Below are 55,788 nucleotides of genomic sequence, written 5' to 3'. Positions count from 1 at the left end.
ATATCCTGGCCTGGGCGATCGCGCTCTATGGCGGCGACCGTGTGCCGAGCAGCGAGATTGCCGATACCGCAAAGATGCTGCCGAACTGGCCGGGCACCATGGCCTTGCGCAAGAACAGCGAGCGCGCGCTCTACCGCGAAAGCCCGTCGCCGCAGACCGTGGTGAAAGCCTTTGACGGCAGCCAACCGCTGACCTTTCAAGGCGTGGTCATCCTTGCCCGTTCTTATGTAGCTCTTGGCAACACCAAGGCTGCGCTTTCCGTGCTGTCGCCATTCTGGCGCACCGAGAAGCTGGAAGCCAAGGACGAGGCGGCCGTCATCAAGGAGTTTGGCACTATTATCCCGGCTGCCGACCATCGTTTCCGCATGGAGCGGATGTTTTATGCCGACCGGGAGAATTCGGCGCTGCGGGTCGCAGCCCTTGCCGGCGCGCAACCGCTGGCCGATGCATGGGCCGCCGCCTCGCGTGGCGACAAGAACGCGGCCAAGCTGTTGAAAGCTGTGCCTGCCGCACAGCAATCGGCCGGCTATTTCTTCGCGCAAGCCGAATATCTGCGCAAGCAGCGGAAGTTTGCGGACGCCGCCGCGGTGATGATGAAAGCGCCAACGAACCGCGACGCGCTGGTCGATCCCGATGCCTGGTGGGTAGAACGCCGCGTGCTGTCGCGCGCGCTGGTCGATCAGGGCGATTGGAAAACCGCCTACAAGATCGTTGCCGCGCACGCCGCCGAAAGTCCCGCCAGTTCCGCCGAGGCGGAATTCCACGCCGGCTGGTATGCGCTGCGCGGCCTCAACGATCCTGCGATGGCCTCGACCCATTTTGCCCGCATCGCCGATCTCGCGCAGGGACCGATGTCGCTGTCACGCGCCTATTACTGGCTTGGCCGCGCGGCGGAAGTCGGCGGTCCCGGCAATGCGAAGGATTGTTTCACCAAGGCGGCAGCCTATGGCACCACTTTCTACGGGCAGTTGGCGGCGGAACGGGTTGGCTTGCGCACGCTGAACATCGCCTATCCCGAGCCAAGCACTGTCGACCGCCAAAGCTTTGACGGCCGCGAAGCCGTCAGCGCCATCAAGCGGCTGCAGGAGGCGGGCTACGACCGCTATGCCGAGACGCTTTACCGCGACCTCGCCGGGCAATTGACCAGCCCGGGCGAGCTGGCGCTGCTTGCGGTGCTGGCGGAAAAGCAGGGCAATCATTTCATGGCGCTGAAGATCGGCAAGATCGCCGGCGCGCGCGGCATCGATGTCGGCGCGCTGTCGCATCCGCTGGGCGTCATTCCCGACACCGCCGACATTTCCGGTTCGGGCAAGGCGCTGGCTTATGCGATCGCCCGCCAGGAAAGCGAATTCAATGTCGGCGCCGTCTCCAGTGCCGGCGCGCGCGGCCTGCTGCAGCTGATGCCGGGCACCGCCAAGCAATTGGCGAAGAAGGCAGGACTGAGCTTTTCCCAGGATCGGCTGACCAGCGATGCCGGTTACAATGCGACGCTGGGGGCTGCCTTCCTTGGCGAGCAGCTCGACCGCTTCGGCGGCTCCTATGTGCTGACCTTCGCCGGCTACAATGCCGGCCCTAACCGCGCCAGCCAATGGGTAGCCAAGTACGGCGACCCGCGCGGCAAGGGCATCGACGCCGTCGTCGACTGGATCGAGCGAATTCCCTACACCGAAACAAGAAGTTACGTGCAGCGCGTGATGGAGAATTACGAGGTCTACAAGATGCGTATTTCGGGGAAGTACGATATCGTTGGGGATTTGGTGAACGGAAGAGGCTGAGGCCGCAGAGCTGTCGCCACGGGCAGACGTTGGCGATCCTTCGCGCCCCCCTTGCCGGCCATCTCCCCCACGAGTGGGGAGATCAGCTGTCATTGCCGATTTCGCCAATCTCCAACGTCGAAGGAAGGGCGTAGCGCCTGAACCGCCAATCTCCCCCCTCGTGGGTGCCTCGTGGGGGGAGATGTCCGGCAGGACAGAAGGGGGCGCTGTCCCTCCGACATTTCCAAGAGTGTCAGCTTGCCGACAACCCTCGATTTGACCGCTCCCACCCTCGCCTGTAGCAGACGGAGACAATCCGGCCAGGGAGTCCTTTTAATATGTCGAGCACCGACGGCTTCTCCGACTTTTTCTACACCGCGCCGGACGGGCTCAAGCTTCACGCCCGCGTCTATGGCGAGACCAATTCGGCAGACTGGCAGGTCGTTTGCCTGCCCGGCCTGACCCGCAACGCGCGCGATTTCCATGAGCTGGCGCTTTATCTGTCGCAGCGAACCGACAATCCGCGCAAGGTCATCGCCTTCGACTACCGTGGCCGCGGCCAGTCCGCTTACGATCCTGATATCAGCCACTACACTATCGGCATCGAAGCCGGCGATGTCCTCGCCGGACTGGCCGCTCTGAACGTCGAGGAAGCGGCCTTTATCGGCACCTCGCGCGGCGGGCTGATCATCCACGTGCTCGGCGCGCTGCGGCCCGCCGCGCTGAAAGCCATCGTGCTGAACGACATCGGACCGGTGATCGAGGCCGCGGGGCTCGCCTATATCGAAACCTATCTCGACCCGGCACCGAAACCGAAGAGCCGCGCTGAGGCGATCGATGGGCAACGCGCGGCGCATGGCGGCGATTTTCCCGCTCTGACCGAGGCGGATTGGGAGCGGATGGTGTCGGCCCTCTACCGCGAGACGGGCGAAGGTCTCCTGCTGCCGGATTTCGACCCGCGGCTGGTCGAGACGGTGGCGGGCCTCGACCTCAGCAAGCCGTTGCCGGATCTGTGGCCGCAGTTCGAGGCGCTGGCGGCGATACCTTTGCTTGCCATTCGCGGCGCCAACTCGAAACTCTTGTCGGCCGACACACTCGACGAGATGCAAAAGCGTCATCCCGGCATGGAAGCGATCACCGTCGGGGGCCAGGGCCATGCCCCCTTCCTGGAGACAGGCAACCTGCCGGGCGCTATCGCGGCCTTCCTGGATGAAGCGGAAAGTTTTGGGTCGGATAAAGTAACCCAAGATCAAATCTGACCTTGGGATTGTCAGCAGAATATAGATTCGCTTCGACGCAGAAAATTCTCACTCCCAGCTACACTGGCAGCGACCAATCTTCGAGGTTGGCGCCGCCCCTCATCCGCCTCCCCGTCCTCCGCAGCAACTGGGCTGCAGCTGCGGAGGGTGGACCGGCACCTTCTCCCCGTTCACGGGGAGAAGGGACAAGCTATTTGGCTTTCGAGCTTTTCCGGGGCGCCTTGGCCGCTTTCGCTGCGGTTGTTTCGCCCTTTTTTGCGGGCGCCGGCGCTGAAGGTGTGGTCAGCGGCGATGCGAAGGCCGAGCTTTGCGCGCCGCCAGCCAGCCCTTCGCCGCCGGGTGTTTCCAGCACGACAACGCAGCCGTCGAGATCGTTGGTGGCCAGATGCGCATAGCGCATGGTCATCGAAAGTGTCTGATGGCCGAGCCACATCTGCACGCGGCGGATGTCGATGCCGCCCTGGACCAGACGTGACGCGCAGGTATGGCGCAAGATGTGCGGCACCACCTGGTCGTCGGCGCCGAGACCGACTTCAGCCTTGGCATCGTTCCAGATGGCGCGAAACTGTGCCTGGCTGAGCTTGGTGAACGGGCCCTTGGGCCGGCGGCCCTCTGACGGGGGCAGTTTGATGACCTCCTTGACCCGCTCGGTCATCGGGATGGTGCGGCTGCGGCCGGATTTGGTGATCCAGAACGAGACGCGATGTTCCTGGATGTCGTTCCAGATCAGCCCGAGCGCCTCGCCGAGACGGCATCCGGTGTCCACGAGAAAGCACGAAAGACGGTAGGCATCCTCGCTGCGGGTCCTGATGGCGGCGAACAGCCTTGCTTCTTCGTCCCTTTCGAGGAAACGAATCCGTCCCGCCCGCTCCTTCTGGCGGCGGAACTCGGGCAGGCTGTGGATATCCCCCATCTTGTAAGCCTTGCGCAGCAGTTTGCTGAGGGCAGCCATCTTTCGATTGATGGTTGCATTGCTGTTGCCGCGCTGGCGCAAGGTGCCGATAAGATTATCAAGGGTGCTCTGGTCAAAGGCGCTGAACCGTTCTCCGAGGAGAATCTCGTCTATTTCGCCGATGAAGGAGCTGACATTGTATTTATGTCGCCCATCATCCCAGAGTATGTCTCGGTACGCTGAAAAAAGCTCTCCGACCCGGTGCGACCTTACTTCTCTGATCTTGTTGTAGCTGTATTTTATCTTCGCAGTTTGAGAAGAGAACATTGAGAAATGCTCGGAGGGGTCGCCCTCTTGTATCGCTTCGATGGTCATAAATTGCCACACCCCCGAGTGGATAGAGTCAGACCTACCCGCTTGGAAGCGTCCTTTCAAGAGATTTAATCACGCAGTTGTGAATTCATCCGCCCATCAGCGGATCCCACGAACTCACCCTACGGACTGTTCAGCTGCCGATTCCCCCTGTTCCTTCTGCTTGTCTTGTCCAGTCACGAAACAAAAACAGCCCGGGCGTCGAAGCGCCCGGGCTGGTATTCACCTGTATAGAACCAGCCCTTAGAACGAGCGCTGGAAGCGGAGCATGCCGCCGATGGCGTCGTCGTCCCGTGCATCGGTCCAATCGGAGTCGCCAACGTTGATGTAGTCGACTTCGGCCGTGACCGTGAGGCCGGGGACGACGTCATAGGCGATGTTCGCCGCGGCGCCGAAGTTCTTGTCCTCGTCATACGAAAGCTGGACGTTGAACGAGGTCTTCTCGTTGATGGTGTAGGTGCCACCACCCCAGACTGCCCAGTTGCCGCCCCACTGCTTGTAGAAGCCGCGGCCGCCGGCCGGGATTGCCCAGGTCGGATCCGACAGATTGTCGTCGGTGCCATAGCCGCCAATGATAAACAGCGACAGGTTCTGCATCGGGGTGATGTCCAAACGAACCTTGCCAGCGACTTCTTCGTAGTTGCTGTCGTAAGCAATGACGCCGGTGATGGCGCCCCAGCCCTGCGTGTACTTCAGACCGCCGACGACATGCGGAACATAGCTGTCGATGGTGCCGACGACGCCGGCGCCTTCTTCGAGCGAGAGGACGGCGGAGAAGCCGTTGCCCGCATCGAAGTAGTACTGGATGACGTTGGTGTCGAAGCCGCCGTAAGGGACCAGCGTATCCTGGATGACGTTGCCGGCATAGCCGATGAACGTATTGAAGGCCGATTCGTCCTTACCAACGCGCAAGCCACCGAGCTGGATCCAGGCGAAGTTCAGCGAAACGCTCTTCATGCCGGCCGGATTGCTATCGAAAGCGGTTTCATCGACGAGGGGTGTGGCCGGATCATCAGCGATGTTGGTGGCGTACCGATTGTTGTTGCCGAAGTTGAAGCGGGTCTCGGTGTAGGTCTTCAAGGTGCCAAGTTCGGTTTCCTGGCCGGTCCAGGTCTTGAAGGTGGCGCGGGCATTCTTGTACCAGGTGTCCTGCGCGTCACCATCTTCGTGGTCGAGCGACTCCGCACCCGTGAATGCGCCGACGTCGCCGGCGCCGATATCGTAGCGGACATAGCCGCCGATGCGCAGGCAGGTTTCGGTGCCGGGAATGTAGAAGTAGCCCGAGCCGTAAACGTCGCAAATCTTGACGTATTCAGCCGGTTCCGGCTCGGCGACGACGACGGCGTCGGCGGCGCGCGCACCGGAAACTGCGATCAGGGCCGCAGCGGAGCCGAGGAGAAGGCTCTTAATGTTCATTTTCTGACCTCCAGTCAAAAGTTAAAAAACGGGTCTGGGTATTCTTTGCTGAAGGACAGCGTTCCCTGCCCCATCCCCACTACCGAAAAAGATGCGCACCGCGCCGCTCCTTCGAAATCGACATTACCCATGAGGCGGCGGCGTTCAACCACGATCGTACCGGCGAAAGGGCTATGCGGGCGCTATCCCCATGCGTTGTTGCACAAATGACACGATTTGGCCTCAGTCAGAAAGCTCTCATTAACTATCGAAGGGCCCGCAAGCCTTATCCAGCGCCGCGCAATGCGGCCGAATCCGGCGATGGCCGGCCAGAATTGCGGCCATGTCGCCGACTCGCCAGCCAGGGAACTGCCGTAGAATCGCCGCATGCAAAAGGCGCCGCTGCGGCCGAATGCGGATTTTTCAACGATTATCGCGCCGGCTTGTTGATTGTGCCGGCGCTTTTCTCTATCCAGCGGCGCAACGGAGAGGTGGCCGAGTGGTCGAAGGCGCTCCCCTGCTAAGGGAGTAGAGGTCAAAAGCTTCTCGTGGGTTCGAATCCCATCCTCTCCGCCATCCTGCTTCGCTCTTCGAGCTTCGCAGGACAAGCCCAACCCTCAGCGCGAAGCAGGATGGCGGAGAGGATGCCCTCCGAAGCCTTGGCGTAGAAGGGCCGGACCGTGTGGTGTGCTACGTGCCGCACAGCGTAAGCCCAGACAATCCCTTGCAAAATTCGATTGGCAGTCCTGCTTCGCTCTTCGAGCTTCGCAGGACAAGCCCACCTCAGCGCGAAGCAGGATGGCGGAGAGGATGCCCTTCGACGCCCGGCAAAGGAGAGCAGCTCATGTGGTATGTGTATCTTCTGGAGAGTGCGGCTGCCGAACGCGAACGCTATATCGGCATAACGACGGACCTGAAACGACGGCTTGTCGAGCACAATGCGGGGAAATCCAGCCATACATCCAAGTTTCTGCCGTGGCGGATCGTCACCTATATGGCCTTTTCGAACCAGGGCAAGGCAGCTTCATTCGAGCGCTATCTCAAATCCGGTTCAGGGCATGCTTCCGCAAACAAGCGCCTGTGGTGATGGCCGCATGAACCGCAGCAAAGTTCCATTTTTCAATAGACCTCAACAAAAACAACTGATTACAGCGAAAACGCCTGTCGCCGGCTTCACTGTCTTGTTCGATTCTGACTGGAGGTCAGAAAATGAACATTAAGAGCCTTCTCCTCGGCTCCGCTGCGGCCCTGATCGCAGTTTCCGGTGCGCGTGCCGCCGACGCCGTCGTCGTCGCCGAGCCGGAACCGGCTGAATACGTCAAGATTTGCGACGTCTACGGCGCCGGCTACTTCTACATTCCCGGCACCGAAACCTGCCTGCGCATCGGCGGCTATGTCCGTTACGACATCGGTGCCGGCGACGTGGGTTCGTTCGATGGTGCGAGGTCCTTCGACCATAAGGATGGCGACGAGCAGGATACCTTCTACAAGAACGCCCGTTTCACGCTGAAGACCTGGACCGGCCAGGAAACCGAACTCGGCACCTTGAAGACCTACACCGAGACCCGCTTCAACTTCGGCAACCGCAACGGCTACCCCTCGGCAGACGATCCGACGACCGAAGCAGACGAGTTCAACTCCAACCCTGCCGGCAACAAGAACGTTTCGCTGAACTTCGCCTGGATCCAGCTCGGTGGCCTGCGCGTCGGTAAGGACGAATCGGCCTTCGACACGTTCATCGGCTACGCCGGCAACGTCCTCCAGGATACGCTCGTTCCCTACGGCGATTTCGATACCAACGTCGTCCAGTACTACTTCGATGCGGGCAACGGCTTCTCGGCCGTGGTCTCTCTCGAAGAAGGCTCCGGAACCGTTGGCACCATCGACAGCTACGTTCCGCATGTCGTCGGCGGCGTGAAGTACACGCAGGGCTGGGGCGCCATCACCGGCGTCGTCGCTTATGACAGCAACTACGAAGAAGTCGCCGGCAAAGTTCGTTTGGACATCACCCCGATGCAGAACCTGTCGCTCTTCATCATGGGCGGCTACGGCACCGACGACAATTTGACGGACTCGAGCTATGCGATCGACGCTGGCGGCCGCGGCTTCTACAAGCAGTGGGGCGGCAACTGGGCTTTCTGGGGTGGTGGCACCTACACCATCAACGAGAAGACCTCGTTCAATGCTCAGGTCTCGTATGACGAATGGAAGAACCTCGGCGTCGCTGCGAACATCGCCTACGACGTTGTTCCCGGCTTCACGGTCACGGCCGAAGTCGACTACCTCAACGCAGGCAAGTTCGACGACGCCAACTTCTCCAACTTCACCAACGCCGACAAGAAGAGCAGCATTGGCGGTCTCCTCCGCTTCCAGCGCTCGTTCTAACCGGCAGAGCCTGGCTGAAAATCGAACCCGGCGGGCAACCGCCGGGTTTTTCTTTTTGAAGCATCCGTCGCCATAGTCATTGGCTGCAGTGCTGGCCTTCAAAAGGCTGCCGCCTACCGGCGGTCAGGCCGTAGAGCGTGGCCACCCGCGCCGATTTCATCACGGGCGTCATGGCCACTATTTCCAGCCGCGCCAGAACTTGCGCCGTCCTATCGGGCACGCTAGCAAGAAGGCCCATCTTCTCGTGAGCCTTTGCCATGCGCCAGCGCCCTGCCCTCACGCCGCTTGTCGGCGCGCTTCCCTCGACGGTGCCGTTTGTCGGACCGGAAGCGCAGGAGCGCGAGCGCGGACGTGCTTTTCGCGCCCGCATCGGCGCCAATGAAAGCAGCTTCGGGCCTTCGCCGCGCGTTATCGCCCGTATGGAGCGCGTCGCGCGTGACCAATGGATGTATTGCGATCCCGACAATTACGATCTGAAGCAGGCTGCGGCCCGCCATCTCGGCGTCGGCGCCGAAAACGTCGTGGTCGGCGAAGGCATAGACGGGCTGCTCAGCCTGGTGGCGCGCATGTATGTCGCGCCGGGCGACGCAGTGGTCACCTCGCTCGGCGCCTATCCGACCTTCAACTTCCACATTGCCGGCGTCGGCGGCCGGCTGGTCACGGTGCCTTACGAGAACGACAAGGAAAGCCTGGACGGCCTGCTCAAGGCAGTCATCAAGGAGAAGGCGCCGCTGGTCTATCTCTCCAATCCGGACAATCCGATGGGCAGCTGGTGGGAAGCAGGAGATATCACCCGCTTCGTCGAAGCGTTGCCGGAAACCACCATGCTGGTGCTCGACGAGGCCTATGGCGAATTGGGGCCGGCCTCGGCGCTGCCGCCGATCGATGTCGCGCGGCCCAACGTCATCCGCATGCGCACCTTCTCCAAGGCATACGGGCTGGCCGGCATACGCTGCGGCTACGCGGTGGCCGAGGCTGAGGTGATCCGCGATTTCGAGAAGATCCGCAACCATTACGGCGTCAGCCGCATGGCGCAGATCGCCGGCGTCGAGGCGCTGGCCGACCAGGACTGGCTGCACAGCGTGGTGGCGCGAGTTGCTGCCGGCCGCACACGTATAGCCGGGATTGCGGAGACGAACGGGCTGAAGCCGCTGCCATCGGCGACCAATTTCGTCACCATCGACTGCGGCCAGGACGGCGCCTTCGCGCTGAAAGTGCTGCAAAACCTTTTGTCGCGCGACGTTTTCATCCGCAAGCCGATGGCGCCAAGGCTCGAACGTTGCATAAGGGTCAGCGTCGGCCTCGATCATGAACTCGACATCTTTGCCGAGGAACTGCCCGGCGCACTCGCCGCTGCGCGGGGAAACTAGCCCCGCCAATTGCCATCGCAACAGAGCCTGCCGAGGCCGCCAAGGCCAAAACAGAATCAGCCGCGACCCCGACTCCGTCGATCCAGCAGCAATCCGACACTCAAGCCTGTTGCTTTCGTCCGATTCCGCGCCAGTTTCTGTGCATGGGAGGCAACGATGGATAACCGGCAAAGGGCAGTGCAGGCGCGTGTGCATGGCAAGGTGCAAGGCGTCGGCTACCGGATGTGGGCGCGAGGCGAAGCGACAGGGCTTGGCCTCGTAGGTTGGGTACGCAATGAACGAGACGGCACCGTGACGGCCTGGATTGCCGGTGCCGATGCTGGGGTTTCCACAATGATCGAACAGCTCCGGCAAGAGCCAAGGGGAGCTTCGGTTTCGAAGGTGGAGACCGAGGAATTCGAACTCCTCGACGCGCCCATCGACTTTCGGATCATCGTCTAGACGGAACCACTTTATTGCCGCTTGAATTAATTGAACGTTCGTTTTATTACTAGGTATCGGGAGACGTTCATGGCACGCACAACGGGATCCGACGGCGAAAAAACTGAAGCGGCCGTCCGGGAGGCTGCGGTCAGCCTGATCGCCCGCTTCGGCTACGAGGCAATGTCGATGCGGCAGCTTGCCGCCGAGGTCGGCGTCCAGGCCGCCGCGCTCTACCGCTATTTTCCGACCAAGGAAGACCTGCTGTTCACGCTGATGCGCGAACATATGGAAGGGCTGATCGAAGCGTGGGACGCCGCACGCCCCGACGCTGCCGATCCGGCAACGCGGCTTGCCGCCTATGTCGAAAACCACATCGCTTTCCACATCGAGCGCCGCCACTCCACCCATGTCTCGAACATGGAATTGCGCAGCCTGTCGCATGACCGGCTGACGCAGATACTGCGCATGCGCACCGCCTATGAGAAGGAGTTGCGCGCCATCCTGCGCGACGGCGCGGAGGCCGGCGCCTTCAGTGTCGATGACACGGGGCTCACTGCCATGGCCCTGATCCAGATGATGACCGGCGTCATCGTCTGGTTCCGGCCGGGCGAGCGGCTGTCGATGGCTAAAGTCACGGCGACATATCTTTCAATGACAATGCGCCTGGTTGGCGCGAAGATCGAAATCGGGGAGGAACGGCATGTACACGAACACACTCAGCTTCGGGCATGACGAGGACATCGAGGCGCTGCGCGATCTGGTGCGCCGCTTTGCCCAGGAGAAAATAGCGCCGATCGCCGCCGAGATCGACCGCAGCAACCAGTTCCCCGCGCATCTGTGGAAAGAACTCGGCGCGCTCGGCCTGCTTGGAATCACCGCCGATCCCGATTTCGGCGGTAGCGGCATGGGCTACCTCGCCCATGTCATTGCGGTGGAAGAGATTTCGCGCGCCTCGGGCTCGGTCGGCCTTTCCTACGGCGCCCATTCGAACCTCTGCGTCAACCAGATCAACCGCTGGGCGACGCCTGCGCAGAAGGAGAAATTCCTGCCGGCATTGTGCTCGGGCGAAAGGGCAGGTGCGCTGGCCATGTCGGAATCGGGCGCCGGCTCCGACGTCGTCTCGCTCAAGCTGCGCGCCGAAAAGCGCAACGACCGCTATGTGCTCAACGGCTCGAAAATGTGGATCACCAACGGCCCCGACGCTGAAACGCTGGTGGTCTATGCCAAGACCGATCCGGAGCGGAAATCGCACGGCATCACCGCCTTCATCGTCGAAAAGACCATGGCCGGCTTCTCGGCATCGCCAAAGCTCGACAAGCTCGGCATGCGCGGCTCCAACACCGGCGAACTGGTGTTCGACAATGTCGAGGTGCCCTATGACAATGTGCTGCATGAGGAGGGCCGCGGCGTCGAGGTCCTGATGTCGGGCCTCGACTACGAGCGCACCGTGCTCGCCGGCGGCCCGCTCGGGCTCATGGCGGCCTGTCTCGACGTGGCGATCCCCTATGTGCATGAGCGCAAGCAGTTCGGCCAGCCGATCGGCGAGTTCCAGCTCGTGCAGGGCAAGCTCGCCGACATGTATTCGACGATGAACGCCGCGCGCGCGTACGTTTATGCTGTCGCGGCTGCCTGCGATCGCGGCCAGACGACACGCAAGGATGCCGCCGGCTGCGTGCTGTTTGCCGCCGAAAAAGCGACGCTGATGGCGCTCGACGCCATCCAGCTGCTTGGCGGCAACGGCTATACCAACGAGTATCCGACCGGCCGGCTGTTGCGCGACGCCAAGCTCTACGAAATCGGCGCCGGCACCAGCGAGATTCGCCGCTGGCTGATCGGGCGCGAGATCATGGCGGAAGGGGTGTGAGCGATTTCAATGCCTGGTTTGCCAAAATACCTTGGAGTATTAGCACGGACTATCGTCGCATTGATCCCATTGTCGGGATTTGCGAATGCCGCCTCTTCAGATATGCCGCAATTTCGAGATGTTGCAGCACTGCGGGTTGAAGTCATTTCCCGCCTGAAGGCTGACAGCCGAGTCAAGCAAGCAATTCCCAACCCCGCCGATCCGGCGCGTCTTGACGTAACCAGGGTCGGTTCTACCGGCAAGGATATTCATCTTCAGGTGGACGTTACGAACCTGCTAGGCCGCATTCGCGACCTGCCGGCGGGAGAGGCGGAAACCGAAATCGAACGTTTTCTAACCACGCTCGTGCTCAGCGATAGCGAAAGCGGCTTCCAGGCCGATCTACTGATTGCCAACATTCGACCGCGCGAACATCTCGACGCTTTCAAAGGCGATGGCACAGAGCCCGACAAAGGACCGGCGTTTGAAACCTTGGCGGGTGACGTCGTGATCCTTTACCAGATCGACAATGAGGACTCGCTCGCCAGCGTCCGGCTTGACGATGTTGGAGACCGCTCACTCGCACAGCTTCGCCAGCTTGCTCTGGAAAACATCAACAAGCAGATTACGAAGGTCAAGCAGGAGCGTATCCTCGACGGGATATCGATCTTCACCGTCGAAGGGGATGAGGCCATCTCACCCGCTCTCCTCCTGACCGAAAAATTCTGGGCCACGCTTGGACCGCAATTCCCCAACGGCGTTTTCATAGCCATTCCAAAACGCGATGCCATCGTCGTTGTAGACAAGCGGCTTCCCAATGCGGTTCAGTTTGCTCGCTCATTTATCGACAAGGTTTTCAAGACCGAACCTGATCTTCTCTCCGAGTACATTTTCGAGCGCCGTGACGGCAAGCTGCAAGTCGTGGCAGAGCAATAGGAACCGATGTGGCCGTACTCCAAACCCAGATCTCGCCCTCCTCCGAAACCTACCTCGCCAATGCCGAGCGCATGCGGGCGCTGGTTGCCGACATTGCGGACAAGGCGGCAACCGTCGAGCGCGGTGGCTCGGAGGAGGCGCGCGAGCGTCATGTTTCGCGCGGCAAGCTGTTGCCGCGCGAGCGGCTGGCGCAATTGCTCGACACCGGCTCGCCTTTCCTCGAGATCGGCCAGTTCGCGGCATGGTCCATGTATGGCGAGGAGATTTCCTCGGCCGGCCTCATCGCCGGCGTCGGCCGTGTCGAAGGCACCGAGGTGATGGTCGTGGTCAACGACGCCACGGTGAAGGGCGGCACCTATTATCCGCTCACGGTGAAGAAGCATTTGCGCGCACAGGAGATCGCGCTGCAAAACAATCTGCCTTGCGTCTATCTGGTCGACAGCGGCGGCGCCAACCTGCCCAATCAGGACGAGGTGTTTCCCGATCGCGAGCATTTCGGCCGCATCTTCTACAACCAGGCCAACATGTCGGCGGCCGGCATTCCGCAGATCGCCTGCGTCATGGGCTCATGTACTGCGGGCGGCGCCTATGTGCCGGCAATGTCGGACGAGACGATCATGGTGCGCAACCAGGCGACCATTTTTCTCGGCGGCCCGCCGCTGGTGAAGGCGGCTACGGGCGAAGATGTCAGCGCCGAGGAGCTTGGCGGCGCCGACGTGCACACCAGGCTGTCCGGTGTCGCCGACCACTATGCGCTGGACGACGAACATGCGCTGGCCATCTGCCGGCGCATCGTCAAAAACCTCAACCGGCGCAAGACTGTAAGCTTGACCTTACAGAAACCCATGCCGCCGCTTCATGACGCGCAGGAACTCTACGGCATCGTGCCGACGGATCTGCGCCAGCCCTATGATGTGCGCGAGGTGATCGCGCGCGTCGTCGACGGCTCCGAGTTCGACGAGTTCAAGCAGAATTACGGCACCACGCTGGTCACCGGCTTTGCCCATCTTCAGGGCATGCCGGTCGGCATCATCGCCAACAATGGCGTGCTGTTTTCCGAAAGTGCTGTGAAGGGCGCGCATTTCATCGAACTGTGCTGCCAGCGCAAGATCCCGCTGATCTTCCTGCAGAACATCACCGGCTTCATGGTCGGGCGAAAGTACGAGGCCGGCGGCATCGCCAAGGACGGCGCCAAGCTGGTGATGGCGGTTGCCACCGCCAAGGTGCCGAAGGTGACGATGATCATCGGCGGGTCGTTCGGCGCCGGCAATTACGGCATGTGCGGCCGCGCCTACTCGCCGCGCTTCCTGTGGATGTGGCCGAACGCGCGCATTTCGGTGATGGGCGGCGAACAGGCGGCGACCGTGCTGGCGGTGGTCAAGCGCGAGGGCATCGAGCGCAAGGGCGGTGAGTGGAGCGCGGACGAGGAAGCGAAATTCAAGAAGCCGATCCTGATGAAATACGAGCATGAGGGCCACCCGCTCTACTCCTCGGCGCGGCTGTGGGACGACGGCATCATCGATCCGGGGAAAACGCGCGAAGTGCTCGCGCTCAGCCTTTCGGCCGCGCTCAACGCCGACATCGAAGAAACGAAGTTCGGCGTGTTCAGGATGTAGATGAGCAAGTTCGGCGAACGGATACATGTCCACACCGGCGACATCACCAGGCTTGCGGTCGATGCCATCGTCAACGCCGCCAATTCCTCGCTGCTGGGCGGCGGCGGCGTCGACGGCGCCATTCACCGCGCCGCAGGCCCGGAGCTCGAATTCGAATGCCGGATGCTGAACGGCTGCAAGGTCGGCGAAGCAAAGCTTACCAAGGGCTATCACCTGCCGGCACGTTACATCATCCACACGGTCGGACCTGTCTGGCAAGGCGGCGGCAAAGGCGAAGCCGGGCTGCTCGCCTCCTGCTATATCAGGTCGCCCGAAATCGCCGCCGCCAGGGATTGCCGGACCGTGGCATTTCCGGCGATCTCCACCGGCATCTACCGTTATCCGAAAAATGAGGCGACGCAGATTGCCGTTGGCATCGCAGGTACCTTCGTCGGACAGAACTCAACGCCCGAAACAGTTATTTTCTGCTGCTTCGACGAGCCAACAGCTCAACTATACCGACAAGCCGTTGCTGCCATTGAAGGATGCTAGTCTGCATGGATAAGATGGTTCATCCACCTACGCAAAAGAAATTTTCGGTGAGCAGGCTGGCGGCACTGGAGAATAGACGCTATTGTTCATCCCGCATTGGGCAACGGGGATGGGGTAAAGATGAGGCCGAAATATTCGGGAAAAACGACTGCGTCGGTACTTGCAGTCTTGCTTATATTTGCGGTACCCGGCGTTGGCGCCGCGGCATCGCTGGCGGGAAGCAAAGGCGACATCCATTTCTATCCGTATTTGCCGAAAAGCCCGAAAGACCAGTGCACCATGGCTTACAACGCCTATGTGGCCGCCGGCGGCCATTCGGCCTATGCGACCACGCCCTATGCCCGGATCCGTTCGTTGTACATCATCTGCGGCTCGGGCTTGAATGCACCGTCACAGAAGGCTGCCGAAGAACGGGCGATGAAATCCTGCGAGTCCGCCCGCAGCCATTACAAGGTCATTACAGGTGCGGGCTGCGAAGTTGCGGCATCGAAGTAGGCCGACAAGCATCGGCTTGGGCATTTTTCAAATGGGCGGCGCAAGATGAAATCGACACGCATCAAACGAATTACTGTATCGATGCTTGCCGGCCTGCTCGTATTTACGGCACCCGGTATCGGGGCGGCTGGATCGCTGGCGGGCAGCAAGGGAGACACCCGATTCTGGCCTCCGTTGTCACTGAATCCAAAGGAGCCCTGCACGAAGTCGTACAACGCCTATGTCGCGGCGAGTGGCCACTCGGCCTACGCGACCACATTCTACTCCCGCGTCGACGATCTTTACATCATCTGCGGTGCGCGGCTGAACGCGCCATCTCAGAAGGCCGCGGAAGAGTTGGCGTTGCGAAGCTGTCAGGTTGGCCTGAAAAAGTGGAAGGTTCAGACCGCGAGCGGCGGCTGCAAAATCGCGGCTTCGAAATAGGCTCATTCCTGCTAGACCGGCGCCGCCCGAGACAAACCCGGGAGGCTCCATGTTCGCCAAGATCCTGATCGCCAATCGCGGCGAGATCGCCTGCCGGGTGATACGCACGGCCAGGAAGATGGGAGTGCGCACCGTTGCCGTCTATTCCGACGCGGACGCCAAGGCCCTGCATGTCGAAATGGCCGACGAGGCGGTGCATATCGGCGCTTCGCCCGTCGGTGAAAGCTATCTGCGCGGCGACAGGATTGTTGCGGCGGCGCTGGCGACCGGCGCGCAAGCAATCCACCCCGGCTACGGTTTTCTCTCGGAAAACCCTGATTTCGTCGACCAGGTGACAGCAGCAGGGCTCACATTCATCGGCCCGTCGGCCGCCTCGATCCGCGCCATGGGGCTGAAGGACGCGGCCAAGCGGCTGATGGAAAAGGCCGGCGTGCCGGTGGTGCCGGGCTATCATGGCGAGGCGCAGGAGATCGTGCTGCTGGCGTCCAAGGCGCGTGAGATCGGCTATCCCGTTCTGATCAAGGCGCGCGCCGGCGGTGGCGGCAAGGGCATGCGCCGGGTCGAACATCCCGACGATTTCTCCGAGGCGCTGTCGGGCGCACGGCGCGAGGCCAAGGCCGCGTTCGGCGACGACCGCGTGCTGGTCGAAAAATATGTCGACAAGCCGCGCCACATCGAGGTCCAGGTATTCGGCGACAATTTTGGCAATGCCGTGCATCTCTACGAGCGCGACTGCTCGGCGCAGCGCCGCCACCAGAAGGTGATCGAGGAAGCGCCGGCGCCCGGCATGACGCCGGCGCTGCGCGAGGCGATGACGGAAGCGGCGGTCAAGGCCGCCAAGGCGATCAGCTATTCCGGCGCCGGCACCATCGAATTCATCGTCGATGCCTCGCAAGGGCTGAAGGCCGACCGCTTCTGGTTCATGGAAATGAACACCCGCCTGCAGGTCGAGCATCCCGTCACCGAAATGGTCACCGGCACCGACCTGGTCGAGTGGCAGTTGCGGGTAGCCGCCGGCGAAAAGCTGCCGAAGACGCAGAGCGAAATCACGCTTTCCGGCCACGCCTTCGAGGCGCGCATCTATGCCGAGGACGCGGCGAAAGGGTTTCTGCCGGCGACCGGCACGCTGCATCACCTGGCGTTTCCCGACAACGCGCCCGAAGGCGCCAGCATGCGCATCGAGACCGGCGTGCGGGCGGGCGATGCGATCTCGCCCTTCTACGATCCGATGATCGCCAAGCTGGTCGTCCACGCCAAGGACAGGCAGGCGGCACTCGATGCGCTCGGCACTGCGTTGTCGCAGACCGAGATTGCCGGCTCGACCGTCAACACCGCCTTTCTCGCGGCACTTGCCGCGGACGCCGATTTTTCGGCCGGTGATGTCGATACCGGCCTGATCGGCAGGCATCAGAAAGCGCTGACCGCGGTCGCCCTGCCGCGCAGCGAGATCGTTGCCGCGGCGGCCCTTGCCGCGGCGGGCGCCGGTGCCTTGCCGCCGTCGAACGATCCGTGGTCGTCACTTGCCGGCTATGCGCATTTCCACAGCGTTGCGCGCCGCACGCGCCTGCGCCATGGCGAGGACGATATACTGGCGCGTGTTTCAGTGCGGCCGGACGGGCGCTTCGAGGTGGCGCTGGACGCGCCCTATGACAGCGTCAATTCGCATGATCTTCGCGCCGCCCTTCGCCTTGCCCGCTGGCCAGGCCACGTCACCGTGTTCGAAGGCGCCGTCGGCTACAGTTTCCTCGTCCCGGATCCGCTGGCGCGAACCGACGAGGCGGCCGCCGCTTCCGGCAGCCTGCGCGCGCCGATGCCGGGCCTGGTCAAGCTGGTGCGCGCGGCAAAGGGCGAAAGGGTGATCAAGGGCCAGCCGCTACTGATCCTGGAAGCGATGAAGATGGAGCACACGATCGCGGCCAGCCATGACGGCGTGATCGCCGAGATCGCCACCGAGGGCGCGCAGGTCACCGACGGAACGGTGCTGGTGCGCTTCGTTGAAGAGGCTGCATAGCCGGCTGGAGGCTTGAATGAAAAATGGCCGGGACAAGCCCGGCCATTGCCATGAGTACGCGGCCGCTTACTGCGCGATCGGTGCGTATTTGCCGTCGTGCCACTGGTTGATGTCGTAGCTGGCGTTCTTCAGATCGCCCTTCTCGTCGAAGGTCACGTCGCCGACCACGGTGCTGAACGGCGTGCCGTTCTTCAGCGCTTCGGCTACCTTGACCGGATCGTCCGTTCCGGCGCGCTTGACGCCCTCTGCAAACGCCTGAACGACGGCGTAGGAGAACAGCGTAAAGCCTTCCGGCACGAAGCCGCCCGCCTTGATCTTGGCGATGGCCTCCTTGGCTTCCGGCTTGGCCTGCGGGTCCGACGGGAAGACGAACAGGGTGCCTTCACCGGCGGGGCCGGCGACCTGCCAGAATTCCGGCGAGGCGATCGAGTCCGGCATGATCAGCTGGAACTTGACGCTCTGCTCGGCCGACTGACGCAGGATAAGCCCGGCTTCCGGGTGATAGCCGCCGAAATAGACAACGTCGGCCTTGAGGTCCTTCAGCTTGGTGACGAGAGCCGAATAATCCTTCTCGCCGGCATTGATGCCTTCATAGTCGATCTCCTTGAGGCCACCGGCATTCATCGTCGCCTTCACGGCATCGGCAACGCCCTGACCGTAGGCGCTCTTGTCATGCAGGATAACGACATTCTTGCCGGCATATTTCTTGGCGATCCACGGGCCGATGAAGGCGCCCTGCGCGTCGTCACGCGTATAGAGACGCATGATCGTCGGCCAGCCGGCCTTGGCGGCGGCATCGGTCAGCTCGGGATTTGAAGAGGCCGGGCTCATCATCAGCGCGCCGGCCTCGGCGTAGACGGCGGAAGCCGGGATGCTCGAACCTGAACAGGCATGGCCGTCAATAAACTTGACGCTGTTGGCAACGATCCGGTTGGCCACCGAAACCGCCTGCTTGGGATCGCACTGGTCGTCCTCGATGTCGAGCTTGATCATCGAGCCGTTGACACCGCCGGCGGCGTTGATCGCATCGGCGGCTGCCGTTGCGCCCTGCTTGAACTGATCGCCGATCGTGGCGAGCTGTCCGGTCATCGGGCCGACCACCGAAATGGTGATGTCATCGGCAAAGGCAACCGGCGCGCTCATCATCAGGCCAAATACGGCCGCGCTCAAAATACCCGTTTTTTTCATGGTGATAGAACTCCTCCCACACTCGCGCAGCCGCTCTGGCCGCGCTTCTTTCCGAAGGCGGGACAATTTCATCCTTCATTGGGCCTGTCTAGGCGCATCGGCGCCGCTCGATTGGGCCTCATCAACGCAAAAAGCCACGCCAGCCTGTTCCGGCCGGTCGTGGCTTTTTGCTCGTAGCAGTCCCCATGCGCCCCCGCGCCACGAAAACCTGCCCGCCGTCCCCATTGTGCACGACTGGACCGTGCCCGCCTGCCGCGTTCTTGTTCTTTCATGGTCGGCCGTCTTGTCGCGGCCTTGTCGTTTCACCGGTTCCGACCGTCTTTGCGGTCTTGATCCCGGGGCTTCCCTGTTTTCGATAATCTGCCTGCGATAATCTGCTCGCGATCTCAGTGCATCGTCATCCATTCGCGGGCTTCGCGCAGCGCCTTGGCGATCTCGACCTTGGACATTGCGGCCGACAGTTCCGAGCGCAGTTCCGCGGCGCGGACCGAGCCCTTGATGGCGGCGATGTTGAACCATTTGTGGGCGGCAACGACATCGGTCTCGCAATCGCGGCCGGTCGCATACATCATGCCCAGTTCGAAAAGAATGTCGGCCTGGGCAGTTGCCCCCATGGCGCCGAAGCCGGCTTCAAGCATTTCAAAACGTGCCATTTTAGTCCCCTGTCTGGCTCCCGAGAGCGGGCCTCTTCTGTCCCCCGGTGTTCCCCGGGGAGCCGCTCTTTCGATGCTTCCGAGAATGAGGCCGAGCCTTGAATCCGTCGTTAAATGGCGTGCTTAATTTGGAGAAAACAAAGCTAAAACAAGAGGTAAACGCGGAAATTCGTTAAGGATACAAAGTCAGCAATCCCGCCGTTTTTCGATCGATTTGACGAAAATTTGCAAGACGCCGATCAACACTCTGCTAACCACGCAAACCAAAGCCAACGCCTCGATCGTTTCATTTTCACGGGCTGCGCTCTCCCGACCCCGCATGAAAATTGCGAAACCTTCCGTCGCGGCACCCGCTTTTGTTTTGCCGGGAGCTGGATTAGCTTACGTTTGCGTAAGGGGCAGAGAGGCGGCTGCCCCACCTAACACCAGGGAGGACAGATATGTTTCGCAAAGTGAGCTTGGCCCTGGCGGCCACCGTGATGATGGCTGGTGCGGCCTGGGCCGATCCGATCGAAGGCAATTGGAAGACACAAGCCGGCGACACAGCAGTTATCGGCGGCAGCGGTTCATTCTCCATCACCCTGAAGACCGGCAAATATGCCGGGAAGACCATCGGTTCGCTCAAGGCGGCCGGGGGCAACAAATATGCCGGCAACATCACCGATCCGGCAAACGACAAGACCTATTCGGGCAAGGCAACACTGTCGGGCACCTCGCTCAAGATGAGCGGCTGCGTGCTCGGCGGGCTGATCTGCAAGAGCCAGACCTGGCACAAGCTCTGATCTTGCTGCTTTGAGTTGACCAACGGGGCCTTCACAGGCCCCGTTTTCTTTTGCAGGACGGTCCGCGCCATAGCGACGACCGTGCCGTTTGCGGCGGCGCAAACCCGAACCGATGCTCTCCCTAAAACATCGTCAATCACTTTGAACCGCAGATGAACGTCGGCATCAGCGCCGGTTCAGTCGCATCAGGGCATTTTGATGGCGTGTTCAAGGAGACACTCCGCAAATGCTCGCTCGCCGCTTCACCATCGTCTGCCTGTTGATGAGCCTGTTCGGGATGCTCTTCGCCATCCTCGTGGCCGAATCCGGCCGTCCGGCCCGTTCCTGGGATGCAGCCAGTTCCTGCCAATTCGATTGCATGAACCATTTTCGCCCCTGAGACGACAAAGACATAGATCCAAACAGAAAAGCAAAAGCCATGAACCGCATCGCCATCAACGCCCTCCAGACCCTTCGGCTCCTGCCGCGGGCGGCGCTCGTCCTGGTCGTGCTGTCGGCGCCGGTCCTGGCCATGCCAATGATGCGGGCCAATGCCGACACGACGATCGACGCGCCGGCGACGAAGAAGCATGGCGTCGGCTTTGTCTTGCTGGTCAGTCTGCAGCGCGGGTAAGGTGTGCCGGTATTAAGGTGATGCCGGCCTGCAAGTGGCGGCCTTGGTGCTCACATGCTTCGAGTACGCTCCGCTCCGGTTCTCGAAGCCAGCCAGTTTGGTCGCTTCGCGCCCGTCCTCGACTCCGGCTCAGCGTTACCTGAATCTCAGCACACCTTGGGCGTGGACGAATAAATCGACCACTTGGCGGCCACCCTCCCCTCCCAAGTGCGGCCTCAAGTCTCTATATTGAGCCATGGAAAAGCGAATCTACCCACAAGCTATCGAATCGGTCGTCATGCCGGAGCCTTTCGGCAAGCAGAGCTTCGACGACGCCAAAAAGGCCGTGGCCGCCTTGCAGGTGCTCTACGACCGCAACACCAAGTTTCTGCGCGACTCCTTTGCCACGCTTGCCGCCGGCGGCGACGAAAGCAAGCGCTACCGCGCCTTCTACCCGGAGATCGGCGTCACCACCAATTCGTTCACCCAGATCGACTCGCGCCAGGCCTACGGCCACATGCCGACCCCCGGGCATTTCTCGACCACCATCACCCAGCCGGTGCTGTTCGAACGCTATCTCGTAGAGCAGCTTCGCCTGATCATGCGCAATCACGGCGTGCCGGTAACGGTTTCGGAATCGACCACGCCGATCCCGCTGCATTTCGCGTTCCTTGAAGGAACCCATGTCGATGGCGCCGCCGCCGACCGCATCAAACGGCCGATCCGCGACCTGTTCGACGTGCCGGATCTCGACGGCACCGACGACCAGATCGCCAACGGCACCTTCGAGGTCGCGTTCGGCGAACCAAGGCCGCTGGCGCCGTTCACGGCGCAGCGCATCGACTATTCGCTGCACCGCATGACGCACTACACGGCGACCAGCCCGCAGCATTTCCAGAACTTCGTGCTGTTCACCAACTACCAGTTCTACATCGACGAGTTCGTCGCCCGCGCGCGGGCCCAGATGGCTGAAGGCGGCCACGGCTATACCGAATTCGTCGAACCGGGCAATGTCATCACCAAGGCAGGGCAAAACGCGCCCAGCGAAGGCGTGGCGGCGCCGCGCCTGCCTCAGATGCCAGCCTATCATCTGAAGAAGCCGAACCATGGCGGCATCACCATGGTCAACATCGGCGTCGGCCCGTCCAACGCCAAGACGATCACCGACCATGTCGCGGTGCTGCGGCCACATGCATGGCTGATGCTCGGCCATTGCGCCGGCCTGCGCAACACTCAGGCGCTGGGCGACTATGTGCTGGCGCATGCCTATGTCCGGGAAGACCATGTGCTGGACGATGACCTGCCGGTGTGGGTGCCGATACCGCCGCTGGCCGAGATCCAGGTGGCGCTGCAGGAGGCGGTCGCCGAAGTCACCGGACTTTCCGGCTACGATCTCAAGCGCATCATGCGCACCGGCACCGTCGCCACCATCGACAACCGCAACTGGGAACTGCGCGACCAGCGCGGACCGGTGCAGCGGCTGTCGCAGTCGCGCGCCATCGCGCTCGATATGGAATCGGCCACGATCGCCGCCAATGGCTTCCGCTTCCGCGTGCCCTACGGCACGCTGCTTTGCGTCTCCGACAAGCCGCTGCATGGCGAGTTGAAGCTGCCCGGCATGGCGACCGAATTCTACAAGCGGCAAGTGGCGCAGCATCTGACCATCGGCATCAAGGCGATGGAGAAGCTGGCGGAAATGCCGATGGAACGGTTGCATTCGCGCAAGCTGAGAAGCTTTTCGGAGACGGCCTTTCAGTAGACCGGCTTGCCGTAAATGTTTGCCGCGAGGCGTTTCGTCATCTTGATTGGGCCGCATTTCAGCCGATAAAGGCCTGCTACCTCGGCAATGTATTACCCGGTCTATGGGCAAACCCCGGTCTGATGGCACGCGTGCGAAAGATGATGGCTTCAATGGCGTTCCTGGCAATGCTCGGCCTCTCGGCCGCGCTTGTAGCCGGGTTCTTTGGCGCACTGCATCCGGCCTTCGATTCCTTCGCCCATTTCCGCATCCATTTTGCCGTGCTGATGGGGCTGATTGCGCTGCCGCTGCTCGCCACCTCGTTTCGCCTGCAGGCGGGCGTGGGCCTGCTGCTGGCCGTGGCCGCCTTCGCCAGCACGTTGAGCACCTTGCCGCGCCTGTGGCCGGTGCAGGCCGCCAATGACGCCTCGCCCGGCAACGAACCGGTCTACCGGCTGCTGCAGATGAACCTGCGTTTCAACAATCCGACACCCAAGAAGGTTCTTTCGCTGATCGCCAGGACCAACCCAGACGTGATCACGCTCGACGAAGTATCGGCCATGTGGGCGACCGAACTCGGCTATATCCAGAACGCCTATCCCTATCGCATCCTGTGCGCCCATCCCGACGGCGTGTGGGGCGTGGCGCTTTTGTCCCGGCGACCCTTTGCGGCCGGCACCGAGCCGCATTGCGAACCGCGCGGCGCGATGGCGGCCGCCACCGTCGATTTCGGCGGCACTCCGGTCGATGTCGCGGCGATCCATTTGAGCTGGCCGTGGCCGAAGGAACAATACTGGCAGATCGGCGAGTTGACCGAGACGCTCACCTCGCTCGGCGAGACGGCGATCATGGCCGGCGACTGCAATGCCGTGCCGTGGAGCGCCGCGGTACGACGCGTCGCCTCGCTCGGCGGACTGACCGTGATGCCGTCGGCCGGACCGACCTGGATCCACCGGACCCTGCCCGATTTCCTGCGGCGCTATGCGGGCCTGCCGATCGACCAGGTGTTTTCGAAGGGCGGGGTGACCATCCTGTCGTCGGCGCGGCTGGAAGAGACCGGCTCCGACCATCTGCCGGTGATGGTGGAATTTTCGTTGATGCGCGACGAGACCAAGCCGGTCGACGAGGATGCTACCGCGACTGTGTCGCTGATCCAGCCCAGCATGGGCGGCTAGATCGTACGCCACGGGGCTTACGGTTTCACAAGCCTACCAAGGCCTCGATGATGCGCTCGACATGGCCGCCTTCACTGTGCTCGCGCGCGTCGAACGCGATCTGTTTTGCCTCATAGAGCTTGGAAGTGGCTTGCAAGCGCCGCGTGGCTTCGACGCGCGTTTTGTTGCATTGCGGATCGTTGGCAAATTTCAGGCCGCGAACCGACCGCTCGGCAGCCTGCATCATCTGCCCGGCGATACGGCCATGGGTTCCTTCATGAGCGAGAACGCCTGTGAAAAACCGGTTCCAGCGTTTGCGCAGCGCCGGCGTGACGGCCGAGGCGACGCGCGGGTAGGTGTAGGCGATGTTGAGCGTTCCATTGGCCTGGCGCAGGCGGCAGACGCCGTTGACCTGACCCACGTCCAGGCTCCAGTCGGCGGTGTAGCTTGTCTGCGCGATGGCGTGGGTCATGAAACCGTGCTTGGGGCCCCTGCGGTTCATGGCGATAACCAGACCGGCACCTGTCGTGCCGGTGATGTCATAGGTTCGCGTCTTAACGACGGTTTTCACCCCGGCCGACGCCGTCCCGACGACGCCGCAGGCCGCGCTTATGGCGGCGACGCAAAACAAGACCAACACGCGCATGCCATTTTCCCCATGGACGCGGCAATGAGACCACAAGCAGACGACGGTTTCAACAATCTTTGGCGCCGAGCGCCTTACATGCCTTGGTAAACCCGGCCATCGCCGCCATTTTTTGCTGGTCGAGACGGCCCCGGTCGGTGAGGCTCACATGCCCTGATAGACCGGGCCTTCGCCGCCTTGTGGCGGCACCCAGTTGATGTTCTGGTTGGGATCCTTGATGTCGCAGGTCTTGCAGTGCACGCAGTTCTGCGCGTTGATGACGAAGCGCACATCCTTGGCAGACGGATCGGCGGCGGCGTTGCCGTCCTTGTCGACCCATTCGTAAACACCGGCCGGGCAATAGCGGGTCGAAGGCCCGGCAAAGACATCATGCTCGGAACGCTTCTGCAACTCCATGTCGCCGACGATGAGATGCACCGGCTCGTTTTCCTCGTGATTGGTGTTGGACAGGAACACCGAGGACAGGCGGTCGAAGGTCAGCACGCCGTCCGCTTTGGGATAGGCGATCTTCTTGTGCTTGGCCGCGGGATCAAGCGTGGCGTAATCGGCCTTGCCATGTTTCAGCGTGCCGAAGGGCGAGAAGCCGAACAGCGTGTTCAGCCACATGTCGAGACCACCGAGGCCGACGCCGATAATGGTGCCGAAGCGCGACCAGAGCGGCTTGACGTTGCGGACCTTCTTCAAATCCTTGCCGATATCGGTCGCGCGCCAGGCGTCCTCATAAGACGACAGCTCGTCATTGGCGCGGCCGGAGCCGATCGCTTGCGCGACATGCTCGGCCGCCAGCATGCCGGACAGCACCGCATTGTGCGAACCCTTGATGCGCGGCACGTTGACGAAGCCCGCCGCACACCCCATCAGCACGCCGCCGGGGAAGGAGAGTTTCGGCACCGACTGCCAGCCGCCTTCGGTAATGGCGCGCGCGCCGTAGCCGATGCGCTTGGCGCCCTCGAAGGTGCGCGATATCGCCGGATGCGTCTTGAACCGTTGGAATTCCTCGAAGGGCGACAGCCAGGGATTCTTGTAGTTGAGATGCAGGACGAAGCCGACCGCGACCTGGTTGTCCTCCAGGTGGTAGAGGAAGGAGCCGCCGCCTGTCTTCAGGTCGAGCGGCCAGCCGAAGGAGTGCTGCACCAGGCCCGGCTGGTGGTTCTCGGGCTTGACCTGCCACAGCTCCTTGAGGCCGATGCCGTACTTGCCGGGCTCACGCCCGTCGGACAGTTTGTATTTTGCGATCAGCTGCTTGGACAGCGAACCGCGCGCGCCTTCGCCGATCAGCACGTATTTGCCCATCAGCGCCATGCCCGGCGCAAAGCCTGGGCCATGTGTGCCGTCTTTTTCGACGCCCATGTCGCCGGTGATGACGCCCGTGACCGCGCCGGCATCGTTGTAGACGAGGCTGGCGGCAGCAAAGCCCGGATAGATTTCGACGCCTAGCGCTTCAGCCTTGGTTGCCAGCCAGCGGCAGACATTGCCGAGCGAGACGATGTAGTTGCCGTGATTGTTCATCAGCGGCGGCATCAGGATATTGGGCAGACGGAACGAGCCGGCGGGGCCGAGCACCAGGAAATCGTCGGCCGTAACCGGCGTCTTGAAGGGGTGGCCATCTTCCTCGCGCCAGCCCGGCAACAGGCGGTCGATGCCTATGGGATCGACGACGGCGCCTGACAGAATATGGGCGCCAACCTCGCCGCCCTTTTCCAACACCACGACGGAAAGCTCGGGATTGACCTGCTTAAGACGGATCGCTGCGGCAAGGCCCGCCGGGCCGGCCCCGACGATGACCACGTCGAATTCCATGCTCTCGCGTTCGATCTCGCTCATCAACCCCTCCGCACTGGCCGACCGTTTCCGGCATTTTGCTGGCTCCTGCGCTGCATAGCGCATCAATCCGCGACAGGAAACCGGCGCTGACGTGACAATGCCGATTTCGACAAAAAGTCGCGGATAACAACTCTGCCGCAAGCGTTTTGCGCGCGGCCGCGCTCAGCGTCCCATATTTTAATTGTTCGACGGCTCTCTTATCGGCCATACTTATTTCCATGCGCACGCCGTCCGGCTATTCATTGACGCGCTTCCCCCTTCCGCCCGGCCGGACCTGCCGAGCGATCCTTCTCGCCCTTTCAATGCTTACGCCGGTTCGCACTCATGCCGAGCCGGTGAAGGTGTGGGCGACCGGCGCCTATTCCTTTCCCGACGAGCTTGGCGGTTTCCACATCACCGGCGCCTCGGGCACCGGCACCAAGGAAGATCCATTGGTCATCTCCGAGGAGCTGAATTCGTCGACGCCGGTGACGCTCACCATCCGCACCACCAAACCGATCCAGCCGTTCAGCACCAACGGCGAATTCGCCAACGGCATCCTGTACATGCGTATCGAGGTGCTCAACAACAGCGGCCAGGCCTGGGTCGAATTCCAGTTCGAGCTGCAGGAGATACTCAACCAGCCGAGCGTGTTCGGCGACGGCCTGTCCTTCGACCAGCGCAACAAGACGCCCGACAACATCCTGTCGAGCGCGTACGCCGATTTCGACCGCGATTTCGAACCCTATGACCGGCTCTTGTTCAAGAGTGGACAGATCGACCCGCTGAAGAGGGGACGCTTCGAGTTTCTGATCACCGACTACACGCCGCGCTGGACGTTCTATCTGGTTCAGGATCCGCGGATTCCTACGGGGTAAGCGGCAGACGCCGTGAAAATCGCCACGAAATGCCCTTCGTGATTGGCGAAAGCCGACGAGCGCGTAATCTCCCTCCTTGAGGGGGAGATGGCCGGCAGGCCAGAGGGGGTCGTTGCGCGTCGAGCGCCAACCTCCTCTGTCGCCGACAGGCCGCGTCCGGTCGTGCCGACCCCCCTCTGTCGCCTTCGGCGACATCTCCCCCTCAAGGGGGGAGATTACTAACCGCCCAACCTTGCAAATCGTCTCTCGGCGGACGAATGTGCCCGGCATGACTGCCGCCTCCCCCAACAACCGATCCGACCTGGCCGAGTTGCTCGCCTTCTACGCCTCTGCCGGCGTCGACGAAGCGTTGGAGGACGCGCCGGTGAACCGGTTTGCCGGGGCAGCGCCGAAGCGCGCCGAGCGCGCAACGGCGCCTGCCGCGCCGCCTCGCGAACAGAAATTTCCGGAACAAGCCGCCGCCAGCCCCGGGCTGGACGCAAGCCGGGTGCCGGACGCGCCTGCGCGTTCCGTTCCGGCCATGGCGACGGTGCCCGACGAGGCACAGGCGGCCCTAGCCCGGCAGATGGCGGCAAGCGCCTCGACGCTCGACGAACTGCGCCAGCACATGGCGTCCTTCGATGGCTGCAACCTCAAATTCACCGCCAAGAACCTGGTCTTCGCCGACGGCAATCCGGAGGGTTCGGTGATGCTGGTCGGCGAGGCGCCCGGCCGCGACGAGGATATTGAAGGCCTGCCATTCGTCGGCCGCTCCGGCCGGCTGCTCGACCGCATGCTGGCGGCGATCGGGCTTGACCGGACTTCGGTCTATATCGCCAACGTCATTCCCTGGCGGCCGCCCGGCAACCGCACGCCGACGCCGCACGAGACCGAAATCTGCCGTCCGTTCATCGAGCGGCAGATAGAGCTGGTCAATCCCAAGGTGCTGGTCAATCTCGGTGGCCCTTCGGCCAAGACCTTGCTCAACACGAGCGAAGGCATCTTGCGCCTGCGCGGCAACTGGCGCGTCCACACCACGGCTTCCGGCATTGCCATTCCGGCCATGCCGACGCTGCACCCGGCCTATCTCTTGCGAACCCCTGCGCACAAGAAACTGGCGTGGCGAGATTTTCTCGAGGTGAAGGCGAAGTTGCGGGAGCTGGGCTAATCTAGCTGATCTCCCCCTTGAGGGCCCCTTGGAGGGGGAGATGTCGCCGAAGGCGACTGAGGGGTCGTTGCGCGTGGAGCGCAACGTCCATTTTCCGTAAGAAGGTCGCATCCCGTCGAACCGACCCCTTCTGGCCTGCCGGCCATCTCCCCCTCAAGGGGGGAGAATAGATTTCGCCTCGGCCTCCGCTATAACCTCCGACGTAATTGAAATCCCTCTCCCGCCGCCTTAATCCTGCCCGATGACAACAGTCCAAACCTCCGCCGGCAGCCTGATCCGCGAATGGCGCACGCGCCGGCGCATGAGCCAGCTTGATCTCGCAATGGGGGCTGAGATTTCCCAGCGTCATCTCTCCTTCGTCGAAAGCGGCCGCGCCGCGCCCTCGCGCGAGATGGTGCTGCATCTGGCCGAGCAGCTTGAGATTCCGCTGCGGCAGCGTAATCAGCTGTTGCTGGCTGCCGGCTTTGCCCCGAGCTTCAGCGAGCGGCCACTCACAGATACGACGCTGGCGCCGGCGCTTGCCGCGGTCGAGAGCGTGCTCAAAGGGCATGAGCCGTTCCCCGCCCTCGCCGTCGACCGGCACTGGAACCTGATTTCCGCCAATGCCGCCATCGGCCCGTTTCTGGCCGATGTTGCCGAGCCGTCGCTGCTCCAGCCGCCGGTCAATGTGCTGCGCCTCAGCCTGCACCCGAACGGCATCGCACCGCGCATCGTCAATCTCGCGGAATGGCGGGCGCATCTGCTGGAGCGGCTGAAACACCAGAACGATGCCGCCGGCGATCCCGTCCTGGTCGAGCTGGAGCGCGAATTGCGAACCTATCCCTCCGGGCTCAAGGGCGCGCGGCCGGTGCCGGTCGAGCCCAACGGCATCGTCCATCCGCTGCGGCTGGCGCATGGCGACCAGGTGCTGTCCTTCATCAGCACCATCACCGTCTTCGGCACGCCGCTTGACGTGACGCTGTCGGAACTGGCGATCGAGTCTTTCTTCCCGGCCGACGAGCAGACGCGAGCGGTGCTGGTGCGGCTGGCGAAGGAACGTGCGGAAGCTAACTGAGCAACCCCGTGGACCTCCTCACCCCTGTGGTGGCGCTGCCTTCCGCGTTCGGGTGCGTTCCAGGCCGAGTTGGCGCTCGCGCCAGATGATGAAGATGCCGGCGGCAACGACGATCACACCGCCGACGAGCGTGTTGATGGTGGCGATATCGCCAAAGGCGAAATAGCCGACGACGACGCCGAGGATCATCGAGGTGTATTCGAACGGCGCCACCACCGAAGCTTCGGCATGGCGGTACGCCGCCGTCATCAAAATCTGCGCCAGCCCGCCACAGAAGCCCGCTGCGACCAGCAGACCGGCCTGCGGCGGTGTCAGCGCCTGCCAGCCGAAGGGCAGCGTAAGCAGCGCCATGACGCTCGCCGTCGCCGAGAACCACAACACGATGGTCGCGGTTCGTTCGGTCTGGACAAGATTGCGCACGAGCAGGATGGCATTGGCGGAGATTGCCGCAGAAACGAGAGCAGCGATGACGCCCAGCACCTCCTGGTCGCCGAGCGCGGCGCCCGACGTGAGCAGCGTCAGCTCCGGCCAGGAGATGATCAGCACGCCGACCAGACCGACCGCAACCGCGCTCCAGCGATAGATGCGAATGGCTTCGCCGAGGAATAGCGAGGAGAACACCACCACCAGCAAAGGCTGGGCATAGTTCAGCGTGATCGCTTCCGGCAGCGGCAGCCGGGTCAGCGCAAAGAAGCCGAGCCCCATGGCGCAGACGCCGACGACACCACGTGCGATGTGGTTCAGCGGGCGTTTGGTGGCAAACGCCGTGCCCAGTTTTCTCGTGAAGGCCAGGAAGACGATGATCGGGAAGATGGCGAAGAAGGAGCGGAAGAAGACGATCTGGCCGGCCGGCAAAGTGCCGGCGGCCTTGATGCAGGTTTGCATGCTGACAAAGACCGCCACCGACATGACCTTGAGCATGATCCCGGTGAGAACATTAGAGCGCCGCGCGTCGTCTTCGACGCGCAAAGGACGCTCTGACACTTTGAATCTGCGCATCGTGCTTTCCAAAAATCGACATTGATTTTTGGGCCGATGCGCGCCGGGATGATCGGACAGTTTCCCGCCCGCTTCGTCTCCAGGCCCGGCTTTCACTGTTTTGTTGCTTCCCGGATCTCCGCTGAGATGCGCGTCGAACAACGCGGTACACAGGCGCCCATGCCGAACTTCGATGTGACGACGGTCATCAAGGCCTCACGATGATGGCGGAAGGGGAACGCCCCGAAATAGGCATTGGCGCAGTTTTGTCGAGTGACCGTTTCGTGTAAAGAGCGCGCAACTTTAGATTTAATGGGCCAGGACACGTCAGCGGCTCCGATAGCGACAGGGAAACCCAAGGGAATGCGAACCGATACCGGCCAGGTCTTCAAGCTCGAAGACTACCGCCCCAACGACTTTTCCATCCCGCAAACCGGCCTCACCTTCCGCCTTTCGCCAGACGCAACGCGTGTCACCGCAGTGCTGACGATCGAACGCCGCGATGGCGCCGCCGCCTCGACGTCGCTGGTGCTGGACGGCGACGGGCTGGTGCTCAAGCGCATTGCCATCGACGGTCGCGAGCTTGCCCCGGCCGAGTATCTCGCCACGCCGGACCAGCTGACCATTTTGAGGCCGCCGGCCCGTTTCCAGCTGCTGCTCGAGACCGAGATCGCGCCGGCCAGCAATGAGGCGCTGATGGGCCTCTACCGCTCCAGCAATGTCTATTGCACGCAATGCGAGGCCGAGGGCTTTCGCCGCATCACCTATTTCCTCGACCGCCCCGACATCCTGTCGGTCTATACCGTGCGTATCGAGGCGAGGCTGGACGAAGCGCCGCTGTTGCTTTCCAACGGCAATCCGGTCGAAAGCGGCGCGCTTGCCGACGGCTGGCACTTTGCAGTCTGGGACGACCCCTTCCCCAAGCCGTCCTATCTGTTTGCGCTCGTGGCCGGCAATCTCGGCAAGGTTGCGGACCGTTTCGTCACCATGTCCGGCCGCAAGGTCGAACTCGGCATCTATGTCGAGCCAGGCAAGGAGGGGCTTGCCGGCTACGCCATGGATGCGCTGAAGCGCTCGATGCAATGGGACGAGCAGGCCTTCGGCCGCGAATACGACCTCGACGTCTTCAACATCGTCGCCGTTTCCGACTTCAACATGGGGGCCATGGAGAACAAGGGCCTCAATATCTTCAACGACAAGTATGTGCTGGCCGACCGGGAAACCGCCACCGACGCCGATTTCGCCAATATCGAGGCGATCATCGCGCATGAGTATTTCCACAACTGGACCGGCAACAGGATCACCTGCCGCGACTGGTTCCAGCTCTGCCTCAAGGAAGGGCTGACGGTCTTTCGCGACCATGAATTCTCCGCCGACCAGCGCTCGCGCGCGGTCAAGCGCATCGCCGAAGTGCGCACGCTGAGGGCACACCAGTTCCCCGAGGACCAGGGACCGCTGGCGCATCCGGTGCGGCCGCGCCGCTACCGCGAGATCAACAATTTCTACACGGCGACGGTCTACGAAAAAGGCTCGGAAGTCGTGCGCATGATCCGCACTATCCTCGGGGCCGAGGCTTTCCGCGCCGGCATGGACCTCTATTTCGAGCGCCATGATGGCGAGGCCGCGACGATCGAGGACTTCCTGAAGGTGTTCGAGGACGCCTCCGGGCGCGACCTGTCGCAGTTCGCGCTCTGGTATCACCAGGCGGGCACGCCGAACCTGACCGTCAGTTCGACGCACAATCCGGCGACGCGCGAGTTTACGCTTGAGATCGAGCAGTCGGTGCCGCCGACACCGTCGGAGAGCCGCAAGCGCTTGATGCACATTCCGCTCGCCTTCGGGCTGGTCGGCGCGGGCGGTGAGCCGGTCGCCTATGATGGCGTCGAGGGAGCCACCGTCGAGGACGGCGTTATCCACATCCGCAAGCGCCGTCACATGGTGCGCTTCTCAGGCGTCGCCGAGCGGCCGGCGGTGTCGCTGAACCGCGGCTTTTCGGCGCCGATCACGCTTTCGGTCGAGCAGAAGGCCGACGACCAGTTCTTCCTCGCTGGCCATGACAGAGATGCCTTCGCGCGCTGGCAGGCGTTCAACACGCTGCTCACCGATGCGCTGATAGCGGCTTTCCGCCAGATCCTCGGCGGCGCGAAAACGGTTTTCACCGCCAGGCTGACCGGACTTGCCGGGAAGATCGCCGGCGACGAGACGTTGGAGCCTGCCTACCGGGCACTGGCGCTGTCACTTCCCGGCGAGGCCGACATTGCCCGCGACCTCGGCACTAACATCGATCCCGACGCCATCTTTGCCGCTCGCGAGGCGTTGGCGCTGGCAATCGCGCGCGCCAACAAAGACAGCTTCGCCAAGCTCTACGGCCGCCTAGCCGACGACGGGCCGTTCAGCCCCGACGCGGCAAGTGCGGGACGCCGCGCGCTGCGCAACATCCTGCTCGACTACCTCTCGCTGCAGCCGGAAGGTGCTGCGCTCGCCGCCCGGCATTTCGAGGTCGCGACGAACATGACCGACCGCGCCGCAGCGCTGACCGTCCTTGCGCACCGCCATGACGGTTCGCCGGAGGCGATCAAGGCGCTGGCCGATTTCGAGGCGCGTTATGGCGCCGATCCGCTGGTCATGGACAAATGGTTCCAGATCCAGGCCAGCGTGCCGGGACCCCGGACAGTCGATACGGTACGCAAGCTGACTGGTCACGCAGCTTTCTCGATGGCCAATCCGAACCGGGTGCGTTCGCTGGTCGGCACATTCGCCAGCGCCAACCAGACCGGCTTCCACCGAGCCGATGGCGAAGGCTACCGGTTTTTTACCCAGACCGTACTCGAGGTTGAAAAACGCAATCCGCAGGTGGCGGCCAGGCTGGCGACAGCGCTGCGCTCCTGGCGCTCGCTGGAGCCGGGCAGGCAAGCCAAGGCAAGGGAAGCGCTGCTGGCGATCGCCAATGGCGAAAACCTGTCGGCGGATTTGCGGGACATTGTGGAGCGTACGCTGGCCTGATCCCTCCCCCTTGAGGGGAGAGTGGACAGCCGCCGAAGGCGGATGGACGGGTGGGGTCGTTGCGGCAGTGCGCGACCTCGACCAACTTCGACCGTGATTGAGAGAGTCGAGCGCTTCGCCGAGGACCCCACCCGGCCCTTCGGGCCACCCTCCCCTCAAGGGGGAGGGATTTCAGCGTTATTTCAATCAATTTTTAATGTTTTTCGGCCGCGCCTCTGGACAAGGCGAATCACCTTTGATTCTTTACAGACGATTCGGACGTGCGGTGTTGCCGGATCGTCAAGCGTACGGAAATTCGGGGAGTGCCATTTATGGCCAAGGCGGACGCGTGGGGCGCGCCCGAAGGGACGGCTTTTGAGCGCCGCAAGGCGCGAGGCGACGGCCTCGCCGGCAATACGCGGCTCATCGCTGAACCAGCCTACCGGCGGCTCCTGGCTGCCGAACCCCTTCTGCGCCGTTCGATACCGGCTCTCATCATCATCTTCCTGATCGTCATCGCCGCACTGCGCGTGCTGTCGCTGATGAACGAGCGCGACGAGGCCGAGCGCGACGTCAAGGCGGTGCTGGGTCTCGCCGCCGGCCAGATGGCGAACGCAATCTCGGCCGACCCGACCGCGGCATCCAGCGGTGCAATTGATCTTCTGGAAAGCACGAGCCGCCAGGGCGCCATGGGCAGAAGCCATGTGCTTGTGATCACCGACAGCGCCTTCAAGATCATTGCCGTGTCGCCGCTGTCGACCGGCTGGCAAGGGCGATCGCTGGACAGCCTGGTGCTGGACGGCCAGCCGCTGTTCATGTTCGGCGACCGCGCCGGGGTCATGGATGTCAGCATCGGCGGCCAGGACTGGTACGCGGCGGTGAGCCTGACCCGGGACCGCAAGAACGCCGCCGCCGTGCTGGTGCCGCAGGAAGCAGTGTTCGACAACTGGCGCAAGACCGTCTCGCTCAACGTCACGCTGTTTGTGCTGACAGCCGGCGTGCTGATCATCATCCTCTACGCCTATTTCGGCCAGGCATCGCGCGCCCAGACAGCCGACCGCATCTATCTCGAAGCCCATCAGCGCATCGACATGGCGCTGGTTCGCGGTCGCTGCGGCCTGTGGGACTGGGACATGGTGCGCGGCAAGATGTACTGGTCGCGCTCGATGTACGACATGCTGGGCTACGAGCCCTGCAACTCGATGCTGTCGTTCGGCGAGGTCGACGACATCATCCACCCCGAGGACGGCGACCTGTTCGAGCTGGCCAACAAAATCGTCGAGCGCGAGATCGACCATATCGACCAGGTGTTCCGGATGCGTCACGCCGACGGCCAGTGGGTGTGGATGCGCGCCAGGGCCCAGGTGATCGACCCGGAAGCGCCTGAGATCCAGCTGATCGGCATTGCCGTCGACGTCACCGAGCAGCGGCATCTGGCGCTGCGCTCGGAGGCGGCCGACCTGCGCCTGCGGACCGCGATCGAAAACATCAACGAATCCTTCGTGCTGTGGGATGCCGCCCAGCGCCTGATCATGTGCAATTCCAAATACCAGAAGGACAACGGCCTGTCGGACCGCGACGTCATGCCGGGCGCTGCGCGCGCCGTGCTTGAAGAGCGCATGCTGGCCTTCGCCTCTGAACGGCGGCTGGCCAACACCAACGGGCCGCAAGGGGGCGCAACCTTCGAGCGGCAGCTCTCCGACGGCCGCTGGCTGCAGGTCAACGAACTGAGGACCCGGGACGGCGGCACGGTCTCCGTCGGCTCCGACATCACCCAGATCAAGCTGCACCAGGAAAAGCTGGTCGACAGCGAGCGCCGGCTGATGGCGACCATCCACGACCTCAGCCTCGCCCGCCGGGCCGAGGAAGAGCGCGCCAAGGAACTGGTCGAGCTCAACCGCGAATATATGAAGGAAACCGAGCGCGCCGAGGCCGCCAATCGGGCCAAATCCGAATTCCTAGCCAACATGTCGCACGAGCTGCGCACGCCGCTCAACGCCATCATCGGGTTCTCCGAACTGATGGAACAAGGCCTGTTCGGGCCGCTCGGTTCGCCGCGCTACGAGGAATATGCCAACGACATCAACGGCAGCGGCAAATATCTGCTCGGCGTCATCAACGACATACTCGATATGTCGAAGATCGAAGCCGGCCAATTCTCGGTGGACCGCGAGGAAATCGATCTCTGCCCGCTGATCCGCGAGACGGTGCGGGTGATCTCGCTGCAGGCGGCGGAGAAATCGATCACAGTCGAAACCCGCATCGCCGATACGATGACGCTGTTCGCCGACCGCCGGGCGATCAAGCAGATCGCCATCAATCTGCTGTCGAATGCGGTGAAGTTCACCGGCCAGGGCGGCCATATCTCGGTGCGCGCCCGCAACACGTCAGGCGCGCTGGTGCTGACCATCGAGGACAATGGCTGCGGCATTCCGAAGGAGGCACTGAGCAAGCTCGGCCGCCCCTTCGAACAGGTGCAGAACCAGTTTTCGAAGAACCACGCCGGCTCCGGCCTCGGCCTTGCCATCTCGCGCTCGCTGGCCGAGCTGCAGGGCGGCGCGCTGAAAATCCGCTCGACCGAAGGCGTCGGCACGATCGTGTCGGTGCGCATTCCGGTGAAGAAGCCGGCGCTGGCGGTGAAGGCGGCGGCCTGACGGCCCGCCAATGCGAGCGGTGCTCTCCGCCGCGTTCAAGGACTGAGTAGCCCCGGTCATGTAAGGGCTCCGGCGGCTTTCGCCGCCGGAGACATATCGCCATTTCACTCCATGCTGTCGTCGCCGCCGTCCCATTGGTGGTGGCGGCCCATGCGGCCTTTCTTTGGGAGTTCGTTGCGCTCGATCTTGCCGTCATTGTTGCGGTCGAGCATGGCGAACACCTTCTTCTCGCGCCCGGTGATGTCGTCCGTGGTCAGCGTGCCGTCGCCCTTGCTGTCGTAGCGGGCAACTATGCGCTTGGCCATTTCCTCGAACCGCGCCTTCTCCAGCGCGTCAGCGAGCTGGGCGACTGTCAGCTTGCCGCCATTATCGGCGACCAGCTTCTTCAGCCGCGCGTTCATGGCGTCGGAAAACTGGTCGAAGCTGATGGTGCCGTTGGAATCCTTCATCGCCTTGTCGAGGCGCATCATCGCGCCCTCGCGCATTCTGGCGCTGGCATTGTTCTCGGCATAGGCGGTGGTGCCAACGGCGCCGGCAAGCGCGACAAAGGCAAGGGCAAGTCCGGTTGTCTTTCTCATGGGTATCTCCTGTTGCATCGTCACCCCCGATGCGATCCGAAACAGCCGCCAACGCTTCACGCCCTCACGACCGTTTCGTACGAAGCAAAAGGTTGAAATCCTTTCTGACCTTTTGCGACGTTTCCTTGAGATGTGCTTCCAGCACACCGAAATCCGGCAGGTCAGTCACCGCCAGAAGCAGATCCGACAATCCCGGCGGAACGTCATCGCGTTCGAATGCACCGGTGAGGCAAAGCCGCGTCATCTGGGTCAGCGCCAGATAGAGTTGGTAGGCTTCGCAAAGCTGCTGCCTGACGTCAGCCTCGGCGAAATCCGGCGACAGATGCGCCAGGATTTCGCCGGTCGCGGTCACCCTGCGGCCGGCTTCGACCTGCCCGGTTATAACCGCCACCTGCGCGATGAATTCGAGGTCGATGAGGCCGCCGGAGATGAGCTTGATGTCCCAGAGATCGCGCGGCGATTTTTCCTTCTCGATCAGCGCGCGCATCTCGGATGCCTCTGCCCTCACCTTGGCGGCATCGCGCGGCAAGGCCAGAAGTGCCGCCACCTCGACCTCGACCTCGGCGCAAAGGGCCGCGTCGCCGCCGATGGCGCGCGCCCGGGCCAGCGCCATGTGCTCCCAGGTCCAGGCCTCCTGGCGCTGGTATTTCGTGAAGGCATCGATGTGGGTGGCCACCGGCCCCTTGTTGCCGGATGGCCGCAAGCGCAGGTCGAGCTCGTAGAGAACGCCTTCGGCGGTCGGCGCCGAGACAGCCGCGATCAGCCGCTGCGTCATCCTGGTATAGTAGTGCGATGGTGCGAGCGGCTTGTCGCCGTCGGACTCGTCGGCATTCGCGTCGTGGTCGTAGAGCAGAATGAGGTCGACATCGGAGCCGGCGGTGAGCTCGCGGCTGCCGAGTTTGCCCATGCCGAGCAGCGACACGGTGCCGCCGGCGATGCGGCCATGACGCAGCGCGAATTCGGTGGTCACCGCCTGCAATGCGGCGTCGATGGTGAGGTCGGCGAGATCGGAAAAGGCGCGGCCGGCGCGCGCCGGGTCGATCGAGCCGGCGAGCAGCCTGACACCGATCAGGAATTTCTGCTCGGAGGCAAAGATGCGCAAACGGTCGAGCACGTCCTCATAAGCCCGGTCGCCTTCGATGAAAGCGGCCAACCGCGCTGAGAGATAGGCTCGGTTGGGCAGTTCGGCGAGCAGCGCCGGGTCGAGCAGACCGTCGAAGACATGCGGGCGCCTTGTGATGATTGCCGCCAGCCGAGGCGCGGCGCCCATGATCGTCGCCATTAGTTTCAGCAGGGCGGGATTCGACTGCAGCAGCGAAAACAGCTGGATGCCGGCGGGCAGGCCGGCGAGGAATTCGTCGAAGCGAACCAGCGCCTCGTCGGCCCGGCGCGTCTGGCCGAAGGCTTTGAGCAGCGCCGGCGTCAGTTCGGTCAGCCGCTCGCGCGCTTCCGCCGACTGGGTGACGCGGTAGCGGCCGAAATGCCAGCCTCGAATCACCCGGCAGATGTCGCTTGGCCGCTGGAAGCCAAGGCCGTGCAAGGTCTGCAGCGTGTCGGGATCGTCGACATCGCCGGTGAAGACCAGATTGCCGACGCCTGCCGATAATTCAGGCGCGGTCTCGAACAGCGCGGCGTAATGGCGCTCGACCTCATGCAAAGCCGCGCGAAAGGTTTCGGCAAATCTGGCGGCATCGGCAAAGCCCAGCATATGGGCGATGCGTTCCAGCCCTTCATCATCGTCGGGCAGAATATGCGTCTGCTCGTCGGCGACCATCTGGATGGCGTGTTCGACGCGGCGCAGAAACCAATATTGCTGCGTGAGCGCGTCGCGTGCATCGGCGGTGATCCAGTTGCGCGCCGCCAGCGCACCCAGCATCGGCACCGTCTCGCGGCCGCGCAGCTCCGGAAAACGGCCGCCGGCGATCAGTTGCTGGGTCTGGACGAAGAACTCGATTTCGCGAATGCCGCCGCGGCCGAGCTTGACGTTGTGTCCTTTGACCGCGATCTCGCCATGACCCTTGTGGGCATGGATCTGGCGCTTGATCGAATGAACGTCGGCGATCGCCGCATAGTCCATGTATTTGCGCCAGACATAGGGCTGCAATTCCCGCAGGAACGCATCCCCGGCATCGAGATCGCCGGCCACGGGACGCGCCTTGATCATGGCGGCGCGCTCCCAGTTCTGGCCGCGCGCCTCATAGTAGCGAAGTGCTGCCTCGACCGGGATCGCCAGCGGCGTCGAGCCTGGATCGGGACGAAGCCTCAAATCGGTGCGGAAGACATAGCCGTGCCCGGTGCGGTCCTGCAGGATGCGGACCAGCCTGCGGGTCAGGCGCGCAAACAGCTCTGTGGCGTCGAGCGGATCGACGATCGCCGGCGCATCCGGATCGAAGAAGACGACGAGGTCGATGTCGGAGGAGAAATTCAGTTCATGCGCGCCAAGCTTGCCCATGCCGAGCACGATCCAGCCGGATTGCCGTGACGGATTTTCGGGATCGGGCAATTTGAGCTTGCCTTGGCTGTGCGCCTCGCGCAGCAGGAAGTCGACCGCCGCGCAGGTGCAGGCATCGGCGAGATTGCTGAGGCGCCTTACCGTCAGCGCTGCATCGGCCTCGCCGGAGAGGTCTGCAAGTGCGATCAGGAAGTGAGCTTCACCCTTCCACTGCCTGAGTTCCGTCATCAGGCTGGATTCGGAAACGGTCTCGGAAAAGGCGGCCTTGCCGATCGCTTCGGCGATGGCGAGCAGCCGAGCCTCGACACTGCCATCGAACAGCGCGTCGAGGATTTGCGGCCGGCGGCGCGCGACATCGCGGAGGAAAGGCGAGAGATCGAAGACGGCAGCGAGAAACTCCTGGGCCGCGCCCTTGCCTCCTAGGAATTTCGCCAGCCGCGGCAGGTTCTCGTCCTTGGCATCGCCAGCGATCTCCGACAGTTCACGCCGGGCGCGGGTCTCATCCAGCGGCGCGAGCTGCGCCGCCAGTTGCAGGCGCCATTCGGTCTCGATCCGTTTCTGCGCCATCCGCACCGCCATCAATGGTCCTCCCGCCCCGGGAAGCTCATGATAACGGACAATCCGGGATTGGCAGGCAGAAGTTCAAGCCGGCCATTGTGAAAAGTCATGATCGCCTTGGCGAGGCTGAGACCAAGGCCGGATCCCGGCTGCGAGCGGCTCTTTTCCAGCCGCACGAAGCGCTCGGTCGCCCTGGCGCGGTCGGCATCGTCGGGGATGCCATGGCCATTGTCGGAAACGGAAAGGCGGATTTCGTGACCGACGCGCTGCAGGGCTACGCGCACGGCAGGCTTTTCCGTCGCATCGGTCGAGTATTTGATGGCGTTGTCGACGATGTTCGACAGTGCCTGGCCGATCAGCTCGCGGTTGCCATCGACGGAAAAATTCCCGTCCGCGGCAGTTTCAAGCACCACGCCAGCCTCCTCCGCCACCGGCTCATAAAGCTCGACAACGTCATGCACCGCGGCGGCGAGATCGACCTTGCTGGTGCTCTCCGAGGAATAGCCGGCCTCCAGCCTGGAGATCATCAGGATGGCGTTGAAGGTTTTTATCAGCTGGTCGGATTCGGCGATGGTGCCTTCCAGCGCCTGCCGGTAGTCGGTGGTCTTGTGCTTGCCCGAAAGTGTCGCCTCAGCGCGGTTGCGCAGTCTGGTCAGCGGCGTCTTCAAATCATGGGCGATGTTGTCGGAGACCTGCTTCAGCCCTTCGTTGAGCGTCGCTATCCTGGCCAGCATGGTGTTGAGGTTTTCCGACAGGCGGTCGAACTCATCGCCGGCGCCGGTCACCGGCAGCCGTCCCGTGAGATCGCCGCCCATGATGCGGCGGCTTGCCTCCGAGACGCTGTCGATGCGCTTCAGCGCGGCGCGGCCGACAAGGAACCAGATCAGCAGCCCGCCCAGGCCCATCATGCCCAGCGCCAGCATCAGGGCGCGGCGGACGACGGCGCGGAAGCGCTCGGGCTCGCCGAGATCGCGGCCGACCAGCATGATCATCTGGTTGGGCAGCCGCAGCACCAGCGCGATGGCGTTGTGGCCCTTCTCGCCCTCGGACTGAATTTCGGTCTCGCCGGGCTGCGCGCCATTCGGGTCAGAAGCCTGGTTGCGCTGCCGTTCAAGCTCACCTTCGCCGAAACGGCGATAGGAGAAGGGTTCGGTCGTCCAGCCATCGGTCTCGAGCACCCCCGGTGCCAGGCTCTGCACGTTGCCGGTGAGGATCTGGCCGTTGACATCGGCAATGAGATAGAGGTTGGCGCCGGGCTGGCGCGAGCGCTGCTCGACGACGCGCACCAGCCGCGGCAGGCCGCCGCTCTGATAGGCACGGGCGAGGCCGAGCACCTCGTCATTGATGGTCTGCTGGGTCTGGCCGGTCAGCATGCGGGCCGACAACGACGTCATGTAGAAGACCAGCAACACGGCACATAGCGCGAAAAGCAGGAAATAAAGCGCTGAAAGCCGCGCCGCCGTCGTCCTCATGATGGCCGGCAGGGAAAGGGCCATCGAGTTCTAGCTCATGATGAGATTTGGCTGAAATCTCATCATGACCTACCCCTTTGTTGGAGCATGATCTTCTCCAAAAACCGGTACCTACTTTTTGGGATCATGCTCTAGCCGCTCTTCAGCATATAGCCGGCGCCGCGAACCGTATGCAGGATCGGCTTGTCGAAACCCTTCTCGATCTTGCCACGCAGGCGCGAGACGTGAACGTCGATCACGTTGGTCTGCGGATCGAAATGATAGTCCCAGACATTTTCGAGCAGCATGGTGCGCGTCACCACCTGGCCGGCATGGCGCATCAGATATTCGAGCAGGCGGAATTCGCGCGGCTGTAGCGTGATCTCGCGCGCCGCGCGCTTGACCGAATGGGACAGCCGGTCAAGCTCGAGATCGCCGACCCGGTAGACGGTTTCGGCCTCCCTGGCGCTGGCGCGGCGGTTCAGCACCTCGACGCGGGCGAGCAATTCGGAAAAGGCATAGGGCTTGGTCAGATAGTCGTCCCCGCCGGCGCGCAGACCGGTGACGCGGTCATCGACTTCGCCCAGCGCCGACAGGATCAGCACCGGCGTGGTGTTGCCGCGCGAGCGCAGGCCGGCAATGACGGAGAGCCCGTCGCGGCGTGGCATCATGCGGTCGACGACCATCACGTCATAGTCGCCGGCATCGGCCAGCGCAAAGCCGGTTTCGCCGTCGCCGGCGACATGGGCGGTGTGCCCAGCCTCGGCAAAGGCCTTCTGCATATAGTCGGCCGCCTCGCGATCGTCTTCTATGACGAGAATCTTCATAGAGCCGTTATACGCGATTTCGCCGGAAGATTGAGGGGCCGCCATAAGCGCAAAAGCTTTCGTTCAAGCATGTCGTTTTGCAAAAACCGCCGTGCACTTTTGGGCGACATGCTTCGATGTTAGAGCGGCAGCGGGCGATGGGGGCCCGCTGCCGCCGGGGGCAGAACACGATGACTGACTAACGCGTTCGGCCCCTTGCTTCCCGTGCGGCGGCTCGGGGGTGTTGAAACCGCCGCACTGGAAACTGTGTGATGTCAGCCTTTGGCGACTGGCAGCGCGACGAAGCGGTTTGAATCGTCGCGGGTGATCTGCATCAGCACCGCCTTGCGGCCGGACTTGACCGCATCGGCCATCGCCTTGGCGACGTCGTCGGTGCCGTTCACCTCCGTCGAATTGACCGAGGTGATGACATCGCCGGGCTGGATGCCGCGGTCGGCGGCATCGCTGTCGGGATCGACATCGGTCACCACCAGGCCCTTGCCGTTTTCCGACTTGGTGACGGTGAGGCCGAGATCGGCCAGCGCGGCGGGCTTTGCCGGTGCCGCGGGCTGCTGCGGGTCGGCCGAGGCCTGCTTGTCAGTGGATGGCAACGTGCCGAGATCGACCTTGATGGTCTGGCTCTTGCCGTCGCGCCACACCGTGACGTCGACCGACTTGCCGGGTGGGTAGGCGCCGATCAGACGAGCCAGTTCCTTCGGCGATGCGACGTCCTTGCCTTCGACCTGGGTGATCACGTCACCGGCGGTGATGCCGGCCTTCTTGCCGGGGCCACCGTCCTGGGCGCCCGAAACCAGAGCCCCGTTCTGCGACTTCAGGCCCAGCGATTCGGCGATGTCCGATGTAACCGGCTGGATTTCGACGCCGAGCCAGCCACGCTGCACCGAGCCGCTCTTCATCAGATCCTGCACCACCTGCTTGGCGGTCGAGGCCGGAATGTCGAAGGCGATGCCGACGCTTCCGCCCGACGGCGAGAAGATCGCGGTGTTGATGCCGACGACCTGGCCGTTAAGGTTGAAGGTCGGGCCGCCCGAATTGCCGCGGTTGACCGAAGCGTCTATCTGGATGAAGTCATCATAGGGACCGGCGCCGATATCACGGCCACGGGCCGAGACGATGCCGGCGGTGACGGTGCCGCCGAGGCCGAACGGATTGCCGACGGCCACCACCCAGTCGCCGACGCGAACCTTGGAATCGTCGGCGAAATCGACATAGGTGAACTTGCCGACGCCATCGACCTTGAGCACCGCCAGATCGGTGCGCGGATCGGTGCCGATCAGCTTGGCGTCAAGCTCCTTGCCGTCATTCATCACCACTGTGAAGGCGGAGCCTTCCTCGACGACATGGTTGTTGGTGACGAGATAGCCGTCATCGGAGATGAAGAAGCCAGAACCCTGCGCCACCGGACGCGGCTGGTCGTTGTTATGGTCGCGGTGGCTGAAGCGACGATTGCCGCCGTCATGGCCGTTCTGATCACCAAAGCCGCGGAATTGCTTGAAGAACTGGCGCAGCTGCGGATTGTCGGGCAGGTTGTTCATGCCGTCCGGATCGTCGGACTGGTCGGAGCCGTCATCGGCGGCAGGCTCGATCTTGGCCTTGACCTTGACGCTGACCACGGCCGGCGAAACGCGCTCGACGACATCGGCAAAGCCCGGCACCTGGGGCGCTTCGACCCGCACGGCGTCGGCCAGAACGGGAGCTGTACCAGTGGCAACGGCGCCGAAACCGATGCCGCCGGCAATGGCCAGCGAAGCGGCGGCGGCCAACAGGCGTTTGCGGGTGCGGGAATATGGGTTGGGGGCGATAGTCATGGGTCTCGTATCCTCTTTTCACTGGATGCGGCTCAGGCAGAGCATCCTCGGACAAGAGAAATAGAGAGGCGCACATTACGGCGCCATTTCCGGTGCATGAAAGTTTTGTAATGTTGGGCGGTCGCACAAATCGCTTGGTTGCGCTCGCCTGCTGCCCTATGTTGTACACAACTCAGCACAAGGCTTTCACAATGACAGCAAGCACCACCATGACCATTCGAGTCTCGTCCGAGACCAAGCTGAAGCTGGAGCAGATCGCTACCGATACCAGGCGTAGTAAATCGTTCCTCGCCGCCGAGGCGGTCTCAGCCTATGTCGATCGCGAGCTGGATATCATCGAAGGCATAAAACGTGGCATGGCCGACGCAGAGGCTGGCCGTGTCGTGCCCCACGACGACGCCATGGCGGAGCTCGACGCGGTGATCGAAGCAGCGAAAGCCAGGCGCGCAGGCAAGGCGTGAAGCGGTTCGTCACCTGGTCGCGAGAAGCGCTGGACGATCTCACGCAGCAAGTTGCCTTTATCGCTCAGGACAATCCTGCCGCCGCCCGACGCCTCGCGGACCGTATCCGTGAAATGGGCCGGGGCCTTGGTGATATGGCGACGGGCCGACCTGGCCGGGTAACAGGCACTTATGAGAAGCCCATCGGCCGCCTGCCCTACATCATTGCCTATGAATTGCGCCTGATCGCCGGCCGTCAGAGCATTGTTATCCTGCGCGCCATCCACACGTCGCGGGACTGGCCTTTGGAGGAATGGCCGAGCTAGTCGCTCAGCATCTTGTCCAGCGCCGCCTGTTCCTCGGCGCTCAGCGCCTTGGTTGCCAACGAGCGGCGGGAGCGTGTGGTCAGCACAATGAAAATGCCGCCGACTAGAAGCAGAAGCACCGGCGTGCCCCAAAGCAAGGCGTTGCGCGGGCTGAAGCGCGGCTTCAACAGCACGAACTCGCCGTAGCGCGACACGATATAGTCCATCACCTGCTGGTCGGTATCGCCGGCAACCAGGCGCTGGCGCACCAGGATGCGCAGGTCGCGGGCGAGGTCTGCATCGGATTCGTCGATGGACTGGTTCTGGCAGACCATGCAGCGCAGGCCTTCCGACAGGAGCCGCGCCCTCGCCTCGAGCGCCGGATCGGTGAGAACCTCGTCCGGTTTCACCGCTTGCGCGGCGCCGGCAAACAGCAGCGCCAGAAGCAGGGTGAGCGAGGCCAACGAGAACCTGGTGCTCACGGCGCGCCTGCCGACGGCATGGAGGCTGCCTGCTTGCGGCGGCGCGAGGGTGCGCCAACCCGCAGGCGACGGTCGAGCAGCGACATTGCGGCTCCCGCCATCATCACCAGAGCTCCGCCCCAGATCAGCGTCACCAGCGGCTTCCACCACAGGCGCACCACGACGGATCCATCGGTGCCTTCATCGCCCAGCGACAGATAGAGCTGGTTGAAGCCGATCGTCTCGATGCCGGATTCGGTCGTCGTCGTCTGCCGCACCGGAAAGAAGCGCTTGGCCGAGGTGATTTCGGCTGAAACGCCGCCATCGGCGCCGATCAGGGAAAAGCGGCCGCGCTGCTCGCTGTAGTTCGGACCCTGCGCCGGGAAGAGGCCGTCGAAACGCAGCGTGTGGCCGGAGAGTTCGACGCTCTCGCCGGCATGCATCGACAGTATCCTTTCGGTGCCGAAGCACAGCGTGCCGACAATGCCGAGCGTCGTCAGCCCGAGGCCGAGATGGGCAAGTGCAGTGCCGAACACCGAACGCGGCAGGCCGGCGAAACGGCGCAGCATGATGGCGTGCGACACATTGCCAAAGCCGGACTTGACGGCGAGGTCGGTGAGCGCGCCGCAGACCAGCCAGCAGGCGAGGCCGACACCAAGGGCGGCGAACACCGACGCGCCGTCGATGAACAGCCCGGTGACCAGCATCGCCAGGAGAGCGGCGCCGAAAGCCGCCATCAAGCGCTGGGCGACGGCATAGAGGTCACCGCGCTTCCAGGCGAGCAATGGTCCGAAAGGAACCACGACCAGCAGCGGCACCATCAGCGGGCCGAATGTCAGGTTGAAGAAGGGGGCGCCGACTGAGATCTTGCCGGCCGAAAGCGCTTCGACCGCCAGCGGATAGAGCGTGCCGACCAGCACGGTGGCCGTGGCCGTGGTCAGGAACAGATTGTTGAGGACGAGTGCGCCTTCGCGCGAGATCGGGTGGAACAGGCCGCCGGCCGTCAGCCGCGAGGCGCGCAGCGCAAACAGGGCCAGCGAGCCGCCGATGAACAGCGTCAAAATGCACAGGATGAAGATGCCGCGGGTCGGATCGGTGGCGAAAGCATGCACCGAGGTCAGCACGCCGGAGCGCACCAGGAAGGTGCCGAGCAGCGACAGCGAGAAGGTGAGGATGGCAAGCAGCAGCGTCCAGATCTTGAGCGCCGAACGCTTCTCCATGACGATCGCCGAATGCAGAAGAGCCGTGCCGGCCAGCCACGGCATAAAGGAGGCGTTTTCGACCGGATCCCAGAACCAGAAGCCGCCCCAGCCGAGCTCGTAGTAGGCCCAGTAGGAGCCCATCGCGATGCCGCCGGTGAGGAACATCCAGGCGACCAGCGTCCACGGCCGCACCCAGCGCGCCCAGGAGGCATCGATGCGGCCTTCGATGAGGGCGGCGACCGAGAAGGAAAAGCAGATAGAGAACCCGACATAGCCGAGATAGAGCAGCGGCGGATGGATGGCGAGGCCAAGATCCTGCAGGACCGGGTTGAGATCGCGGCCCTCGATCGGCGCCGGATTGAGCCGGGTGAACGGATTGGATGTCGCCAGGATGAACAGGAAGAAGGTGGCGCCGATCGCCCCCTGCACGGCCAGCACATTGGCGCGCAGCGTCGCCGGAAGGTTGGAGCCGAAGACAGCGACCAGCGCACCGAAGAAGGTCAGGATCAGCACCCAGAGCAGCATCGAGCCTTCGTGATTGCCCCAGGTTCCGGTGATCTTGTAGATCAGCGGCTGCAGCGAATGCGAGTTTTCCCACACGCTCGCCACCGAGAAATCGGAACTTGCATAGGCGCCGGCGAGTGCTGCGAACGATAGCGCCGTGAGCGCGAAGCCTGTGACCGTGACGGGACCGCCGACAGCCATCAGCCTCTGGTTGCCGGTACGGGCGCCGATCAGCGGCACCAGCGTCTGCACCAGCGACAGCACAAAGGCGAGGACGAGCGCGAAGTGTCCGGTCTCAACCATTACTGGCTCTTGCTCTCTTGCCACACGCCCTTGGCCTTCAGCCCGTCAGCGACTTCCTTGGGCATGTAGCGCTCGTCATGCTTGGCCAGCACGCTGTCGGCGACGAAAACGCCGTCGGCGCCAAAGCTGCCTTCGGTGATGACGCCCTGCTCCTCGCGGAACAGATCGGGCAGGATGCCGGTATAGCTGACCTTGACCGATTTGTCCGTGTCGGTGACCGAGAACGCAACCGTCGCGCCCTGCCCGCGCACGACCGTGCCCTTTTCGACGAGGCCGCCGAGCCTGATGCGCTGTCCCGGCTGCAAGCTGGCGGTGGTCAGATCGGCGGGCATATAGAAATAGGAGGCCTTCTGGCCCAACGCATAGAAGGTCAGCCCGGTGGCGGCGCCGAGGAAGGCAAAACCTCCGACAATCACCGACAATCGCTTCTGCTTGCGCGTCATGTCCTACTCCGTCGCCGTCAGGCCGAGCGAGGCGGCAAAGGCGGTGAATTTCTTCGCTTCCTCACTGTCGGCGCCAAACACGGCAATACCGCGATGCAGCGCGTCCCGCGCCTGGTCGGCCTTGCCCAGCACAACATAGGAACGAATGAGCCGCATCCATCCTTCCGTGTCGCGCGGATTTTGCCGCAATTTTTCGTCGAGGCCGGCGACCATGGTTTCGATCATGGCCTGCCTGTCCCGCGGCGCCATCGACGAGGCGGCATCGACGGCTGCGGCGTCGGGGCCTTTGGCGGGCTCTCCTGACGCGACGCTGCGGTTGGCGGCCTCGGCCAGTGCCTGTTGGACAGCTCCGCGCCATGGCGAATCCTGCGGCAGGGAATCGAGCATTTTCTGCCAAGCCGTGGTTGCCTCGGGTATGCGGCCTTCCTGGGCCAGCGCCATCGCCAAATAGAACGAGGCTTTCGCGTTTGCCGGGTCGAGTTTTAGCGCCTGTTCGAAAGCGGATTGCGCATCGGCCGAAACGATGCCGCCGGCCGCATTGGCAATCGCTTCGCCGAGGCCGGCCTCGCGGGCGGCCGTGTCGCCATCGAGGCGGATGGCATTGCGATAGGCGGTCACGGCATCGGGAAAGCGCTGCAGGCGCAGATAGATCGGGGCGAGCACGTCCCAGCCGCGTCCATCGCCAGGGTTGGCGGCAAGATGGGCCTCGGCGCGCGCCACCAACTCGTCGACCGAACTATCGGCCGGATTCTTGGCCAGCCGTTCGGCAAGCGGCTGCGACGGCAGATCCGGCGAGCCGAGCTGGCTGTAAAGGCCCCAGCTGAGCAGAGGGACCGCCAGTACCGCAGCCGTTGCCACCAGCCTTGCCGCCTTTGACGGCTGCCGCGTGCCAGGCGCATCGGCTTGACCGACATTGGCTTGACCAACATCTCCCAGGCGAAGGATGCGGCGGGCGATTTCGGCGCGCGCCTCCTCGGCTTCCGCCGGCTGGATCAGCCCGCGCGCGGCGTCACGCTCAAGCTCGGCCAGTTGGTCGCGATAAACTTCGAGGTCGTGGTCGCTGCTGGTCGGAGCGTCCTTGCCGCCACTGGTCAGCGGCAGCAGCACCGCCAGGCTTGCGCCCAGCGTGAGGAGTGCGGCTATGACCCAGAACAGCATGGTTCTTTCAATAGAGCGAGAGCCCTGCTCTCACAACATGAGGGTGCTGCGACGCTTTGACGGATTCCGACCCCGGCCCAATGTTCAGGTCAGCGGTGTCCAGCTGCCGTCGGCGTTGCGGCATGCGGTGCCCCGCGCGGTCTGGCCGGCCGTGCCGGTAAACACCGTATGGGTGTACTGGCGGCAATCCTGCGAGCCGACGCGGTAGGGCTGGGCCGCGACGACTTCGCCGGAATGAGCCGAACTGTCGCTCTTCCACGTCACCTTCTGGCCGCTCGCCGTATATTCGAGCGCCTTGTATTCCGCCTCGAGCGCCTTGCGCTTCTCGGTGCTGTTCAGGCCGCTGCCGATCGATCCGCCGACGAGCCCGCCGGCCATGGCCGAGATGATCGTCGTCGCGACTTTGGCCCCTGAAGGAGGCGACGCGGGCGGGTTGGTGATGGAGATATCCGGGCCACTGCCCTTGCCCAGCGTTCCGCAGCCGGAAAGAGCGAGCAGTGCGGAAACGAGCGCAACGCGAATCTTCATGCCAACAACCGGTTTTCTTGAACGGGATGCGCTGGGGGCCGCGTCATCGGGGGCGTCAGGACGTCATACTATTGATATTTGTCGGAAATTTGGCCGTTCTTAACGGCTTTTGCGCAATCGAGGGGCCGCCATAACACAGGCATTCGGCCGTGTCGATTGGCCCTGGGCAGTACATCATTGCAAGCTCCGCAAGCGCACAACCGCCTTCAGCCCGCCCATCGTGGAGCGTTCCAGCGCCAGCGCCCCGCCATACTCGTTGACGAGGTCGGCAACGATGGCAAGTCCGAGCCCGGTTCCCGGCTTTGTCTCGTCGAGGCGCCGGCCGCGTTTCAAGACATCGCGGGCCTTGTCCTCGGGGATGCCGGGACCGTCATCCTCGATCGATAGCTCGAACAGGCCGGCTGCGGCCGGCGTGACGGATACGGCAACAGTGCTCCTTGCCCATTTCATCGCATTGTCGAGGAGGTTGCCGACCAGTTCCTCCAAATCCTCGCGCTCGCCAGCAAAGACGATGTCGGCCGCCGGCAGCGTAAGCGACAGGCTGACATCAGGCTTGAGTTTTTGCAGCACGCGCACCATGCGCTGCACCAGCGGCGTCACCGGCGTGCGGTAGACGACGCTGTCGCGCTGCGCCGCGACCCGTGCCCGCTGCAGGTAGTGGTCGACCTGTTTCTGCATCGACGCCGCCTGGTCGGCGATGAGCTGGCCCTTGGCGCCGCCGAGCGCCCGGCCCTCGTTGATCAAAACTGCGAGCGGCGTCTTCAGCGAATGGGCGAGGTTGCCGACCTGCGTGCGTGAACGCTCGACGATGCGCTTGTTGTTTTCGATCAGCGCATTGGTCTCGTTGGCGAGCGGCTCGATCTCGGCGGGAAACTGGCCGTCGAGCCGTTGCGCCGTGCCTTCGCGCACCTGGGCAAGCGCGTTGCGAACCCGGCGCAAGGGCTGCAGGCCGAGCAGGATGGCGATCGCATTGATGGCGATCATGCCGACGCCGAACAGGCTGAGATAGGTCAACAGGCGGCCCTGGAAGGTGGCGATCTCGTGCTCGAGCTCGGTCTTGTTGCCCATTACGCGGAAGCGCGCGGCGCGGTTCTTGGCATCGAGGACGAATTCGCTTTCGAACACTTGCAGTTCCTCGTCACCGATGCCGTCGGTGGAATAGCTGCGCTGGAAACTGGAATTGAAAGGCACCTCGGCAACGGTCGGCGACGGGATCGTCGTGGTCATCGAGGACGAATGAAGGTTGCCGTGCACGCCTTCGGAAGCCGGCTCCACCGACCAGTACCAGCCCGAATTCGGCTCCGAGAAGCGCAGGTCGCCAAGGTCGGGAGCACCGGTGAGCTGGCCGGATTCGGAAACGCCGACCGAGCCGATCAGATTGAACAGATGCGCCGACAGCAGGCTGTCGAAGCCGCGCTCGCTGGCCTGGCGGTAGAGCGTGGTGATCAGAGTGAAGATGACGATCAGGGTGAGGATCGCCCAGATCGTGGAAAATCCGATGACGCGGAAGGCCAGCGAGCGCGGCCAGAGCCGCGCCGAAAAAGGCTTCCTTGCTGGTATGGGGAGCGGTTCCGCCTTACGCCTCCGGCTCACGCATGCGATAGCCCATGCCGCGCACGGTTTCGATCATGTCGATGCCCATCTTCTTGCGCAGCCGGCCGACAAAGACCTCGATGGTGTTGGAATCGCGGTCGAAATCCTGGTCGTAGAGATGCTCGACCAGCTCGGTGCGCGACACCACCTCGCCCATATGGTGCATCAGATACGCCAGCAGGCGGAACTCATGCGAGGTCAGCTTCAGCGGCACGCCGTTGACATCGGCCTTGGAGGCCTTGGTGTCGAGGCGCAGCGGCCCGCAAGTGAGCTCGGACGAGGCATGGCCGGCGGCGCGGCGGATCAGCGCCCTCACCCTGGCCAGCACCTCCTCGATGTGGAACGGCTTGGTGACATAGTCGTCGGCGCCGGCATCGATGCCCGACACCTTGTCGCTCCAGCGGTCGCGCGCTGTCAGGATCAGCACCGGCATCTTGCGGCCGTTGCGGCGCCAGCGCTCGACGACGCTGATTCCGTCCATCTGCGGCAGGCCTATGTCGAGCACGACGGCATCGTAGGGCTCGGTGTCGCCGAGGAAATGCCCCTCCTCGCCGTCATAGGAGCGGTCGACGACATAGCCGGCATCGACCAGCGCGTCGGCCAGTTGCCGGTTGAGATCCTTGTCATCTTCAACGACGAGTACGCGCATGATCGGTCAGGCCTGTTGATGGGTCAGCTATAGGCCGATTCCGGTGGTCTGGGAAACGACCCTGCAAGGGGGAAGATTGGATCAGTTCGCCGGGACGACGATCTCGGAGCGGCGCGGACGCTGGCCGTCCTTGCCCGGCACAAGCACGACGATGACGCAGACCTCCTGGCCGCCACGCGTCGTCTGCGAAGCCTTGGCCAGCGTGCCGCCATTCTGCTCGGCAACCTGCTGGCCGATCGCGTAGCAATCCGCCGCGGCTGCCGGCGTCGCTTGCGACGCCAACAGGCCGGCCGCTGTGAGCGCCAGTATCGCGGTTCTGACATGAGAGCGAAGCGTTTTCATGGTCGGCGTTGTAACGCAACTGTGCTGAACGTGAAATGAACGGTGAACGGGTGAAAATCCATCCCCGCAATACCCCCTGCGCGCGCAACGAATGAATGCGATCCTACCGCCCAGTCCCTCAGACCGGGCAATGGATTCATAACCGGAAAACCGGCTGCGCGGCTATGGTGTTTGCGCGCAGGTTCTCAATTCGCAGCCAGATTGGGAACAGGTCAAGGCGAGACCATTCTGGGGCCGCCCTAAATAGCGCGGGAAAACGTCAAATCATCGGAGTGCGCCATGACGGATAAACACCTTGCCGACCTTTACCGGGGCTATATCGCTTGCCTGAATGCCCAGGACTGGGCGAAACTTGGAGACTTTGTCGGCGACGAGGTGCAGCACAATGGCGAAATGCTGGGCCTGTCGGGTTATCGCCGTATGCTCGAAGGCGATTTCGAGGCGATTCCCGACCTCCGCTTCAACATCGAACTGCTGGTCTGCCAGCCGCCGCGCGTGGCGGCGCGCCTGCATTTCGACTGTCATCCCAAGGGCGTGCTGTTCGGCCTGCCGGTGAAAGGCAAGCGCGTGTCGTTCGCTGAGAATGTTTTCTACGAATTCGGAGAGGGTCGCATCCGCGAGGTGTGGTCAGTCATCGACAAGGCCGAGATCCAGGCGCAGATCTAGGTTGCTTCAATCACTTTGTTCGGTGAGAGCGCGTATCCGCAGCACCCCGTGGTAGAGCGCCAGGTCCTCGTCGTAGCGGGCCTCGGCGAACTCCAGCGACAGGCGGGTCTGGTCGCGCGAGCCGGTGGCGAAAGCGGCGCCGTCAAGGCGCGCCCGGATGCTGTCCATAATCAGACGCGTCTCGGCCTCGCCTTGCGCCTTCGACCAGACATGCAGCGTGATGAGCTGGTCGTCATCATTGTCGGCGCCGGTGTCCAGATCGAATGCGCTGGTCCTGCCATAGGTCACATAAGGGAAGGCGGCACTGTCGGCCGCCTGCTCGCGCAACCCGGCGCCGCCGAGCAGCGCCGTCAGCGAGGCATCGCTCTTCAATCTCATGAACAAGGCTTGCAGCAAATCGCCGGGCGCCGTCATCGTCGTCTCCGTTCGCCTGTCACGCTTTGAACAACGTCAGTTTCGCGCGCAACCTAACCGCGTTGCACGGATTTCGCCAGATGACGATCCGCCTGATGGAAGGCGGCGAATCGGGCGGCATGGCCCTTTCACGGACCGGGTTCTATTTGGCATGCGGGGAGTTTCAAGAAGGGTGTTATGAGGAGCACTGTTTTCTCCGGCAATTCGAGGTCATTTCATGCGAACGCCACCGCTGCTGCCGGCTTTTGGAAAGCTTGGCGTCAAGCCCCCGGTCGCGATTGCGGCAGCACCCGCCCTGTCGAAGAGGACCGTGGCCCTGCGCATGCGCGAGATACTTTCAATGCATGGCGGCCTGGCCTTGAAGCTGTCGGTGGTGGCCTGGACAATCCTGATCCTGGCGGCGGCATTTTTCATGTCAAGGGCCTGATGCCGATATGGCAAACCGCTACGCGTTGCGCATGGACGAGCCCGAGAGCTGGACTATCTTCGACATCTTCACCGGCCAGCCTGTCGAGCTTAAGCAACAGGTAATGTGGCCATGAATTTGCGGGATGCGGAAGCGATGGCCGACCGCCTGAACAGCCGGGACGTCAAGCGGCGGGCAAAAGCCGACCGCAAGTCCTGACGCACGCTGATCTCAGCCGCTCTGATGCAAGACGAACGCGCGCTAGCCGAAATCCGCGGCTGTGAGCACATAAATGCTCTTGCGGGTGCGGGCGTAGGCCTTGCTGGCAATGTCATGGATGGAGCTGGACGCGGTGTCGAAGGCCGCCAGATAGGTGGCTTCCGCGGTCGCCGTCCCTGATGGCGCCTTCGAGAGGGCATCGGCGGCGACAGAGAAGGAAATCTGGAACATGCCGTCATGGCCGACAAAGCGGATGCGCTTGCCGGCCCCGTCATAGAAGCGGCTTGGATTGGGGAATGTCAGGCTCATGACGTGCCCCCCTTCGGCGCGGCGGCGGCTTTCTTGACGGTAGCCCGCTTCTTCTTCGGTGTCGGGTTCAAGGCTTCCGCGACGCGGTCGGCCTCTTCCTTGGCCAGGCGCAATTCCCTGAGCCTTGCCGTCTTGATCTCCCTGGCCCTCGCTTCGGACATGTAGTCGGAGGTTGCCTTGTTGCGCTCGGCCGTCTTCTTCTGCTTGTCCATGAAGCGGGCTTCAGCTTTTTCCATGATGCTCTGATTGCCTTCGGCCATCGCATAAATCTCCTCGTGCCTGAAATTGTGAAATCGAACTTACAATATAAATAGTCGCTTTGGCCTCGAAATTCAATTTTTCGAAATATCTAGGCGCCTCGCGACGTTTCGAACCCGGCAGACATCATAATACGTTTTAATATTTAATTTTGGCCACGAATAATTTTTGGCACTCCTATCTATCGAGTGCCAACACGCCTATAAGAACGGCGCGGTCGCCTATGCCGGCCCCAGAAAGAAGTTCTCATGAAGTTTCGGCCACTCCACGACCGCGTCGTCATCCGGCGCGCCGAAGGCGATGTCAAATCCAAGGGTGGCATCATCATTCCCGACAATGCCAAGGAAAAGCCGCAGGAAGGCGAAGTCATCGCCGTTGGGCCGGGCGCACGCGACGAAAACGGCGCGCTTGTTCCGCTCGAAGTCAAGGCCGGCGACTTCATCCTGTTCGGCAAATGGTCGGGCACCGAGGTCAAGATCGACGGCGAGGACCTGCTGATCATGAAGGAAGCCGACATTATGGGCGTCATCGACAAGAGCGAGACGGCCGCTATCGGCAAGAGCGGGACGGTCGTCACCGAGAAAAGCGTCAAAGCCAAGAAGGCCGCCTGACCGGCCTGGCTTTGCCAGGCTCCGGCGAGCCGCTTGCTTCACCACACCAACGGGATTGAAAAAAATGTCTGCCAAGGAAATCAAATTCGCCACCGACGCGCGCGACCGCATGCTGCGCGGCGTCGAGATACTCACCAATGCGGTGAAGGTCACGCTCGGCCCCAAGGGCCGCAACGTCATCATCGACAAGGCCTATGGCGCGCCGCGCATCACCAAGGACGGTGTGACGGTGGCCAAGGAAATCGAGCTTGCCGACAAGTTCGAGAACATGGGCGCGCAGATGGTGCGCGAAGTGGCTTCGAAGACCAACGACCTCGCCGGTGACGGCACCACCACCGCCACGGTGCTGGCCGCATCGATCCTGCGCGAAGGCGCCAAGCTGGTTGCCGCCGGCATGAACCCGATGGACCTCAAGCGTGGCATCGACCAGGCTGTCGCCGCCGTGGTCAAGGACATCAAGGCGAAGGCCAAGAAGGTCAAGTCGTCGGCCGAGATCGCGCAGGTCGGCACCATCGCCGCCAATGGCGATGCCAGCGTCGGCGCCATGATCGCCAAGGCGATGGACAAGGTCGGCAATGACGGCGTCATCACCGTCGAGGAGGCCAAGACCGCCGACACCGAACTCGACGTCGTCGAAGGCATGCAGTTCGACCGCGGCTATCTCAGCCCCTATTTCGTCACCAATGCCGACAAGATGCGCGTCGAGCTGGAAGAGCCTTACGTGCTCATCCACGAGAAGAAGCTCGGCAATCTGCAGGCGATGCTGCCGATCCTCGAGGCGGTGGTGCAGAGCGGCAGGCCGCTGCTGATCATCTCGGAAGACGTCGAAGGCGAAGCACTGGCGACGCTGGTCGTCAACAAGCTGCGCGGCGGCCTCAAGGTCGCGGCCGTCAAGGCGCCGGGCTTCGGCGATCGCCGCAAGGCGATGCTGGAAGACATCGCCGTGCTGACATCGGGCCAGATGATTTCCGAGGATCTCGGCATCAAGCTCGAAAACGTCACCATCGAGATGCTTGGCCGCGCCAAGCGCGTACTGATCGAGAAGGACACCACCACGATCATCGACGGCGCCGGCACCAAGGCGACCATCCAGGCGCGCATCGCGCAGATCAAGGGCCAGATCGAGGAAACCACGTCCGACTATGACAAGGAGAAGCTGCAGGAGCGGCTGGCCAAGCTCGCCGGCGGCGTCGCCGTGATCCGCGTCGGCGGCGTCACCGAGTCTGAAGTGAAGGAAAAGAAGGACCGCATCGACGACGCGCTGAATGCGACGCGCGCGGCGGTGGAAGAAGGCATCGTGCCCGGCGGTGGCGTGGCGCTTCTGCGCGCAAGATCGGCTCTGGCCGGCC

54 protein-coding genes and 1 tRNA gene (2 of these 55 cut by a window edge) are annotated in these 55,788 nt (G+C 62.9%); 31 read left to right on the top strand and 24 right to left on the bottom strand.

The genetic code is table 11. From position 1 onward, the window contains the following. Nucleotides 1-1,775, top strand: partial view of a lytic transglycosylase domain-containing protein gene (locus tag NKJ57_RS21075; RefSeq protein WP_352512335.1) — the 3' portion only. 259 nt of this gene lie to the left of the window's left edge; only the last 1,775 of its 2,034 coding nucleotides appear in the window; its start codon lies beyond the left edge, outside the window; it ends in the stop codon at nucleotides 1,773-1,775. 317 nt (nucleotides 1,776-2,092) lie between these two features. After that, nucleotides 2,093-3,013 carry an alpha/beta fold hydrolase gene (locus NKJ57_RS21070; RefSeq protein WP_352512337.1) on the top strand — a complete coding sequence of 307 codons (921 nt, stop codon included), beginning with the start codon at nucleotides 2,093-2,095 and terminating at the stop codon, nucleotides 3,011-3,013. Between the two features lie 190 nt (nucleotides 3,014-3,203). On the opposite strand, the gene NKJ57_RS21065 is transcribed toward NKJ57_RS21070, so the two are convergent. After that, entirely contained in the window at nucleotides 3,204-4,232 is a 1,029-nt protein-coding gene (locus NKJ57_RS21065) for a tyrosine-type recombinase/integrase (protein WP_502902052.1), read from the bottom strand. A gap of 288 nt (nucleotides 4,233-4,520) precedes the next feature. Continuing rightward, nucleotides 4,521-5,693 (bottom strand): porin, encoded by a 1,173-nt coding sequence (locus tag NKJ57_RS21060; RefSeq protein ID WP_352512338.1) that lies wholly within the window; start codon nucleotides 5,691-5,693, stop codon nucleotides 4,521-4,523. 464 nt (nucleotides 5,694-6,157) lie between these two features. Between NKJ57_RS21060 and NKJ57_RS21055 the strand changes: the two genes are divergently transcribed. From NKJ57_RS21055 to NKJ57_RS21045, 3 genes are all read left to right on the top strand, one after another. Then, nucleotides 6,158-6,248 (top strand) — tRNA-Ser (locus NKJ57_RS21055). A gap of 268 nt (nucleotides 6,249-6,516) precedes the next feature. Beyond that, complete coding sequence (locus NKJ57_RS21050) at nucleotides 6,517-6,759, top strand: GIY-YIG nuclease family protein (RefSeq protein WP_023747471.1); 243 nt, start codon at nucleotides 6,517-6,519, stop codon at nucleotides 6,757-6,759. A gap of 122 nt (nucleotides 6,760-6,881) precedes the next feature. Beyond that, nucleotides 6,882-8,057 (top strand): porin, encoded by a 1,176-nt coding sequence (locus NKJ57_RS21045; RefSeq protein ID WP_023743754.1) that lies wholly within the window; start codon nucleotides 6,882-6,884, stop codon nucleotides 8,055-8,057. A gap of 76 nt (nucleotides 8,058-8,133) precedes the next feature. On the opposite strand, the gene NKJ57_RS21040 is transcribed toward NKJ57_RS21045, so the two are convergent. Beyond that, nucleotides 8,134-8,316: a hypothetical protein gene (locus tag NKJ57_RS21040; RefSeq protein ID WP_352512340.1), complete on the bottom strand. Its 183-nt coding sequence runs from the start codon at nucleotides 8,314-8,316 to the stop codon at nucleotides 8,134-8,136. Here NKJ57_RS21040 and NKJ57_RS21035 point away from each other — a divergent pair. The 10 genes from NKJ57_RS21035 to NKJ57_RS20990 all read left to right on the top strand — a co-directional run bounded on the left by NKJ57_RS21035 (nucleotide 8,315) and on the right by NKJ57_RS20990 (nucleotide 17,705). Then, on the top strand, nucleotides 8,315-9,427 hold the full coding sequence (locus NKJ57_RS21035; protein WP_023832462.1) for a pyridoxal phosphate-dependent aminotransferase: 1,113 nt from the start codon (nucleotides 8,315-8,317) through the stop codon (nucleotides 9,425-9,427). The genes NKJ57_RS21040 and NKJ57_RS21035 overlap by 2 nt on opposite strands. 156 nt (nucleotides 9,428-9,583) lie before the next feature. Then, a complete protein-coding gene (locus NKJ57_RS21030; protein ID WP_352512342.1) occupies nucleotides 9,584-9,868 on the top strand; it encodes an acylphosphatase in 285 nt (94 codons plus the stop codon). A gap of 69 nt (nucleotides 9,869-9,937) precedes the next feature. Next, a complete protein-coding gene (locus tag NKJ57_RS21025) occupies nucleotides 9,938-10,582 on the top strand; it encodes a TetR/AcrR family transcriptional regulator (protein WP_352512344.1) in 645 nt (214 codons plus the stop codon). After that, nucleotides 10,551-11,714 (top strand): isovaleryl-CoA dehydrogenase, encoded by a 1,164-nt coding sequence (locus tag NKJ57_RS21020; protein ID WP_023709798.1) that lies wholly within the window; start codon nucleotides 10,551-10,553, stop codon nucleotides 11,712-11,714. Before NKJ57_RS21025 ends, NKJ57_RS21020 begins: the two co-directional genes overlap by 32 nt. A gap of 9 nt (nucleotides 11,715-11,723) precedes the next feature. Then, nucleotides 11,724-12,629 carry a hypothetical protein gene (locus NKJ57_RS21015; RefSeq protein ID WP_155922473.1) on the top strand — a complete coding sequence of 302 codons (906 nt, stop codon included), beginning with the start codon at nucleotides 11,724-11,726 and terminating at the stop codon, nucleotides 12,627-12,629. A gap of 8 nt (nucleotides 12,630-12,637) precedes the next feature. After that, nucleotides 12,638-14,245 (top strand): carboxyl transferase domain-containing protein, encoded by a 1,608-nt coding sequence (locus NKJ57_RS21010; RefSeq protein ID WP_023834423.1) that lies wholly within the window; start codon nucleotides 12,638-12,640, stop codon nucleotides 14,243-14,245. Then, nucleotides 14,246-14,776, top strand: coding sequence for an O-acetyl-ADP-ribose deacetylase (locus NKJ57_RS21005; RefSeq protein ID WP_352512346.1), 531 nt, complete (start codon nucleotides 14,246-14,248; stop codon nucleotides 14,774-14,776). It begins immediately after the preceding gene. A 120-nt stretch (nucleotides 14,777-14,896) separates the two neighbouring features. Beyond that, nucleotides 14,897-15,271 (top strand): hypothetical protein, encoded by a 375-nt coding sequence (locus NKJ57_RS21000; RefSeq protein ID WP_023670207.1) that lies wholly within the window; start codon nucleotides 14,897-14,899, stop codon nucleotides 15,269-15,271. Nucleotides 15,272-15,316: 45 nt separating this feature from the next. Further along, the gene (locus NKJ57_RS20995; RefSeq protein WP_023684512.1) at nucleotides 15,317-15,694 is read left to right on the top strand and encodes a hypothetical protein; all 378 of its coding nucleotides are present in this window, start codon (nucleotides 15,317-15,319) and stop codon (nucleotides 15,692-15,694) included. Between the two features lie 49 nt (nucleotides 15,695-15,743). Beyond that, the gene (locus tag NKJ57_RS20990; protein WP_352512348.1) at nucleotides 15,744-17,705 is read left to right on the top strand and encodes an acetyl/propionyl/methylcrotonyl-CoA carboxylase subunit alpha; all 1,962 of its coding nucleotides are present in this window, start codon (nucleotides 15,744-15,746) and stop codon (nucleotides 17,703-17,705) included. Between the two features lie 66 nt (nucleotides 17,706-17,771). Here NKJ57_RS20990 and NKJ57_RS20985 read toward each other — a convergent pair whose 3' ends face one another. After that, a complete protein-coding gene (locus NKJ57_RS20985; protein ID WP_023687260.1) occupies nucleotides 17,772-18,893 on the bottom strand; it encodes an ABC transporter substrate-binding protein in 1,122 nt (373 codons plus the stop codon). A gap of 386 nt (nucleotides 18,894-19,279) precedes the next feature. Then, complete coding sequence (locus NKJ57_RS20980; protein ID WP_006199745.1) at nucleotides 19,280-19,546, bottom strand: SEL1-like repeat protein; 267 nt, start codon at nucleotides 19,544-19,546, stop codon at nucleotides 19,280-19,282. Nucleotides 19,547-19,986: 440 nt separating this feature from the next. Here NKJ57_RS20980 and NKJ57_RS20975 point away from each other — a divergent pair, with 440 nt between their 5' ends. From NKJ57_RS20975 to NKJ57_RS20955, 5 genes are all read left to right on the top strand, one after another. Continuing rightward, nucleotides 19,987-20,328 (top strand): DUF2147 domain-containing protein, encoded by a 342-nt coding sequence (locus NKJ57_RS20975; RefSeq protein ID WP_023670202.1) that lies wholly within the window; start codon nucleotides 19,987-19,989, stop codon nucleotides 20,326-20,328. 226 nt (nucleotides 20,329-20,554) lie between these two features. Then, entirely contained in the window at nucleotides 20,555-20,707 is a 153-nt protein-coding gene (locus NKJ57_RS20970) for a hypothetical protein (protein ID WP_023670201.1), read from the top strand. A 39-nt stretch (nucleotides 20,708-20,746) separates the two neighbouring features. Next, nucleotides 20,747-20,941, top strand: coding sequence for a hypothetical protein (locus NKJ57_RS20965; RefSeq protein WP_023670200.1), 195 nt, complete (start codon nucleotides 20,747-20,749; stop codon nucleotides 20,939-20,941). Between the two features lie 277 nt (nucleotides 20,942-21,218). Beyond that, nucleotides 21,219-22,679 (top strand): AMP nucleosidase, encoded by a 1,461-nt coding sequence (locus NKJ57_RS20960; RefSeq protein WP_023731828.1) that lies wholly within the window; start codon nucleotides 21,219-21,221, stop codon nucleotides 22,677-22,679. A gap of 140 nt (nucleotides 22,680-22,819) precedes the next feature. Next, a complete protein-coding gene (locus NKJ57_RS20955) occupies nucleotides 22,820-23,833 on the top strand; it encodes an endonuclease/exonuclease/phosphatase family protein (protein WP_502902053.1) in 1,014 nt (337 codons plus the stop codon). A 25-nt stretch (nucleotides 23,834-23,858) separates the two neighbouring features. Here NKJ57_RS20955 and NKJ57_RS20950 read toward each other — a convergent pair whose 3' ends face one another. Together NKJ57_RS20950 and NKJ57_RS20945 are read right to left on the bottom strand one after the other, a co-directional pair. After that, a complete protein-coding gene (locus NKJ57_RS20950; RefSeq protein WP_352512351.1) occupies nucleotides 23,859-24,458 on the bottom strand; it encodes a DUF922 domain-containing protein in 600 nt (199 codons plus the stop codon). Between the two features lie 144 nt (nucleotides 24,459-24,602). Beyond that, nucleotides 24,603-26,282 carry an electron transfer flavoprotein-ubiquinone oxidoreductase gene (locus NKJ57_RS20945; RefSeq protein WP_352512353.1) on the bottom strand — a complete coding sequence of 560 codons (1,680 nt, stop codon included), beginning with the start codon at nucleotides 26,280-26,282 and terminating at the stop codon, nucleotides 24,603-24,605. A gap of 302 nt (nucleotides 26,283-26,584) precedes the next feature. Here NKJ57_RS20945 and NKJ57_RS20940 point away from each other — a divergent pair, with 302 nt between their 5' ends. The 3 genes from NKJ57_RS20940 to NKJ57_RS20930 all read left to right on the top strand — a co-directional run bounded on the left by NKJ57_RS20940 (nucleotide 26,585) and on the right by NKJ57_RS20930 (nucleotide 29,340). Beyond that, the gene (locus NKJ57_RS20940; protein WP_352512354.1) at nucleotides 26,585-27,139 is read left to right on the top strand and encodes a hypothetical protein; all 555 of its coding nucleotides are present in this window, start codon (nucleotides 26,585-26,587) and stop codon (nucleotides 27,137-27,139) included. Between the two features lie 268 nt (nucleotides 27,140-27,407). Next, nucleotides 27,408-28,286 carry a uracil-DNA glycosylase gene (locus NKJ57_RS20935; protein WP_352512356.1) on the top strand — a complete coding sequence of 293 codons (879 nt, stop codon included), beginning with the start codon at nucleotides 27,408-27,410 and terminating at the stop codon, nucleotides 28,284-28,286. A gap of 241 nt (nucleotides 28,287-28,527) precedes the next feature. Continuing rightward, nucleotides 28,528-29,340 carry a helix-turn-helix domain-containing protein gene (locus tag NKJ57_RS20930; protein WP_352512358.1) on the top strand — a complete coding sequence of 271 codons (813 nt, stop codon included), beginning with the start codon at nucleotides 28,528-28,530 and terminating at the stop codon, nucleotides 29,338-29,340. A gap of 18 nt (nucleotides 29,341-29,358) precedes the next feature. Here NKJ57_RS20930 and NKJ57_RS20925 read toward each other — a convergent pair whose 3' ends face one another. Next, nucleotides 29,359-30,261: a DMT family transporter gene (locus NKJ57_RS20925; protein WP_352512409.1), complete on the bottom strand. Its 903-nt coding sequence runs from the start codon at nucleotides 30,259-30,261 to the stop codon at nucleotides 29,359-29,361. 420 nt (nucleotides 30,262-30,681) lie between these two features. Between NKJ57_RS20925 and pepN the strand changes: the two genes are divergently transcribed. Both pepN and NKJ57_RS20915 read left to right on the top strand, forming a co-directional pair. Beyond that, nucleotides 30,682-33,321 (top strand): aminopeptidase N, encoded by a 2,640-nt coding sequence (gene pepN / locus NKJ57_RS20920; protein ID WP_352512360.1) that lies wholly within the window; start codon nucleotides 30,682-30,684, stop codon nucleotides 33,319-33,321. Between the two features lie 311 nt (nucleotides 33,322-33,632). Further along, nucleotides 33,633-35,954, top strand: a complete 2,322-nt coding sequence (locus NKJ57_RS20915) for a PAS domain-containing sensor histidine kinase (RefSeq protein WP_352512361.1) — start codon at nucleotides 33,633-33,635, stop codon at nucleotides 35,952-35,954. A 104-nt stretch (nucleotides 35,955-36,058) separates the two neighbouring features. On the opposite strand, the gene NKJ57_RS20910 is transcribed toward NKJ57_RS20915, so the two are convergent. The 5 genes from NKJ57_RS20910 to NKJ57_RS20890 form a co-directional block, all read right to left on the bottom strand. Continuing rightward, entirely contained in the window at nucleotides 36,059-36,532 is a 474-nt protein-coding gene (locus NKJ57_RS20910; protein WP_023702181.1) for an EF-hand domain-containing protein, read from the bottom strand. 64 nt (nucleotides 36,533-36,596) lie between these two features. Continuing rightward, entirely contained in the window at nucleotides 36,597-39,563 is a 2,967-nt protein-coding gene (locus NKJ57_RS20905; protein WP_352512362.1) for a bifunctional [glutamine synthetase] adenylyltransferase/[glutamine synthetase]-adenylyl-L-tyrosine phosphorylase, read from the bottom strand. Next, a complete protein-coding gene (locus NKJ57_RS20900) occupies nucleotides 39,563-41,038 on the bottom strand; it encodes a sensor histidine kinase (RefSeq protein ID WP_023705427.1) in 1,476 nt (491 codons plus the stop codon). The genes NKJ57_RS20905 and NKJ57_RS20900 overlap by 1 nt, the downstream gene beginning before the upstream one ends. 107 nt (nucleotides 41,039-41,145) lie before the next feature. Continuing rightward, nucleotides 41,146-41,820, bottom strand: coding sequence for a response regulator transcription factor (locus NKJ57_RS20895; protein WP_023670185.1), 675 nt, complete (start codon nucleotides 41,818-41,820; stop codon nucleotides 41,146-41,148). Nucleotides 41,821-42,074: 254 nt separating this feature from the next. Continuing rightward, nucleotides 42,075-43,628, bottom strand: coding sequence for a Do family serine endopeptidase (locus NKJ57_RS20890; protein WP_023702184.1), 1,554 nt, complete (start codon nucleotides 43,626-43,628; stop codon nucleotides 42,075-42,077). Nucleotides 43,629-43,819: 191 nt separating this feature from the next. On the opposite strand from NKJ57_RS20890, the gene NKJ57_RS20885 reads away from it, so the two are divergent. Further along, nucleotides 43,820-44,089: a CopG family ribbon-helix-helix protein gene (locus tag NKJ57_RS20885; protein ID WP_023684527.1), complete on the top strand. Its 270-nt coding sequence runs from the start codon at nucleotides 43,820-43,822 to the stop codon at nucleotides 44,087-44,089. Next, entirely contained in the window at nucleotides 44,086-44,394 is a 309-nt protein-coding gene (locus NKJ57_RS20880; RefSeq protein WP_023670182.1) for a type II toxin-antitoxin system RelE/ParE family toxin, read from the top strand. Before NKJ57_RS20885 ends, NKJ57_RS20880 begins: the two co-directional genes overlap by 4 nt. Here NKJ57_RS20880 and NKJ57_RS20875 read toward each other — a convergent pair. From NKJ57_RS20875 to NKJ57_RS20840, 8 genes are all read right to left on the bottom strand, one after another. Next, nucleotides 44,391-44,855 (bottom strand): cytochrome c-type biogenesis protein, encoded by a 465-nt coding sequence (locus NKJ57_RS20875; protein WP_023670181.1) that lies wholly within the window; start codon nucleotides 44,853-44,855, stop codon nucleotides 44,391-44,393. The genes NKJ57_RS20880 and NKJ57_RS20875 overlap by 4 nt on opposite strands. Beyond that, nucleotides 44,852-46,843, bottom strand: a complete 1,992-nt coding sequence (locus tag NKJ57_RS20870) for a heme lyase CcmF/NrfE family subunit (RefSeq protein ID WP_023684529.1) — start codon at nucleotides 46,841-46,843, stop codon at nucleotides 44,852-44,854. Before NKJ57_RS20870 ends, NKJ57_RS20875 begins: the two co-directional genes overlap by 4 nt. Continuing rightward, nucleotides 46,843-47,286 carry a cytochrome c maturation protein CcmE gene (ccmE, locus tag NKJ57_RS20865; RefSeq protein WP_352512363.1) on the bottom strand — a complete coding sequence of 148 codons (444 nt, stop codon included), beginning with the start codon at nucleotides 47,284-47,286 and terminating at the stop codon, nucleotides 46,843-46,845. The genes NKJ57_RS20870 and ccmE overlap by 1 nt, the downstream gene beginning before the upstream one ends. Before the next feature lie 3 nt (nucleotides 47,287-47,289). Continuing rightward, nucleotides 47,290-48,444: a c-type cytochrome biogenesis protein CcmI gene (ccmI, locus tag NKJ57_RS20860; protein ID WP_352512364.1), complete on the bottom strand. Its 1,155-nt coding sequence runs from the start codon at nucleotides 48,442-48,444 to the stop codon at nucleotides 47,290-47,292. Between the two features lie 84 nt (nucleotides 48,445-48,528). After that, nucleotides 48,529-48,972 (bottom strand): RT0821/Lpp0805 family surface protein, encoded by a 444-nt coding sequence (locus NKJ57_RS20855; protein ID WP_023687241.1) that lies wholly within the window; start codon nucleotides 48,970-48,972, stop codon nucleotides 48,529-48,531. A gap of 174 nt (nucleotides 48,973-49,146) precedes the next feature. After that, entirely contained in the window at nucleotides 49,147-50,565 is a 1,419-nt protein-coding gene (locus tag NKJ57_RS20850; protein ID WP_023821067.1) for an ATP-binding protein, read from the bottom strand. Beyond that, nucleotides 50,549-51,214 carry a response regulator transcription factor gene (locus NKJ57_RS20845; RefSeq protein WP_023670175.1) on the bottom strand — a complete coding sequence of 222 codons (666 nt, stop codon included), beginning with the start codon at nucleotides 51,212-51,214 and terminating at the stop codon, nucleotides 50,549-50,551. Before NKJ57_RS20845 ends, NKJ57_RS20850 begins: the two co-directional genes overlap by 17 nt. An 81-nt stretch (nucleotides 51,215-51,295) precedes the next feature. Continuing rightward, nucleotides 51,296-51,556, bottom strand: coding sequence for a hypothetical protein (locus NKJ57_RS20840; RefSeq protein WP_023670174.1), 261 nt, complete (start codon nucleotides 51,554-51,556; stop codon nucleotides 51,296-51,298). A gap of 279 nt (nucleotides 51,557-51,835) precedes the next feature. Between NKJ57_RS20840 and NKJ57_RS20835 the strand changes: the two genes are divergently transcribed. Further along, complete coding sequence (locus NKJ57_RS20835) at nucleotides 51,836-52,222, top strand: ester cyclase (RefSeq protein ID WP_352512366.1); 387 nt, start codon at nucleotides 51,836-51,838, stop codon at nucleotides 52,220-52,222. Nucleotides 52,223-52,228: 6 nt separating this feature from the next. Here NKJ57_RS20835 and NKJ57_RS20830 read toward each other — a convergent pair whose 3' ends face one another. After that, nucleotides 52,229-52,636, bottom strand: coding sequence for a DUF3168 domain-containing protein (locus NKJ57_RS20830; protein ID WP_023670173.1), 408 nt, complete (start codon nucleotides 52,634-52,636; stop codon nucleotides 52,229-52,231). Between the two features lie 217 nt (nucleotides 52,637-52,853). On the opposite strand from NKJ57_RS20830, the gene NKJ57_RS20825 reads away from it, so the two are divergent. Continuing rightward, nucleotides 52,854-53,063 (top strand): hypothetical protein, encoded by a 210-nt coding sequence (locus NKJ57_RS20825; protein ID WP_023670172.1) that lies wholly within the window; start codon nucleotides 52,854-52,856, stop codon nucleotides 53,061-53,063. A gap of 240 nt (nucleotides 53,064-53,303) precedes the next feature. On the opposite strand, the gene NKJ57_RS20820 is transcribed toward NKJ57_RS20825, so the two are convergent. Both NKJ57_RS20820 and NKJ57_RS20815 read right to left on the bottom strand, forming a co-directional pair. Beyond that, the gene (locus NKJ57_RS20820; RefSeq protein ID WP_352512367.1) at nucleotides 53,304-53,570 is read right to left on the bottom strand and encodes a DUF1488 family protein; all 267 of its coding nucleotides are present in this window, start codon (nucleotides 53,568-53,570) and stop codon (nucleotides 53,304-53,306) included. Continuing rightward, nucleotides 53,567-53,830 (bottom strand): hypothetical protein, encoded by a 264-nt coding sequence (locus NKJ57_RS20815; RefSeq protein WP_023670169.1) that lies wholly within the window; start codon nucleotides 53,828-53,830, stop codon nucleotides 53,567-53,569. Before NKJ57_RS20815 ends, NKJ57_RS20820 begins: the two co-directional genes overlap by 4 nt. 246 nt (nucleotides 53,831-54,076) lie before the next feature. Between NKJ57_RS20815 and NKJ57_RS20810 the strand changes: the two genes are divergently transcribed. Together NKJ57_RS20810 and groL are read left to right on the top strand one after the other, a co-directional pair. Then, on the top strand, nucleotides 54,077-54,439 hold the full coding sequence (locus NKJ57_RS20810; protein ID WP_023684536.1) for a co-chaperone GroES: 363 nt from the start codon (nucleotides 54,077-54,079) through the stop codon (nucleotides 54,437-54,439). A 64-nt stretch (nucleotides 54,440-54,503) separates the two neighbouring features. After that, nucleotides 54,504-55,788: the 5' portion of a chaperonin GroEL gene (gene groL, locus NKJ57_RS20805; protein WP_023705440.1), read on the top strand. 344 nt of this gene lie beyond the right edge of the window; the window shows 1,285 of its 1,629 coding nt (coding positions 1-1,285); its start codon is at nucleotides 54,504-54,506; its stop codon lies off the right edge, out of view.

The sequence above is a fragment of the Mesorhizobium sp. M0077 genome, assembly GCF_040322955.1.
GTDB lineage: Bacteria > Pseudomonadota > Alphaproteobacteria > Rhizobiales > Rhizobiaceae > Mesorhizobium.
Note: the sequence above shows the minus strand (reverse complement) of the source record. Positions and strands in the feature narration are given on the sequence as shown.

Coding starts and splice junctions, on each gene's coding strand:
- NKJ57_RS20820 (WP_352512367.1), bottom strand. CDS start 53,570: ATGAGCCTGACATTCCCCAATCCAAGCCGCTTCTATGACGGGGCCGGC.
- NKJ57_RS20955 (WP_502902053.1), top strand. CDS start 22,820: ATGATGGCTTCAATGGCGTTCCTGGCAATGCTCGGCCTCTCGGCCGCG.
- NKJ57_RS20990 (WP_352512348.1), top strand. CDS start 15,744: ATGTTCGCCAAGATCCTGATCGCCAATCGCGGCGAGATCGCCTGCCGG.
- NKJ57_RS20970 (WP_023670201.1), top strand. CDS start 20,555: ATGCTCGCTCGCCGCTTCACCATCGTCTGCCTGTTGATGAGCCTGTTC.
- NKJ57_RS20965 (WP_023670200.1), top strand. CDS start 20,747: ATGAACCGCATCGCCATCAACGCCCTCCAGACCCTTCGGCTCCTGCCG.
- NKJ57_RS20845 (WP_023670175.1), bottom strand. CDS start 51,214: ATGCGCGTACTCGTCGTTGAAGATGACAAGGATCTCAACCGGCAACTG.
- NKJ57_RS20890 (WP_023702184.1), bottom strand. CDS start 43,628: ATGACTATCGCCCCCAACCCATATTCCCGCACCCGCAAACGCCTGTTG.
- NKJ57_RS20915 (WP_352512361.1), top strand. CDS start 33,633: ATGGCCAAGGCGGACGCGTGGGGCGCGCCCGAAGGGACGGCTTTTGAG.
- NKJ57_RS20985 (WP_023687260.1), bottom strand. CDS start 18,893: ATGAAAAAAACGGGTATTTTGAGCGCGGCCGTATTTGGCCTGATGATG.
- pepN (WP_352512360.1), top strand. CDS start 30,682: ATGCGAACCGATACCGGCCAGGTCTTCAAGCTCGAAGACTACCGCCCC.
- NKJ57_RS20835 (WP_352512366.1), top strand. CDS start 51,836: ATGACGGATAAACACCTTGCCGACCTTTACCGGGGCTATATCGCTTGC.
- NKJ57_RS20905 (WP_352512362.1), bottom strand. CDS start 39,563: ATGGCGGTGCGGATGGCGCAGAAACGGATCGAGACCGAATGGCGCCTG.
- NKJ57_RS20950 (WP_352512351.1), bottom strand. CDS start 24,458: ATGCGCGTGTTGGTCTTGTTTTGCGTCGCCGCCATAAGCGCGGCCTGC.
- NKJ57_RS20980 (WP_006199745.1), bottom strand. CDS start 19,546: ATGGCACGTTTTGAAATGCTTGAAGCCGGCTTCGGCGCCATGGGGGCA.
- NKJ57_RS20925 (WP_352512409.1), bottom strand. CDS start 30,261: ATGCTCAAGGTCATGTCGGTGGCGGTCTTTGTCAGCATGCAAACCTGC.
- NKJ57_RS21045 (WP_023743754.1), top strand. CDS start 6,882: ATGAACATTAAGAGCCTTCTCCTCGGCTCCGCTGCGGCCCTGATCGCA.
- NKJ57_RS20940 (WP_352512354.1), top strand. CDS start 26,585: ATGCTTACGCCGGTTCGCACTCATGCCGAGCCGGTGAAGGTGTGGGCG.
- NKJ57_RS20815 (WP_023670169.1), bottom strand. CDS start 53,830: ATGGCCGAAGGCAATCAGAGCATCATGGAAAAAGCTGAAGCCCGCTTC.
- NKJ57_RS20895 (WP_023670185.1), bottom strand. CDS start 41,820: ATGAAGATTCTCGTCATAGAAGACGATCGCGAGGCGGCCGACTATATG.
- NKJ57_RS21040 (WP_352512340.1), bottom strand. CDS start 8,316: ATGGCAAAGGCTCACGAGAAGATGGGCCTTCTTGCTAGCGTGCCCGAT.
- NKJ57_RS21065 (WP_502902052.1), bottom strand. CDS start 4,232: ATGTTCTCTTCTCAAACTGCGAAGATAAAATACAGCTACAACAAGATC.
- NKJ57_RS21000 (WP_023670207.1), top strand. CDS start 14,897: ATGAGGCCGAAATATTCGGGAAAAACGACTGCGTCGGTACTTGCAGTC.
- NKJ57_RS20960 (WP_023731828.1), top strand. CDS start 21,219: ATGCCGGAGCCTTTCGGCAAGCAGAGCTTCGACGACGCCAAAAAGGCC.
- NKJ57_RS21070 (WP_352512337.1), top strand. CDS start 2,093: ATGTCGAGCACCGACGGCTTCTCCGACTTTTTCTACACCGCGCCGGAC.
- NKJ57_RS21060 (WP_352512338.1), bottom strand. CDS start 5,693: ATGAACATTAAGAGCCTTCTCCTCGGCTCCGCTGCGGCCCTGATCGCA.
- ccmE (WP_352512363.1), bottom strand. CDS start 47,286: ATGACGCGCAAGCAGAAGCGATTGTCGGTGATTGTCGGAGGTTTTGCC.
- ccmI (WP_352512364.1), bottom strand. CDS start 48,444: ATGCTGTTCTGGGTCATAGCCGCACTCCTCACGCTGGGCGCAAGCCTG.
- NKJ57_RS20855 (WP_023687241.1), bottom strand. CDS start 48,972: ATGAAGATTCGCGTTGCGCTCGTTTCCGCACTGCTCGCTCTTTCCGGC.
- NKJ57_RS20840 (WP_023670174.1), bottom strand. CDS start 51,556: ATGAAAACGCTTCGCTCTCATGTCAGAACCGCGATACTGGCGCTCACA.
- NKJ57_RS20975 (WP_023670202.1), top strand. CDS start 19,987: ATGTTTCGCAAAGTGAGCTTGGCCCTGGCGGCCACCGTGATGATGGCT.
- NKJ57_RS20885 (WP_023684527.1), top strand. CDS start 43,820: ATGACAGCAAGCACCACCATGACCATTCGAGTCTCGTCCGAGACCAAG.
- NKJ57_RS20830 (WP_023670173.1), bottom strand. CDS start 52,636: ATGACGGCGCCCGGCGATTTGCTGCAAGCCTTGTTCATGAGATTGAAG.
- NKJ57_RS20900 (WP_023705427.1), bottom strand. CDS start 41,038: ATGGCCCTTTCCCTGCCGGCCATCATGAGGACGACGGCGGCGCGGCTT.
- NKJ57_RS21035 (WP_023832462.1), top strand. CDS start 8,315: ATGCGCCAGCGCCCTGCCCTCACGCCGCTTGTCGGCGCGCTTCCCTCG.
- NKJ57_RS20945 (WP_352512353.1), bottom strand. CDS start 26,282: ATGAGCGAGATCGAACGCGAGAGCATGGAATTCGACGTGGTCATCGTC.
- NKJ57_RS20930 (WP_352512358.1), top strand. CDS start 28,528: ATGACAACAGTCCAAACCTCCGCCGGCAGCCTGATCCGCGAATGGCGC.
- NKJ57_RS20870 (WP_023684529.1), bottom strand. CDS start 46,843: ATGGTTGAGACCGGACACTTCGCGCTCGTCCTCGCCTTTGTGCTGTCG.
- NKJ57_RS20995 (WP_023684512.1), top strand. CDS start 15,317: ATGAAATCGACACGCATCAAACGAATTACTGTATCGATGCTTGCCGGC.
- NKJ57_RS20810 (WP_023684536.1), top strand. CDS start 54,077: ATGAAGTTTCGGCCACTCCACGACCGCGTCGTCATCCGGCGCGCCGAA.
- NKJ57_RS20935 (WP_352512356.1), top strand. CDS start 27,408: ATGACTGCCGCCTCCCCCAACAACCGATCCGACCTGGCCGAGTTGCTC.
- NKJ57_RS21020 (WP_023709798.1), top strand. CDS start 10,551: ATGTACACGAACACACTCAGCTTCGGGCATGACGAGGACATCGAGGCG.
- NKJ57_RS21030 (WP_352512342.1), top strand. CDS start 9,584: ATGGATAACCGGCAAAGGGCAGTGCAGGCGCGTGTGCATGGCAAGGTG.
- NKJ57_RS21005 (WP_352512346.1), top strand. CDS start 14,246: ATGAGCAAGTTCGGCGAACGGATACATGTCCACACCGGCGACATCACC.
- NKJ57_RS21050 (WP_023747471.1), top strand. CDS start 6,517: ATGTGGTATGTGTATCTTCTGGAGAGTGCGGCTGCCGAACGCGAACGC.
- NKJ57_RS21015 (WP_155922473.1), top strand. CDS start 11,724: ATGCCTGGTTTGCCAAAATACCTTGGAGTATTAGCACGGACTATCGTC.
- NKJ57_RS21025 (WP_352512344.1), top strand. CDS start 9,938: ATGGCACGCACAACGGGATCCGACGGCGAAAAAACTGAAGCGGCCGTC.
- NKJ57_RS20825 (WP_023670172.1), top strand. CDS start 52,854: ATGCGAACGCCACCGCTGCTGCCGGCTTTTGGAAAGCTTGGCGTCAAG.
- NKJ57_RS20910 (WP_023702181.1), bottom strand. CDS start 36,532: ATGAGAAAGACAACCGGACTTGCCCTTGCCTTTGTCGCGCTTGCCGGC.